45 protein-coding genes and 1 pseudogene are annotated in these 48,908 nt (G+C 68.6%); 35 read left to right on the plus strand and 11 right to left on the minus strand.

All coding sequences use genetic code 11. From position 1 onward, the window contains the following. The first annotated feature begins 230 nt into the window (after positions 1-230). The 20 genes from AB2385_RS10500 (at position 231) to AB2385_RS10595 (ending at position 21,515) form a co-directional block, all read left to right on the plus strand. Positions 231-1,463, plus strand: coding sequence for a D-alanyl-D-alanine carboxypeptidase family protein (locus AB2385_RS10500; protein WP_367654941.1), 1,233 nt, complete (start codon positions 231-233; stop codon positions 1,461-1,463). A 261-nt stretch (positions 1,464-1,724) separates the two neighbouring features. Next, a complete protein-coding gene (locus AB2385_RS10505; protein WP_367654942.1) occupies positions 1,725-2,075 on the plus strand; it encodes an NADH-quinone oxidoreductase subunit A in 351 nt (116 codons plus the stop codon). Next, positions 2,072-2,572 (plus strand): NADH-quinone oxidoreductase subunit B, encoded by a 501-nt coding sequence (locus tag AB2385_RS10510; RefSeq protein ID WP_367654943.1) that lies wholly within the window; start codon positions 2,072-2,074, stop codon positions 2,570-2,572. Before AB2385_RS10505 ends, AB2385_RS10510 begins: the two co-directional genes overlap by 4 nt. After that, positions 2,565-3,170: an NADH-quinone oxidoreductase subunit C gene (locus AB2385_RS10515; protein WP_367654944.1), complete on the plus strand. Its 606-nt coding sequence runs from the start codon at positions 2,565-2,567 to the stop codon at positions 3,168-3,170. The genes AB2385_RS10510 and AB2385_RS10515 overlap by 8 nt, the downstream gene beginning before the upstream one ends. Before the next feature lie 7 nt (positions 3,171-3,177). After that, positions 3,178-4,386 carry an NADH dehydrogenase (quinone) subunit D gene (nuoD, locus tag AB2385_RS10520; protein ID WP_367654945.1) on the plus strand — a complete coding sequence of 403 codons (1,209 nt, stop codon included), beginning with the start codon at positions 3,178-3,180 and terminating at the stop codon, positions 4,384-4,386. Then, the gene (nuoE, locus tag AB2385_RS10525; RefSeq protein WP_367654946.1) at positions 4,387-5,082 is read left to right on the plus strand and encodes an NADH-quinone oxidoreductase subunit NuoE; all 696 of its coding nucleotides are present in this window, start codon (positions 4,387-4,389) and stop codon (positions 5,080-5,082) included. It begins immediately after the preceding gene. 18 nt (positions 5,083-5,100) lie between these two features. Continuing rightward, positions 5,101-6,375, plus strand: coding sequence for an NADH-quinone oxidoreductase subunit NuoF (nuoF, locus tag AB2385_RS10530; RefSeq protein ID WP_367654947.1), 1,275 nt, complete (start codon positions 5,101-5,103; stop codon positions 6,373-6,375). Continuing rightward, positions 6,372-8,822, plus strand: coding sequence for an NADH-quinone oxidoreductase subunit NuoG (gene nuoG / locus AB2385_RS10535; protein ID WP_367654948.1), 2,451 nt, complete (start codon positions 6,372-6,374; stop codon positions 8,820-8,822). The genes nuoF and nuoG overlap by 4 nt, the downstream gene beginning before the upstream one ends. Position 8,823: 1 nt before the next feature. Next, a complete protein-coding gene (gene nuoH / locus AB2385_RS10540; RefSeq protein WP_367654949.1) occupies positions 8,824-9,807 on the plus strand; it encodes an NADH-quinone oxidoreductase subunit NuoH in 984 nt (327 codons plus the stop codon). 25 nt (positions 9,808-9,832) lie between these two features. After that, entirely contained in the window at positions 9,833-10,321 is a 489-nt protein-coding gene (gene nuoI / locus AB2385_RS10545) for an NADH-quinone oxidoreductase subunit NuoI (protein WP_367654950.1), read from the plus strand. After that, positions 10,318-10,824 carry an NADH-quinone oxidoreductase subunit J gene (locus AB2385_RS10550; RefSeq protein WP_367654951.1) on the plus strand — a complete coding sequence of 169 codons (507 nt, stop codon included), beginning with the start codon at positions 10,318-10,320 and terminating at the stop codon, positions 10,822-10,824. Before nuoI ends, AB2385_RS10550 begins: the two co-directional genes overlap by 4 nt. 17 nt (positions 10,825-10,841) lie before the next feature. Next, positions 10,842-11,150 (plus strand): NADH-quinone oxidoreductase subunit NuoK, encoded by a 309-nt coding sequence (gene nuoK, locus AB2385_RS10555; protein WP_367654952.1) that lies wholly within the window; start codon positions 10,842-10,844, stop codon positions 11,148-11,150. A gap of 24 nt (positions 11,151-11,174) precedes the next feature. Next, positions 11,175-13,094, plus strand: a complete 1,920-nt coding sequence (nuoL, locus tag AB2385_RS10560; protein ID WP_367654953.1) for an NADH-quinone oxidoreductase subunit L — start codon at positions 11,175-11,177, stop codon at positions 13,092-13,094. Between the two features lie 31 nt (positions 13,095-13,125). Continuing rightward, positions 13,126-14,601 (plus strand): NADH-quinone oxidoreductase subunit N, encoded by a 1,476-nt coding sequence (locus tag AB2385_RS10565; protein WP_367654954.1) that lies wholly within the window; start codon positions 13,126-13,128, stop codon positions 14,599-14,601. A 161-nt stretch (positions 14,602-14,762) separates the two neighbouring features. After that, on the plus strand, positions 14,763-16,217 hold the full coding sequence (locus tag AB2385_RS10570; protein ID WP_367654955.1) for a helix-turn-helix domain-containing protein: 1,455 nt from the start codon (positions 14,763-14,765) through the stop codon (positions 16,215-16,217). A 137-nt stretch (positions 16,218-16,354) separates the two neighbouring features. Further along, positions 16,355-17,323: an ABC transporter permease gene (locus tag AB2385_RS10575; protein ID WP_367654956.1), complete on the plus strand. Its 969-nt coding sequence runs from the start codon at positions 16,355-16,357 to the stop codon at positions 17,321-17,323. After that, positions 17,313-18,272 (plus strand): iron chelate uptake ABC transporter family permease subunit, encoded by a 960-nt coding sequence (locus tag AB2385_RS10580; protein WP_367654957.1) that lies wholly within the window; start codon positions 17,313-17,315, stop codon positions 18,270-18,272. The genes AB2385_RS10575 and AB2385_RS10580 overlap by 11 nt, the downstream gene beginning before the upstream one ends. After that, a complete protein-coding gene (locus AB2385_RS10585) occupies positions 18,266-19,045 on the plus strand; it encodes an ABC transporter ATP-binding protein (protein ID WP_367654958.1) in 780 nt (259 codons plus the stop codon). The genes AB2385_RS10580 and AB2385_RS10585 overlap by 7 nt, the downstream gene beginning before the upstream one ends. A gap of 41 nt (positions 19,046-19,086) precedes the next feature. Continuing rightward, entirely contained in the window at positions 19,087-20,115 is a 1,029-nt protein-coding gene (locus tag AB2385_RS10590; protein WP_367654959.1) for a siderophore ABC transporter substrate-binding protein, read from the plus strand. A gap of 245 nt (positions 20,116-20,360) precedes the next feature. After that, positions 20,361-21,515, plus strand: a complete 1,155-nt coding sequence (locus tag AB2385_RS10595; RefSeq protein ID WP_367654960.1) for a PRK06851 family protein — start codon at positions 20,361-20,363, stop codon at positions 21,513-21,515. Between the two features lie 12 nt (positions 21,516-21,527). Here AB2385_RS10595 and AB2385_RS10600 read toward each other — a convergent pair whose 3' ends face one another. Continuing rightward, positions 21,528-21,854, minus strand: a complete 327-nt coding sequence (locus AB2385_RS10600) for a hypothetical protein (RefSeq protein ID WP_367654961.1) — start codon at positions 21,852-21,854, stop codon at positions 21,528-21,530. A 103-nt stretch (positions 21,855-21,957) separates the two neighbouring features. Then, complete coding sequence (locus tag AB2385_RS10605; RefSeq protein ID WP_367654962.1) at positions 21,958-22,848, minus strand: RNA methyltransferase; 891 nt, start codon at positions 22,846-22,848, stop codon at positions 21,958-21,960. Positions 22,849-22,966: 118 nt separating this feature from the next. On the opposite strand from AB2385_RS10605, the gene AB2385_RS10610 reads away from it, so the two are divergent. Both AB2385_RS10610 and AB2385_RS10615 read left to right on the plus strand, forming a co-directional pair. Then, positions 22,967-23,275, plus strand: a complete 309-nt coding sequence (locus AB2385_RS10610; protein ID WP_367654963.1) for a hypothetical protein — start codon at positions 22,967-22,969, stop codon at positions 23,273-23,275. Beyond that, complete coding sequence (locus AB2385_RS10615) at positions 23,238-24,188, plus strand: YkvA family protein (protein WP_367654964.1); 951 nt, start codon at positions 23,238-23,240, stop codon at positions 24,186-24,188. Before AB2385_RS10610 ends, AB2385_RS10615 begins: the two co-directional genes overlap by 38 nt. Before the next feature lie 89 nt (positions 24,189-24,277). Here AB2385_RS10615 and AB2385_RS10620 read toward each other — a convergent pair whose 3' ends face one another. Further along, positions 24,278-24,883, minus strand: a complete 606-nt coding sequence (locus AB2385_RS10620) for a hypothetical protein (protein ID WP_367654965.1) — start codon at positions 24,881-24,883, stop codon at positions 24,278-24,280. A gap of 321 nt (positions 24,884-25,204) precedes the next feature. On the opposite strand from AB2385_RS10620, the gene pepT reads away from it, so the two are divergent. From pepT to AB2385_RS10655, 7 genes are all read left to right on the plus strand, one after another. After that, the gene (gene pepT / locus AB2385_RS10625; RefSeq protein ID WP_367654966.1) at positions 25,205-26,458 is read left to right on the plus strand and encodes a peptidase T; all 1,254 of its coding nucleotides are present in this window, start codon (positions 25,205-25,207) and stop codon (positions 26,456-26,458) included. 56 nt (positions 26,459-26,514) lie between these two features. Then, on the plus strand, positions 26,515-27,018 hold the full coding sequence (locus AB2385_RS10630) for a molybdenum cofactor biosynthesis protein B (RefSeq protein WP_367654984.1): 504 nt from the start codon (positions 26,515-26,517) through the stop codon (positions 27,016-27,018). 39 nt (positions 27,019-27,057) lie between these two features. Further along, positions 27,058-27,825, plus strand: a complete 768-nt coding sequence (gene hemQ, locus AB2385_RS10635; RefSeq protein WP_367654967.1) for a hydrogen peroxide-dependent heme synthase — start codon at positions 27,058-27,060, stop codon at positions 27,823-27,825. Positions 27,826-28,065: 240 nt separating this feature from the next. Beyond that, complete coding sequence (speE, locus tag AB2385_RS10640) at positions 28,066-28,950, plus strand: polyamine aminopropyltransferase (RefSeq protein ID WP_367654968.1); 885 nt, start codon at positions 28,066-28,068, stop codon at positions 28,948-28,950. A 307-nt stretch (positions 28,951-29,257) separates the two neighbouring features. Then, on the plus strand, positions 29,258-30,415 hold the full coding sequence (locus tag AB2385_RS10645; protein WP_367654969.1) for an ABC transporter substrate-binding protein: 1,158 nt from the start codon (positions 29,258-29,260) through the stop codon (positions 30,413-30,415). 303 nt (positions 30,416-30,718) lie between these two features. Continuing rightward, positions 30,719-31,897 (plus strand): radical SAM protein, encoded by a 1,179-nt coding sequence (locus tag AB2385_RS10650; protein WP_367654970.1) that lies wholly within the window; start codon positions 30,719-30,721, stop codon positions 31,895-31,897. 129 nt (positions 31,898-32,026) lie between these two features. Next, entirely contained in the window at positions 32,027-32,401 is a 375-nt protein-coding gene (locus AB2385_RS10655; protein WP_367654971.1) for a hypothetical protein, read from the plus strand. Between the two features lie 7 nt (positions 32,402-32,408). On the opposite strand, the gene AB2385_RS10660 is transcribed toward AB2385_RS10655, so the two are convergent. The 7 genes from AB2385_RS10660 to AB2385_RS10690 form a co-directional block, all read right to left on the minus strand. Continuing rightward, positions 32,409-33,152, minus strand: a complete 744-nt coding sequence (locus AB2385_RS10660; protein WP_367654972.1) for a polysaccharide deacetylase family protein — start codon at positions 33,150-33,152, stop codon at positions 32,409-32,411. A gap of 90 nt (positions 33,153-33,242) precedes the next feature. Continuing rightward, positions 33,243-34,544: a ribonuclease H-like domain-containing protein gene (locus AB2385_RS10665; RefSeq protein ID WP_367654973.1), complete on the minus strand. Its 1,302-nt coding sequence runs from the start codon at positions 34,542-34,544 to the stop codon at positions 33,243-33,245. A gap of 30 nt (positions 34,545-34,574) precedes the next feature. Next, positions 34,575-34,805 (minus strand): SelT/SelW/SelH family (seleno)protein, encoded by a 231-nt coding sequence (locus tag AB2385_RS10670; RefSeq protein ID WP_367654974.1) that lies wholly within the window; start codon positions 34,803-34,805, stop codon positions 34,575-34,577. 88 nt (positions 34,806-34,893) lie between these two features. Continuing rightward, positions 34,894-37,170, minus strand: a complete 2,277-nt coding sequence (locus AB2385_RS10675; RefSeq protein ID WP_367654975.1) for a DEAD/DEAH box helicase — start codon at positions 37,168-37,170, stop codon at positions 34,894-34,896. A 197-nt stretch (positions 37,171-37,367) separates the two neighbouring features. Then, entirely contained in the window at positions 37,368-38,309 is a 942-nt protein-coding gene (locus AB2385_RS10680) for a TIGR01777 family oxidoreductase (protein ID WP_367654976.1), read from the minus strand. A gap of 189 nt (positions 38,310-38,498) precedes the next feature. Continuing rightward, positions 38,499-40,640: a heavy metal translocating P-type ATPase gene (locus tag AB2385_RS10685; RefSeq protein WP_367654977.1), complete on the minus strand. Its 2,142-nt coding sequence runs from the start codon at positions 40,638-40,640 to the stop codon at positions 38,499-38,501. A gap of 4 nt (positions 40,641-40,644) precedes the next feature. Continuing rightward, positions 40,645-41,010, minus strand: a complete 366-nt coding sequence (locus AB2385_RS10690) for an ArsR/SmtB family transcription factor (RefSeq protein ID WP_367654978.1) — start codon at positions 41,008-41,010, stop codon at positions 40,645-40,647. Positions 41,011-41,242: 232 nt separating this feature from the next. On the opposite strand from AB2385_RS10690, the gene AB2385_RS10695 reads away from it, so the two are divergent. The 5 genes from AB2385_RS10695 to AB2385_RS10715 all read left to right on the plus strand — a co-directional run bounded on the left by AB2385_RS10695 (position 41,243) and on the right by AB2385_RS10715 (position 47,422). Then, positions 41,243-41,635, plus strand: a complete 393-nt coding sequence (locus tag AB2385_RS10695) for a BlaI/MecI/CopY family transcriptional regulator (RefSeq protein WP_367654979.1) — start codon at positions 41,243-41,245, stop codon at positions 41,633-41,635. Beyond that, positions 41,635-42,549: a M56 family metallopeptidase gene (locus tag AB2385_RS10700; protein WP_367654985.1), complete on the plus strand. Its 915-nt coding sequence runs from the start codon at positions 41,635-41,637 to the stop codon at positions 42,547-42,549. Before AB2385_RS10695 ends, AB2385_RS10700 begins: the two co-directional genes overlap by 1 nt. 55 nt (positions 42,550-42,604) lie before the next feature. Continuing rightward, positions 42,605-44,089 (plus strand): ABC transporter ATP-binding protein, encoded by a 1,485-nt coding sequence (locus tag AB2385_RS10705; protein ID WP_367654980.1) that lies wholly within the window; start codon positions 42,605-42,607, stop codon positions 44,087-44,089. Continuing rightward, complete coding sequence (locus AB2385_RS10710; protein WP_367654981.1) at positions 44,086-45,630, plus strand: hypothetical protein; 1,545 nt, start codon at positions 44,086-44,088, stop codon at positions 45,628-45,630. Before AB2385_RS10705 ends, AB2385_RS10710 begins: the two co-directional genes overlap by 4 nt. Before the next feature lie 169 nt (positions 45,631-45,799). Then, positions 45,800-47,422, plus strand: coding sequence for a stalk domain-containing protein (locus AB2385_RS10715; RefSeq protein ID WP_367654982.1), 1,623 nt, complete (start codon positions 45,800-45,802; stop codon positions 47,420-47,422). A gap of 114 nt (positions 47,423-47,536) precedes the next feature. On the opposite strand, the gene AB2385_RS10720 is transcribed toward AB2385_RS10715, so the two are convergent. Next, a complete protein-coding gene (locus AB2385_RS10720; protein ID WP_367654983.1) occupies positions 47,537-48,220 on the minus strand; it encodes a hypothetical protein in 684 nt (227 codons plus the stop codon). Positions 48,221-48,431: 211 nt separating this feature from the next. On the opposite strand from AB2385_RS10720, the pseudogene AB2385_RS10725 reads away from it, so the two are divergent. After that, positions 48,432-48,908: pseudogene (locus AB2385_RS10725) on the plus strand (hypothetical protein); the annotation flags it as partial.

Here is a 48,908-nt window from a genome sequence, read left to right on the forward strand (position 1 = left end):
CGTGAACAGCTTCTCGCTCACCATCAACGGCGAGCCCGTGGATTACGGACTCGAGGGCGGCCCGTATACCCTGCATATCAAGAAGAGCGGGTAGACTGGTCCGGCCGTACACGGCCGGACCAACACGCGCCGCCCGGCGCAGGCAGCGTTTGGAACGTTTCATGCGGCCGCCGGTCGGGGGATAGCGCGCACACGCGCCGCTCCATACTACCCGATGGAGGTGGCGCGCTGTGCGTCGGATTGTTCGCTTGCTCACAGCCTTGCTCGCGCTGGCCGCCACAGGCTGGCCGGCCGCCGGCGCGGCGGCTGCACCGGTTCCCCTCATCGAACACTTCCGCCAGCAGGTGGAACCCCCGCCCCGGCTCTGGGCCAACGGGGCGATTTTGCTGGACGCCGCCACGGGGGACGTGCTCTGGGCGCACAACGCCCACGCGCGGCTCCACCCGGCCAGCACCACCAAGGTCCTCACGGGCCTGATCGCCCTGGAGCGGGGCGACCTGAATGCCAAGGTGAGGATCTCCCGCCGCGCGGCCACCACGCCGGGCAGCTCGATGTACCTGCGGGAGGGGGAGGTCCACACCCTCCACGACCTGGTGTACGGGCTGCTCCTGCGCTCGGGGAACGACGCGGCCGTGGCCATCGCCGAGGCCATCGCCGGATCGGTGGAGGACTTCGCCGAGTTGATGAACGAGCGCGCCCGGCGGCTCGGGGCCAGGAACTCCCACTTCGTGAACCCCCATGGGCTCACGCACCCGGAGCACCTCAGCACCGCCTACGACCTGGCGGTCATCACCCGGGCGGCGCTGCAGAACCCCCTCTTTGCGGAGATCGTGGCCACCCCGGTGAAGGAGCTCACCTACGAGGAACTGGGGCGCAAGGTGGTGCTCTACAACACCAACCGGCTGCTCACGTGGCTGGAAGGCGCCGACGGCGTGAAGACGGGCACCACCGATGCGGCAGGGGCCTGCCTGATCTCCAGCGCCACCCGCGGCGAGCAGAAACTGATCGCCGTGGTGCTGGGCGCCTCCAACCGGTGGCGGGAGTCGGCTGCCCTCCTGGAATGGGGGTTCCGGAACTTCCAGGTGGCCCGGCTGGGGCGGGCCGGGGAGGTGCTGGTCCACCTGCCGGTGAAGGGCGGAAAGCGCCGCAGCGTGCCCGTCAGCTTCGGACGGGAGCTGGCGGTGGTGCTGCCGCAGCCCGCTGAGCCGCCGCGGATGGAGGTCGACCTGGCGGCCTCCGTGCCGGCCCCTGTGCGGGCCGGGCAGGTGGTGGGCCGGGCCCGGGTGGCAACGCCGGGAGAGAGCGGCGGCGAGCGCTGGGTGGAGCTGGTGGCGGCGCAGTCGGTTCCGGCGGCTTCGTGGCTTGACCGTGTCCTGCAGGTTCTACTATCATTGGTCGAGGCCGAAGATATTTTAGAATTACACCTAGTGCCTGGATATAATGGGCAAGGATACCGCCGTTAGCCCCTTCAGGAACGGTCACCAAGGGCCGGAAACCAAGCGGAAGAGGCATCAACTGGCTCTATGCCCGTTTTTTGCTTGAGCACACATTCACAAACGGGATGACATTTGCTGTGGCACCTTGGTATACTGTCTAGGTAGAGTCGGCTGTACTTTAGACCAGGTACGCAAGACCAAGGTCTGGTTGGGTAGGCCGGATTTGTTCAGTCATTCACAATCCTGCGCGTCCGTTACAGTCTATTGTAACCAGAAGGAGGCTGGCGAATGCACCCGTACCTGCCCCTGCTCATCTATTTGCTCGTGGCGCTGGTCTTTGCGGCGGCCATGAGCATTCTGGGCACCAGCTTCGGGCGGAAGAGGCCCGAGCCGTACAAGTTGCAGCCTTATGAGTCCGGTCATCCCACAGCCCCGTTCACCGGGCGGTTCCCGGTGAAGTTCTACCTGGTGGCCATGCTCTTCGTCGTGTTCGACGTCGAGACGGCGTCGTTCTACCCGTGGGCCGTCAACCTGCGCAGCCTGGGCGCCTTCGGCCTCGTCGAGATGGTCACCTTCATGGCGGTGCTGGCCATCGGCTACGCCTATGTCTGGAAGAAGGGAGGCTTCAACTGGCGATGAGCGCTGACGGCGTCTTCACAGACCAGGGTGGCTTCCTCACCACCACTGTGGATGGATTCCTGCGGTGGGCGCAGGCCAACTCGATCTGGCCGCTGACCTTCGGCCTGGCCTGCTGCGCCATCGAGATGATGAACCTGGCTTCCGGACCCCGCTACGACATCGCCCGGTTCGGCTCCGAGGCGTTCCGCGCCTCGCCCCGTCAGGCCGACCTGATCTTCATCTCCGGCCGCGTCTCCAACAAGATGGCGCCGGTGATCAAGCAGGTCTACAGCCAGATGCTGGAGCCCAAGTGGGTCGTGGCCTTCGGTGCCTGCGCCTGCTCCGGTGGCATCTTCGACAACTACGCCGTCATGCAGGGTGTGGACAACCTGCTGCCGGTGGACATCTACGTTCCCGGCTGCCCGCCGACCCCCGAGGCGGTCATCTACGCCGTGCAGAAGCTGCGTGACCGCATCCGGAAGGATGACCCGAGGGGAGGCGTGATCGTCCGTGGCTAACAACGCGATGCAGGACCGGGTGAACGCCGCCCGGGAGCGCGTGAATCACGAGGTCATCCCTGCCCTGCTCGAGGCCTTCCCCGGCCAGGTAGAGGTCATCCCGCCGACCAACGATCAGATCCCGCAGGTCTACGTCGCCAGCGCGGTGCACGAGTCGGTGGCCCGGTGGCTGAAGGAGCGGGGCTTCCACATGCTGGTCGACATCACCGCGGCCGACTACTGGCCGAAGCGGGAGCCGCGGTTCGAACTGGTCTACCACCTCAGGGAGATGCCGGAGAAAGACCCGAAGGGCGAGAAGGGCCTCGGGATGATCCGGATTCGGGTGAAGCTCACCGAGAAGGAGCCTGTGCACACCCTGAGCCACATCTGGCCCATGGCGATTGCCGCCGAACGGGAGATCTGGGATCAGTTCGGCCTCAACATCGTGGGCCATCCGAACCTGACCCGCATCCTGAATCCCGACGACTGGGAAGGGCACCCGCTGCGGAAGGACTACCCGCTGCGCGGCCCGCGCGCCCTCATCAAGCCGGAGATGCCCGCCGACGAGAACCGGTACCACCCGTTCGTCGACGCAGAGCCGGCCAAGGAAGGAGAGTAGGGTGAACATGGCGGAAGAGCTGGAGAAGGAGGAGCAGCGCCCCGAGCGGATGACGCTCTCCATCGGCCCGCACCACCCTGCCACGCACGGCGTCCTGCGGGTGAAGCTGACGCTGGAGGGCGAGACCGTCGTCGACGCCGAGCCCGAGACCGGCTTCCTGCACACGGGCATCGAGAAGACCGCGGAGAACCTCACCTGGAACCAGGCCACCACGGTGATGGACCGCATGGACTACCTCGCGCCCATCTCCAACAACACGGGCTACATCCTGGCGGTGGAGAAGCTGCTGGGCATCGAGGACCGCATCCCCGAGAAGGCCCGGGTGGCCCGGGTGATCCTGCTGGAGCTGAACCGGATCGCCTCCCACCTGGTCGCACTGGGCACCGGCGGCCTGGACTACGGCAACATCGGCACGCCCATCTTCTGGGCGTTCGAGCTGCGCGACCGCATCCTCGACATCTTCGAGCACACCACCGGCCAGCGCATGAACCCCTCGTACATGCGGGTGGGCGGCCTGGCCTACGACCTGCCCCACAACTTCAAGGAGATGGTGGAGGACTTCCTGAAGCTGGCCCCGAGCCGGATTCAGGAGCTGCGTGACGTGATGCTCTACAACCCGATCTTCATGGACCGGTCCAAGGGCGTGAGCGTCATCACCTACGAGGACGCCCTCAAGTGGGGCCTCACCGGCCGGAACCTGCGGGTGACCGGCTCGGACTACGACGTGCGCAAGTACTACCCGTACCTGGGTTACGAAAACTACGACTTCAAGGTGCCGGTCTACACCGACGGCGACTCGTGGTCCCGCGTGGCGATCACCTTCGACGAGATGTTCGAGTCGCTGAAGATCATCCGCCAGGCGCTGGACAACCTGCCCTGGGATGACCGGTACATCATTGACGACCGCAAGCTGGTGCTGCCGCCCAAGCAGGAGCTGAAGCACTCCATGGAGGCGCTGATCCACCACTTCAAGCTGGTGCAGCACGGCTTCGACGTTCCGGCGGGCGAGGTCTACCAGGCCATCGAGTCGCCCCGGGGCGAGATCGGCTTCTACGTGATCTCCGACGGCGGCAACAAGCCCCTCCGGGTGCGGGTCCGTCCGCCCTCGTTCTACGCCGTCTACTCGCTGCCGCTGCTCCTGCGCGGCCAGCTGCTCGCTGACGTGGTGGGCGCCATCGCCACCATCGATCCCATCTTCGGGGAGGTGGACCGCTAAATGGCTGAGCACCAGAAGAAGGCCACGATTCAGGAGGTCCACCCGCCCCGGTGGCCGGAGACCTGCAAGGAGGAGGTGGCGGAGATCCTCCGCCGCTATCCCGAGGGCCGCGAGCAGTCGGCCATCCTGCCGCTGCTCCACCTGGCCATGCGGGAGCGGGAGGGGCGCTACGTCGCCCTCTCCGACATCGAGGCCATCGCCGAGATCTGCGGCGTTACCCCTGCCTACGTCGAGTCGGTCTGCTCCTTCTACTCGATGTACAAGCGCAGGCCGATCGGAAAGTACCTGATCACCGTCTGCGGCAACATGGCCTGCCACCTGCTGGCGGGCGGCGACAAGCTCGTGCAGCACATGGAGCAGACCCTGGGCATCAAGGCGGGCGAGACCACGCCCGACGGCCTGATCACCCTCGAGGTGACGGGGGAGTGCCTGGCCGCGTGCGACCTGGCTCCGGTGATCCAGGTGGACGGCGAGTACGTCGTGAAGCTGACCCCCGCAAAGTTCGACGCCCTGGTGGCTGCCCTGCGCTCCGGCGAGGGCCCCGACCGCTTCCTGGAGAAGCTGCCGCTCATGAACGGCGAGAACCAGGACGAGTGGCCGGGCTTCGGTCCTGCCCCCGACGCGGCGGCTGAGGCCGCTGCGGCCGCGCCGGCCGAGTCCTCCAGCGAGGCTCCGGCGCCGGCGAAGGGCGAGTAACGAGGAGGCAGAGAAGCGATGCAGTTTGAACCTGTGCTCACAAAGGGCATCGGGAAGGTCGACCTGACCAACATCGATGTGTACGAGGCGCAGGGCGGGTATCAGGCACTTCGCAAGGCGCTCACCATGGAGCCCCAGGCGATCGTGGAGGAGGTCAAGAAGGCGAACCTCCGCGGCCGCGGCGGCGCCGGCTTCCCGGCGGGTGTGAAGTGGAGCTTCCTGCCCAACGACGGGCGGCCCCGCTACCTCTGCGTCAACGCCGACGAGTCTGAGCCCGGCACCTGCAACAACCGCACCCTCATCTACGCCAATCCGCACCAGCTGATCGAGGGCATCCTCATCACCGCCTACGCCAACCGCATCAGCCAGTCGTTCATCTACATCCGCGGCGAGTTCAAGCGCGGCGCGGAGATTCTCATGAAGGCCATTGAGGACGCCCGCAAGAAGGGCTACGTGGGCAAGAACATCCTGGGCACCGATTTCAGCCAGGAGATCACCGTCCACCGCGGCGCCAGCGCCTACATCTGCGGCGAGGAGTCGGCCCTGCTGAACTCGCTGGAGGGGCGCCGCGGCGAGCCGCGTGTGAAGCCCCCGTTCCCGGCGGTGGTGGGCCTCTATGGCTGCCCCACCATCATCAACAACGTGGAGACCATCTCCAACGTGCCGCACATCGTGAAGAACGGCTGGGAGTGGTACACCAAGATCACGGCCAACCCGTCCAACCCGAAGTCGTGCGGCCCGAAGCTCTTCACCGTCTCCGGCTGCGTGCAGCGGCCCGGCAACTACGAGCTGCCCATGGGCGTGAAGCTGCGGGACGTGATCGAAATCGCCGGCGGCCTCCGGCCCGGCCGGAAGCTGAAGGCGGTGCAGCCCGGCGGCTCCTCGACCCCGATGCTGACCCCGGAGCACCTGGACGTGCCCATGGACTTCGAGTCCGTGGCGGCGGCGGGGTCGCTTCTGGGCACCGCGGCGGTGATCGTCTACGACGACACCGTGGACCTGGTGGATGTGGCGCTCTACTGGACGCGCTTCTACGCCCACGAGTCCTGCGGCCAGTGCACGCCGTGCCGGGAAGGCACCCACTGGCTCCAGCGGATCTTCGAACGCATCAAGGCCGGCGGCGGCACCGAGGCCGACCTGAAGGTCATTGCCGACATGCAGACCCAGATGGCCGGCACCACGATCTGCGTGCTCTCGGACGCCGCAGCCACGTTCCCCGTTTCGCTGCTGAAGCTCTTCCCCGAAGAACTTGACCGCTACATCAAGCGCGCAAAGGAGGTGCGGCCGGCGTGAGCGAGCAGCAGCTGGTCACCGTCACCATCGACGGTCGCACCGCGCGGGTGCCCAAGGGCACGCTCCTGGTGGAGGCGGCGAGGTCGGTGGGCATTGACATCCCCGTCTTCTGCTACCACCCGAAGCTGGACCCCGTGGGCGTCTGCCGTATGTGCCTGGTCCAGATCGAGAAGATTCCCAAGCCCCAGCCCGCCTGCACCACGCAGGTCACCGACGGCATGGTGGTGCACACCCAGACCGACCGTGTCGCCGACCTGCGCCGGGGCGTGCTGGAGTTCCTCCTGCTCAACCACCCGCTGGACTGCCCGGTCTGCGACAAGGGCGGCGAGTGCGACCTGCAGGATCTGACCTTCGCGTACGGGCAGACCACCAGCCGGCTCGTGGACGGCAAGGTCCGCAAGGACAAGGCCGTCGAGCTCGGCAACTTCATCGTCCTCGACAACGAGCGCTGCATCCTCTGCCGGCGCTGCGTCCGCTTCGACAACGAGGTCGCCACCGAAGGCAACCTCATCATCGAAGAGCGCGGCCACCTGAACAAGATCACCACGATGGACGGCCAGGAGTACAACTCGTACTTCAGCGGCAACACCATCGAGCTCTGCCCGGTGGGCGCCCTCACCTCTGAGCTCTATCGGTTCCAGGCCCGGCCGTGGGACCTCTCCAAGGTGCCGTCGGTCTGCACCGGCTGCTCGGTGGGCTGCAACGTGAACCTGGAGTTCCGGCACGGCCAGCTGCTCCGGCTCACCAACCGGGAGAACCCGGCCATCGACAACGGCTGGCTCTGCGACCGGGGCCGGTTCAACTACAAGTATGTGCAGGCCGGCGAGCGGCTTACACAGCCCTTGGTGAAGCGCGACGGCCAGTTCGTGCCCGTCACCTGGGCCGAGGCCTTCCGCGTGATCACCGAGCGCTTCCAGGCCGTTGCGGCCCAGAAGGGCGGCCGGGGCTTCGGCGTGATCGGCGGCGGGAAGCTCACCAACGAGGAGGCGTACCTGCTCGGCAAGTTCGCCCGCCTCGCCCTCAAGACCAACAACGTCGACCACCGGGTGGACGGCCAGGTCGTCGCCTCCGTCGGCGCCTACCCGGGCCGGCAGGCCGACCTCTCCAGCGCCGAGGCCATTCTCGTCGTGGACGTGGACCCGGCCGAGACCGCCCCGGTGATGGACCTGCGCATCCGGCGCATGGCCGACCGCAAGCTGGCGAAGATCGCCGTCATCGGCTCGGTGCTGCCCCGGTACCGGGGCCGCCACGCCCGGATGCAGCTCAGGCCCGGCCAGACCGCCGCGGCGCTGAGAAGCCTGGCCGCCGTCGTGGCCGGCGGGAAGGCGCCGAAGTCCGAGTTCGACCCCGAAGCGCTTACGCAGATGGCCGCCCTGTTCACCGGCGGCAAGCGGGTCGCCATCGTCTGGGGCGGCGAGAACGCCGAGACCGGCCGGGCGCTGCTGGAGCTGGCGGCGGCCCTCAAGACCGCCGGCAATCCCGTCTCGATCCTGGTGCCCGGCGCCCAGAACAACAGCCGCGGCGCCGAGGCGATGGGCGTCCTGCCCGGCTACCTGCCCGGCTTCTACAACGTGGCCGACAGCAAGAGCCGCGAGGCGGTGGCGAACGTGTGGCTTAACCGGAACCTGCCCACCGAGCCCGGCCTCGACACCGGCGCCATGCTGAAGGCCGCGGCCGAGGGCGAGATCGAGGCTCTGTACCTGGCCGGCGCCAACCTGATGAACACCTACCCCGACCGCACCCTGGTCCAGGCTGCGCTGGAGAAGGCGTTCGTGGTGGCGGTGGACCTGTTCCTGAACGAGACCGCCCAGCTGGCGGACGTGGTGCTGCCCGCCGCGGCGCTGGGCGAGAAGACCGGCTCGTACACGGCCCTCGACGGCGCCGTGCAGACCGTGAAGGCCGCCAAGCGGCCGGAGGGCCAGGCTCAGGCGGACGGCGACATCCTCGTGGCCCTGGCGGCCGCCCTTGGGGTGAAGATCGCCTCCTCTCCGGCCGCCACCGCCGCCGAGATGGCCCGGCTGGTCGGCAAGCTGGAGGAAGGTGCCGTTCTCAAGGGGGCGCCCACCACGCTGCTGCAGGGGCCGGCGGCGGAGGCGACGGCCGCAGCCCTCGGCGAGGGTCAGCTCTGGCTGGTGCCGGTGCACCGGCTCTATGCCGGCGGCTCCACGGCGCAGTTCGACAGTGCGTTCAACCACGTGCTGCCCGAGCCGGCGGCCCTGTTCAACCCCGACGACGCCGCCCGCCTCGGAATCGCCAGGGGCGACCGGGTGGAGCTGGCGGCGGGCGAGGCGAAGCTGAGCCTCACCGCGGCCATCGACCGGCGGGTCGTCCCGGGCACCGTGCAGGCGATCCGGCGCCTGAGCGCCGCGCCCGTAAATGCCCTGACCAGAGGCGCCGCCCCGGTGGCCGTCACCGTGGCGAAGCTGGCCGTGGAGGTGGCGGACTGACATGAACATGTGGATGACGGTGCTGCTCCTGGTCGTGAAGGCGCTGGTCCTTGCCGTGACCGTGACCCTGGTCGTGGCCATCTTCCTGCTCTTCATGCGGAAGTTCCTGGGCTACTTCTCGTACCGGGTCGGTCCGACCAAGGTGGGCCCCTGGGGCGTGCTGCAGCCGATTGCCGACGTGGTGAAGATGCTCTTCAAGGAGGACATCATCCCCGAGAAGGCTGACCCGATCATCTATCGGCTGGCGCCCATCATCGCCTTCTTCTGCGCCCTGGGCGTCTGGGTGGTCATTCCCTGGGCCCCGCGGGGCGAGTGGTCGGCGATGGCCGACCCCAACGCCGGCGTACTGGTGATGCTGGCCATCACGTCGATGAGCGTCTACGGCGTGGCCCTGGGCGGCTGGGCCTCGCAGAACAAGTATGGTCTGCTGGGCTCCATGCGTTCCACCGCCCAGATGATCTCCTACGAGCTGGCCATGGCCATGGCGCTGCTGGGCGTGATCCTGATGACCGGCTCGGTGAGCATGTTCGACATCGTGGACGCCCAGCGCAACGTGATCAACCTTTTCCCGCAGTTCCTGGGCTTCCTGGTCTACTTCACCGCCGCCCTGGCGGAGGCCGGCTGGACCCCCTTCGACCTGCCGGAGAGCGACGCCGAGTTGGTGGGCGGTTACCACACCGACTACGGCGGCATGCGGTTCGGCCTCTTCTTCCTGAGCGAGCTGACGCATGCGGTCAACGCCGCGGTGCTGACCACCACCTTCTTCCTCGGCGGCTACAACCCGTGGTTCGGCCTCGCCATGATCCCCGGGTTCGTCTGGTTCCTGATCAAGGTCTGCTTCCTGCTGTTTGTGCTCTACTGGATCAAGTGCACCTTCCCCCGCTTCCGCTACGACCGGCTGATGGTCTTCGGCTGGAAGGTGCTTCTCCCGGTGGCGGCCCTGAACCTGGTGGGCACGGCCATCTACGTGGCCCTCTGGGGCTAGCCGGCGGGCAGGGAGGTGTTGATTCGTGAATGCAGTCACGGCAATCGCCAAGGGCATGGCGACGACCCTGAAGGTTCTGTTCCGCAAGAAGAGTACTATTGACTATCCCTACGTAAAGCGCACCCGGGCCCCGCGCTTCCGGGGGCGGCACGAGCTGCGCACCTACGAGAACGGCCTGGAGATGTGCGTCGGCTGCGAGCTCTGCCAGGTGGCCTGCCCGGCGGCGGCCATCACGGTGCAGGCGGCGGAGAACGACCCGGACCATCCGCACAGCCCCGGCGAGCGTTATGGGTACCGGTATCAGGTGGACCTGCTGCGCTGCATCTTCTGCGGCATGTGCGAGGAGGCCTGCCCCACGGAGTGCCTGCACCTCACGCAGGAGTTCGAACTGGCCAACTTCACCCGCGAGTCGTTGGTGCTGCAGAAGGATCAGCTGCTCAACCGGAATCCCTCGGGCTTCAAGGTGCCCCTCAACGTCTACCCCCCGTTCCGGCGTAAGGCGGTGAACTCATGAACCTGGTCTTTATCCTTGCGGGTTTGATGGCCATCGCCGGCGTCGTCGGGGTGATCCTGGCCCGGCAGCCGGTGCACCAGGTCATCGCCACGGTGTTCAGCTTCATCGGGCTGGCGGCGCTCTACCTCAGCCTGCAGAACGAGTTCCTGGCTGTGATCCAGCTGATCGTCTACGGCGGCGCCGTCATGATCCTGTTCCTGTTCGTCATCGCACTGCTCTCCGCCCGGAAGGATCCGGTGGAGAAAGACGTGGGGAAGCTCACTCCGCCCACCATCGCCGGCTTCGCGGTGGGCGGCGCCCTCCTGGTCATGCTCGGCATCGTGGGCCTTTTCGGCGCCGAGGGCAACCGGGGCTGGACCGCGGTGCCCGAGCAGTTCGGCCAGGTGGGCGAGTTCGGCCACGAGCTGCTCACCACGTACGTGTTCCCGTTTGAAGTGATTGCATTCGTCCTGATGGTGGCCGTGATCGGGGTCATGATCCTGGTCGGCCGGCACAGGGCGTAGGGAGGAGGAGAGAGCCCATGCCTGCATTCTCGCTGAATGCCTACGTTGCCCTCTCCGCCGTCCTGTTCGCCCTCGGCGGCATCGGCGTGCTGGTCCGGCGCAGCCCGCTGGCCATGCTCATGTCCATCGAGCTGATGCTCAACTCGGCCAACCTGCTGTTTGTCGCCTTCGGACGGGCGCACGGCGGCTACGAGGGCCAGATCATGGCCTTCCTGGTGATCACCGTCGCCGCGGCCGAGGTGGCCATCGGCCTGGCGCTCACGGTGCTGTTGTTCAGGCGCCGCGAGCACGCAGACGTGGACGAGGTTACCGACCTGAAGCTCTAAACCACCCGGGAAGGAAGTGTGACCATGAACCTCGCCTGGATGCTGCCGGCCATCGTCGTCGTTCCGCTCCTGAGCGCGGCGGTCGTGGGCTACTTCCGGAACACCTGGTCCAAGACCACGGTGTCCTGGGTGGCCTGCGGCTCTGTCGCCGCCTCGTTCGCAATGACGGTGGCCCTGGCGGTGCAGTACTGGGGCGCCGCCGAACCCGAACCGATCCGCTCCGCCCTCACCTCGTGGGGGAGCCTCCTGGACCTCGGCCTGGTGGCGGATGGGCTCTCCCTCTGGTGGGCCCTGGTGGTCACCGGCGCCGGCCTCCTGATCCACATCTACTCGACGGCTTACATGCGGGAGGACGAGTCCTACGGCCGCTTCATGGCCAAGATGAACTTCTTCATCTTCGCCATGTCCATGCTGGTGCTCTCGGACAACTTCGCCGGCATGGCCATCGGCTGGGGTTGCGTGGGCCTCGCCTCCTACATGCTGATCGGCTTCTACTTCACGAAGCCCTCGGCGCAGAACGCCGCCATCAAGGCGTTCGTCATGAACGTCATCGGCGAGGCGGGGCTGTTTGCCGGCATCGCCTTCATCTACGCCAACTTCGGCTCCTTCAAGTTCGATGACGTCTTCGGCGCCATCGCCCAGGGGCAGGTCAGCGTCGCGACGCTGAACCTGATCGGCATCCTGCTGCTCACCGGCGCCGTGGCCAAGTCGGCCCAGCTGCCGCTGCACACCTGGCTTCCCTACGCCATGGAAGGCCCGACCCCGGTCTCCGCCCTGATCCACGCTGCCACCATGGTGACGGCCGGCGTCTACCTGGTCTCCCGGGCCCACCCGCTCTACGAGGTGGCCACGGGCGCAGCGCTGACCGTCGCGTGGATCGGCGGCCTCGGCGCCCTCTTCGGCGCCCTGGTGGCCGCGGGCCAGTTCGACATCAAGCGGGTGCTGGCGTTCTCGACCCTCTCGCAGATCGGCTACATGTTCCTGGGCAACGGCCTGGGAGCTTACGTAGCCGCCGACTTCCACTTCTTCACCCACGCCTTCTTCAAGGCCGGGCTGTTCCTCACCGCCGGCATCGTGGTGCACCACTACCACGGCGACCAGGACATCCGGCACATGGGCGGCCTCTGGTACCGCGACCGGTTCGCCGCCATCTGCTTCGGCCTCGCGGCGCTGGCCCTGATCGGCCTGCCGCCGTTCTCGGGCTTCTTCTCCAAGGACGAGATCCTGCTGGCTGCGTTCCAGCACGGGCAGTGGGCCCTGTTCGCCATCGCCGTGCTGGCCGCCGGCATGACCGCCTTCTACAACGTGCGCCTCTACAGCCTGGTCTTCCTGGGCGATGCCTATGTGCCCCAGGTGAAGGCGGTCGGTAAGAAGAAGGCCCGGGCTGCGCAGCTGGAGCCGCAGGCGCACGCCGAGCACGAGCACGCCACGCCTGCGGCCATGAAGTGGCCGGTGGCCATCCTGGCCGTGCTGTCGGTGGTCTCGGGCTGGCTCTTCTTCGGCCACTACCAGCTCTCGGCCCTCGAGCCGGCCTTCCCGACGCTGGAGCTGCACCACGAGCCCATCAACTGGGTGGTGGCCGGGCTTTCGGTGGCGGTGGCCCTGGTGGGCGGCCTGATCTCCTGGTACCTGTACCGGCCCGACGGTGTGCGGCGGGCGCTGGAGCTCGACCCGCAGTACAAGCCGGGCATCCTGTACAACATGTTCTACGTTGACACGCTGTACGATTACGCCTTCGTGCGTCCGGCCAGGGCAGTGGCCGAGTTCGTGGGCGACCTGTTCGACCCGAAGGCCGTCGACGGCATCGTGAACGGCCTGGGCGTCCTCGCCCGGGAGCTGGGCGGCCGGCTCCGCCGCTGGCAGAACGGCCTGGTCCGCTCCTACGCGCTTACCGTCTTCTGCGGCGTGGTGCTGGTGGTCGCGTACTACGTGTTCTACGTGTAAGCACCCGGTGGTCATGTAAGGAGGGGCTCGCGTGCCAGTCGATCTCAACTTCACGATAGCGGCGCCGCTCCTGGCGCTGGCCGCCGGGGCGCTGCTGATCCTACTGTTGGACCTGCTGTTCAAGTATGAGAAGATCCAGGGGCTCATGTACGCAGCGGCGGCCGGCGCTGTGCTCGTGGCGGGCTACTACCTGCTGCCGCTCTGGCAGGGGGTCTCGGAGCCCACCGGCTTTGCCGGCATGCTGGTGATGGACCGCTTCGCCGCGGTCTACGGCGGGGTGCTGCTCGTCGCGGCCCTGCTGGCCACCCTGCTCTCCATCGGGCGGGTACACGAGGACAACTCCGGGTACCTGGCCCTGCTGCTCTGGGGCGCCATGGGCATGGTGCTCCTGGGCGGCGCCGGCAACCTGATGATCATCTTCCTGGGCATCGAGCTGCTGAGCCTGGCGCTCTACGTGATGATCGCCTTCGCACCGGAGCGCATGCAGGCCCGGGAGGCGGCCTTCAAGTACTTCGTGCTTGGCTCGGTGGCCGCCGCGTTCCTGCTCTTCGGCTTCGCCCTGATCTACGGCGCCACCGGTACCATGTCGCTTGCCGGCATCGCCGAGGCCGCCCGGGCGTACAGCAGCGAGGGCGCCTGGACCGTCGGCCTGTACTACAAGGTGGGCGTGGGCCTCGCCATCGTGGGCCTGGGCTTCAAGATGGCCCTGGTGCCCTTCCACATCTGGGCGCCCGACGTCTACCAGGGCGCGCCGACGCCGGTGACCGCCTTCATGGCCATCGGCACCAAGGCGGCGGCCTTTGCCGCCATGGCCCGGCTGCTGGTGGCGGCGGTTCCGGTTCAGTACCAGCCGTCGTTCCTGCTGCCGCTTTCGATTCTGGCCTTCGCCTCGATGATGCTGGGCTCCACGGTGGGCATCTGGCAGAGCGACCTGAAGCGCCTCATGGCCTATTCGGGCATTGCCAACGCCGGCTACCTGATCATGGCCATTCCCGGCCTCGGGCTGGACGGGCTCTCGGCGGCTGCCTACTACCTGGCCGCCTACGGCTTCGCCGTCATGGGCATCTTCGCCGTGGTGCGCCTCCTGGAGGCGCAGGGGGTGGACGGCTCCCAGCTCGCCAACCTGAAGGGGCTCTTCTACCGCGAGCCCTGGGTGGGCGTCTGCCTGGCCGTGCTCTTCTTCGGCCTCGCCGGCGTCCCGCCCACGGGCGGCTTCGTGGGCAAGGTGCTGCTGGCCATCGCCGCCGTCCGGGGCGACGCCTGGATCGTGCTTACGGGTCTCATCCTCTCCACCGGCATTTCCGCCTACGTCTACCTGAAGGTGATCGGAACCGCCTTCACCCGTGCGCAGGAGGCGCCGGCGGCAGAGGAGGGAGCGGTAGCCCAGGCGAACACGCGCACCGCCGCCCAGGTGGTCTTGGCCATCGCCACGGTCGGCACGCTGGTCCTGGGCGTGTTGCCCGGGCCGGTGGCCGCGCTGCTCCGTGTCGCACTGGCCGGTATGTAGCTACACGTGCAGAGGTGTTCCGCAGACAGGGAGACCCGGGTGAGCATCTGCTCGTCCGGGTTTTTCTTGTGCCCAAAACCTGCAGGGACCCCATTCCTTGATACTGATAACCGTTATCAGTTATACTCATTGGAGCGTGATGCAGCGGGGGGAAGTGAAGGATGGGCGATCTCGGCGGCCTACCCGTGCTCCGGTGCCTCGGCGGGCGGCAGTTGGTGGTCGGCGCCCGGCGGGTGCTCGACGTCCCGGCGGCCCGCCATGGCCGGTTCATCTGGCTGAGCGGCGGGTGCGCGAGCGTCGTGGGGGATGGGCCCCGGAGCCGCTGGGCCTGCCGGCTGGAGCCGGGCGAGGTGCTGCTGCTCTGCCCGGGCGAACAGGCGCGCATTCGGAGCGCCTGCGACCAGTCGGCCGAACTGCACCTGCTGGAGTTCGAGGCCGAGGGCGACGGGCTGGAGCGGTACGCCTCGCGGATGGGTCCTCCCGTGCCCGTGCGGCTGCCGGGCGCCGCGCACGTGCTGGAGGGGGCGGGTGCAGGCCTGAGCGGTGCGGCGGCCGACTGGGGTGAAGCCGGGCCGGCTGACGTGATCGCCTTCCTGCGCGCCCAGGCGCACCTCCACGAGTTGATGGCGGCGTACCTCAGCGGGGTGCGGACGCGTGCAGCCTCAGGCCCGCTGCTGGCCTATGCGGACCAGGTACGCCGGCAGATGGCCGCGCACTGCGACCAGGAGTACGACATCGAGACGATCGCCCGCGCATCGGGGGTGAGCCCGCACCGCTTCTACCAGGCCTTTCGGGAGCTCACCGGGCTCACCCCGCACAAGTACCTCTCTGCGGTGCGGCTTCGGCGCTCCCTGCGCCTGTTGGCCGGGGAGTTCCGCTCGGTGGCGGAGGTGGCCCACGCCGTGGGCTACGCCGACGAGCTTTACTTCAGCCGGGTGTTCAAGCGGGAGATGGGGCTCTCGCCCAGCGCGTTTGCACAGCTGGCGCGTTCGGGTCCGCCCGTGCCGGCGCCTGCAGGCGACCTGGCCATCTTCGGCCTCAGCGCCGCTTCCGGGGGCGCGGCCCCGGAGCACGCAGAGTCCGGTGCACCCGGGGAGCCGCGGTTCCAGGGTTGGCGTGAGCGGGTACAGCGGCTGGGGGAACGGCTGGGCCTGGAGGGTGTGGCCGGCCACTGGCTGGCGCTGATGGACCAGCGGCTCTGCCATCTGCGGGCGCTGGTGCGCAGGCGGTTCCGGGAGGCGCCTTGCCTGGTGGTGGGGGTGGGCGAGGACGGATACCGCGTCTTCGGCGCACGCCACCCCGGGCTGGGCGAGCTGCTCTACGTAGCGGCCGGATTCATGCCGTGGGACGGCGTCGCCGATCTGAGCGAGACACGGCTGGGCACGCTGGACGAGGTGGCGGGCCTGGGCTGCCCGGCGGCGCTCTTCCTGCAGGGCCGGGAGGGGCCGGAGGGCGGCATCGAGGCGGCCTGGCTGGAGCGGGTAGGCGAACGGCCGGGGGCCGGGTGCGTCGTGGTGCGCTGGGAGGGCGGCGACGACGCGGCCACCTACGAGCACCTGGTAGAGCAGCTTATCCTGCACCTGTTGGAGATAAACATTCTATACAACACAGTTTAGCAAGGATGTTCCATGTAGGTTTCAGGAATGTCCATTCGGTGGTAGCCGTAGATACGGTATGATCAGGGCGACGGCACTGAGAATGATTATCACTCGCATTACAAGGGGAGGAGCGCTGCGATGGGTGTGCGGTCTGCGTGAAACGTTCGCTGCTGATTCCTGTACTTAGCGCGGCACTGGTGTTGCTCACGGCGGCCTCGCTCTTCGTCGGCGTCACAGACGTGCGCCTGAGCGGCCTTTTCCGCCTGGACGACGACCAGGTGATGGTACTCCTGACCAGCCGTGTTCCCCGCACCGCCGCCATTATCCTGGCCGGCGTGGGCATGGGGGTGGCCGGTCTCATCATGCAGCAGCTCTCCCGCAACAAGTTCGTGTCGCCCACCACCTCCGGTACCGACGACTCGGCCCGCCTCGGGATCCTCGTGGCGATGATCCTCTTCGGCTCGGCCTCCACGATGCAGAAGATGATCCTGGCCCTGCTCTTCGCCCTGGCGGGCACGTACCTGTTCATGCTCATCCTCGACCGAATCAAGTTCAAAGACGCCGTCTTCATCCCGCTGGTGGGACTGATGTTCGGCAATATTGTGAGCTCAATCACGACATTCTTCGCCTACCGGTACGACCTGCTCCAGGCGGTCACCACGTGGCTCCAGGGCAACTTCGCCCTGGTGATCAAGGGCCGCTACGAACTTCTCTATCTGGCCGTGCCGGCCGTTCTCGCCGCCTACGTCTACGCCAACAAGTTCACCATCGCCGGCATGGGCGAGGATTTCGCCATCAACCTCGGGGTGAACTACAAGCGGGTCGTCAATATCGGGCTCGCCCTGGTGTCACTGGTCTCCGCGGTGGTCATCCTCACGGTGGGCATGCTGCCCTTCTTGGGTCTCATCATCCCTAATCTGGTCTCGATGTTTCAGGGTGACCATCTCAGGCGCAACCTGCCGCTCACTGCCCTGGTGGGGGCGGTCTTCCTGCTGGCCTGTGACATCGTGGGCAGGCTGATCATCTTCCCCTACGAGGTGCCCATCGGGCTCACGGTCGGGGTCATCGGCAGCGCCATGTTCCTGTACTTGCTATGGAAAGGACAGCGGACCAGTGAAGCATAGGCGCAACCTCGTCATCCTCGGCATTCTCCTTGGTCTGGCGCTGGCCGTCGTCTGCCTCTACCTGTTCGTCCCGCTGAAGGGCAACATCCAGTACATTCTGCGGCTTCGCACCCTCAAGGTGCTGGCGATCACCCTCACCGGGGCAGCCATCGCCTACGCCACGATCGTCTTCCAGACCATCACCAACAACCGCATTCTCACGCCATCCATCATCGGCATGGACGCGGTCTACCAGCTCTTCCAGACGGCGCTGGTTTTCCTCTGGGGCTCCACGACCCTGCAGTTTGTCGACAAGCAGATCAACTTCGCCCTCACGGTGGCGTTGATGATCGGGTTCGCCCTGGTGCTCTACCGGGTGCTGTTCCGCAAAGACGGCACGAACCTGCACTTCTTGCTGCTGGTGGGCATCGTGATGGGCACGCTGTTCGGGAGCCTCACCACCTTCCTGCAGGTGCTGATCGACCCCAACGAGTACAGCGGCCTGCAGACGCGGCTCTTTGCCAGCGTCAGCCGGGTGAACAGCGACCTCCTGCTCTTCGGCGGAGGGATCACGATCCCCGTGATGCTGTACGGCCTCCGCCACGTGCGGGCCCTGGATGCCGTCGCCCTGGGGCGGGACCATGCCATCAACCTGGGTGTTGACTACGGGCCGGTTGTGCGGCGGATGCTCATCATCGTGGCCGTCCTGATGGCCGCCTCCACGGCGCTGGTGGGGCCGATCACCTTCCTGGGTCTTCTGGTGGCCAACGCCAGCTACCACATGCTCGACACGTACCGGCGCGGGCCCCTGATCGCAGCGGCCATCGCCCTGAGCACGATTCTCCTGGTGGGTGCACAGCTGGTCATGGAGCGGGTGTTCGCCTACTCCACCCCGATCAGCGTAATCGTGAACTTCGTCGGCGGCATCTACTTCCTGTACTTGGTGTTGAAGGAGAGAGCGGCATGGTAAGGGTGAAGGGCGTGTGTAAGTCCTTCGGGCCGAAGCGGGTTCTCCACGACGTCTCGCTGGACATCCCCAGGGGCCGGGTGACCACGTTCATCGGGCCCAACGGGGCGGGCAAGAGCACCCTGCTTTCGCTCATGAGCCGGCTGCTTCCGAAGGACGCGGGGCAGATCCTCATCGACGGCCGGGAAATCGGCCAGTACCGCTCCGAGGAACTGGCCCGCCGGCTGGCGATCCTGAAGCAAACGCACCACCTGAACGTCCGGCTCACGGTGCGGGAGCTGGTGGAGTTCGGCCGCTTCCCCCACAGCCAGGGGCGGCTCACGCCCGAGGACCGGGAGCGGGTCGAAGAGGCCATCGCCTGGATGGACCTGGGCGACATCCAGCACAAGTACATGGACCAGCTCAGCGGCGGGCAGCGGCAGCGGGCCTTTATCGCCATGGTGCTGGCGCAGGACACCAAGTACGTGCTCCTGGACGAGCCGCTGAACAACCTGGACATGAAGCATGCGGTGCAGATCATGCGCATCATGCGCCGGATGGCCGATGAGCTGGGGAAGACCGTCGTGCTGGTGCTGCACGACGTCAACTTCGCCTCGGCCTACTCCGACAAGATCGTCGCCCTCAAGAACGGCCGGGTGGCGGCCATGGGTACCCCCGACGACCTGATCCGCTCCGACGTGTTGGGCGAAATCTACGAAATGGAGATTCCGATCGAGACGGTAGGCGGCTGCCGGGTGTGCATCTACTTCACCGGCCAGCAGGTTGCCGCTCTGTGAGACGCCCCTGCCCTCCAATCCCAGTCATGAGGTGGTATCGGATGAAGCGCAAGGTTTCCCTGGTCGGCATGCTGCTCCTCCTGGTCTTCTTCGTCGTAGCTTGTGGCGGTAACGCGTCCACTTCGCGGCCGTCCGCCAATGGCAGCGCCAGCGGGCAGCAGGCGGGCTCGTCCGGCGAGCCGGCTGCGACGGAGAACCTGCCGTCCGCGGCCGAGAAGTCCCAGCAGCCGACCGAGGTCCTGGTTCCCCATCAGCTCGGCGAGACGTCCGTCCCCGTGAACCCCGGGAAGGTGGTCGTCTTCGACTTCGGCATCCTGGACACCCTGGATCTGCTCGGGGTGGAGGTCGCGGCCCTGCCCAAGGAGAACGTGCCGCCCTACCTCGCCCAGTACCGTGACGACAAGTACGTGAACGCCGGCACCCTGCAGGAGCCCGACTTCGAGGCCCTGAGCGCCCTCGACCCGGACCTGATCATCATCTCCGGCCGCACGGCCACCCACTACGAGGCGCTGAGCGAGCTCGCCCCCACCATCTACATGGCGCTGGACTTCCAGGACTACATGGGCTCGTTCAAGCGGAACATGGAGTACATCGGCAAGATCTTCCAGAAGGAGGAGCAGGTGGCGGCCGAGCTGAGGAAGATCGACGATCTGGTGGCCGAGGTGCGGAGCAAGGTGGAGGCCACGGACAAGAAGGCTCTGATCCTGCTCTCCAACGACAAGGCGATCAGCGCCTACGGCCCCGGCTCCCGCTTCGCCCTCATCCACGACGTGCTGGGCTTCCCGGCGGCCGACGAGACCATCGAGGTCTCCACGCACGGCCAGCAGGTCTCGTTTGAGTACGTGAAGGAGAAGAACCCCGACTACATCTTCGTCATCGACCGGGCGGCGGTGGTTTCCGGCGGCGGCCAGCCGGCCAGGGACACCTTCAACAACGACCTGGTGAAGGCCACCAACGCTTACAAGAACGGCAAGATCATCTACCTCGACCCCAACTACTGGTATCTCTCCGGCGGCGGCCTGGTCTCGGTCTCCGAGATGATCCGGGAGGTCGCGGCAGCCGTGGAGTAGCGGGAACAGCACAGGAAGCACGTCACTCCGGGCGGAACCCGTCGCCCGGGGTGCCCCGTGTCCGGCGATGGACCACAAGGCGCAACGGACCGCCCCGGGGCTGTCATGCACAGCCACGAGCGGTTCGTATGTGTACAGGCGCACAGGTGACGCCCGGGCCCGGAGCGGCGCGGGGGCACGCTGCGCCGTTCGCCTGCATAGGCTGGGCAGTCGTGGCCCAGCCTGAAGGCGAGAGGAGTGTCTGCATGACGAAGCGTGGTTCTGTAAGCCACTACTTCGCGGGGGCCAACACCCCGCAGGGCTTCTACTCCCGGTACGACCAGATTGCAACGTCCGACGCCAACCGGGTCTTCATCCTGAAGGGTGGCCCCGGCACCGGCAAGTCCACCTTCATGAAGCGCATTGCGGAGGAGCTGCTGGCCCGGGGTTACGATGTGGAGTACTTCCACTGCTCCGCAGACAACGACGCCATCGACGCGGTCTACATCCCTGCGGCGGATGCCGCGGTGATGGATGGCACCGCCCCACACGTGGTGGACCCGAACTTCCCGGCGGCGGTGGACGAGATCATCAACCTGGGGCAGTGCTGGGACGAGGCGGCGCTGCGGCATCCGGAAGTGAAGCGGGAGATCGTGCGGCTCACCCGCGGCTACAAGTTCTGGTTCCAACGGGCCCGGGACGCCCGCCGGGCGGCGTTGGCGTGGCTGGAGGAGTGGGCGGCCTACCACCGGGAGTGCCTCGACATGGGCCGGGTGTACGAGACCAGTGAGGATCTGATCGCGGCGGTGGCGCCCGCCCGGGACAGGGCAGGCGCGCGTGCCGGCGCCGCCGAGTCACCCACCGGGCGACCTTCCGCAGGGCGCCCCCGCCGACTCTTCGCCTCGGCCATCACCTACGACGGGGCGCGGCACTGGCTGGGCCCGCTCTTCGACCACCTGGACCGGCGCATCGTGCTCACCGGGCCGCCCGGCACGGGCCAGAAGACGATCCTGGACCGGGTGGCCGATGCCGCCCTCGCCCGGGGATACCGGGTGGACCTGTTCCACTGCACCATGTACCCGGAGCGGCTGGACCACCTGCGGGTGCACGAGACGTCCGCCGGGGTGATCACCTCGACCTGGCCGCACGAGTACACCCCCCGGCCCGGCGACGAGGTGATCGATACGTCTGCCTTCCTCGACCGGGAGAAGCTGAGGGGCTTCGCAGCCGACATCGCCGCCGCGGAGGCGGCCTACCGGGCCGCCATCGAACGGGAGATGCACCACCTCGGCCGGGCGAAAGCTCTCCACGACGAGTTGGAGCGGTGCTACATCCCGCACATGGACTTCGCAGCCATCGAGAGGATGCGGCAGGAGACGCTGGAGCGCATCCTGGCGCTGATTGCGGAACGGGAGGCCTAGCCCCGCCGCCCGCTACTCCTGGTCATCGCTCTCCGCGGCCTCCCGCAGGGGGCGCAGCAGGGCGCACTCCAGATCACGCAGCGCGGCCACCATCTCCTCCCGCAGCCAGTAGCGGGTGCGGGAATGGGCGAAGTAGCGGATGGCGAGCAGCACCGCCCTGGCCTCGTGGGCGGCGATGGAGAGGTCGGCCGGGCGCACCGAATGGGGCAGGGTGGTGAGGAAGCCGCGCACGGCCTCGACCTCGGCGATCGCCAGGTCCATGCGGGCGACCTCCAGCGCCACCTCGAGAGAGCCCCGGAGCAGGAACGGGTTCGCGACCCTCACGGTCATGGTCGACATAATGGCAATACCCTCCTCTGATAGGAGGGTATGTCCGCGTCAGGCCCGGTCATGCTACCCGGCTGGAAGCAGGGGAACGCCGGCGGGAGCGGGAAAATTCAAGTCATGGTTGGGAGCGGTTGCCTCCGCGCCCGCCGCTGCACGCCCGGGCGGCGTGGCGCAGCAGGTTGGTGAGTGCCGCAGCCTCGGCCCGGGTGGGCTGCGCCCGCATCAGCAGGGCCCGCAGGCGGGCAAGCGCCTGGGCGCGGCGCGCCGGACTGCCGCCCGGGTAGAGGGCGACGAGCAGCCCCTCCAGGCTGGCGAAGAGGGCCTCCCGCTCGGCCCCGCTGGCCAGCGGTTCCGCCGTTTCGCCGGCGCCGGGAACGGAGGGGCCTTTCGCCGGCAGGGTGCCGGCCAGGGCAGGATCGGCTGCGGCACCCGCGTGGGCGACCCGGTCAGGGGTGGCTCCGGAAGCGCCGCCCTCACCTTGCGCCCTGGGGTGGCTGGCGGCCCCGCTGGCGGCGACCCAGAGTTCGTATGCGATCACCACCGCCGCCTGGGCCAGGTTGAGGGAGTGGTTGAAGGGGTGCGTGGGGATCGTGATCACCCCGTGGCAGCGGCCCAGCGCCTCGTTGGGGAGACCGTCCTGCTCCGGTCCGAACAGGATGGCCACGCGCTGCTGCCGGGCCCGGGTCAGCACCTCCCGGGCGGCCTCCCGCGGGGTGTAGACCGGGTACTCCTGCACCCGGGGCCGGCCGGTGGTGCCCAGCACCAGGCCGCAGTCCGCCAGGGCGGCGTCCAGCGTGGGAAAGCGCCGGGTGCGCTCGATGAGCGGCTCGGTGTGGTGGGCGATGCCGGCGATGCGGTATGGGTCGAAGGCGGCCGGCTCCACCAGGCGCAGGTCGGCGAGGCCGAAGTTGGACATCGCCCGGATGATGGCGGCCACGTTTACCACGTCCTGCGGCTGATAGAGCACCAGCGCCATCGAGTTCAGCGGTTCTGCAAGCCGTTCCATGGTCAGGCTTCCTTTCCTGTGGAGACTCCTATTCTTCCCCTTTTCGCTGGGTTGACCTTCCCGGCCTGCCGAACCTTTCTGGGGGCAGGCGAATCTAGTTGGTGTGGAGTGAAGCATAATGAACTACCTGGTCGTCATTCTGATTGCTGTGACGGCGATCGTCGCCGTGACCGTTATCCGCACCCGCCACGACCGGCAGCTGCTCACCGAGGAGGTGCAGCGCCGGGGCGGGGAGGTGCTCCGCCTGCAGCGGGTGCGGCGGGGCAGCCCCTTCCCGGACACGGGGCGGGGGTGGTGGGCCTGGAAGGTGGAGTGGCGGGACGCTTCGGGGGAGCGCACCTCGTGGGCGCTGACCACCCGGGACGGCCTGGGGGAGTGGAGGGATACGATTGCTGCGGGCAACGGCGGTAACGCTGACCCTGAGTGAGACCGATCTGGAGGAGGCGCTCGCCGGCTTCGCCACCGGGTCCGTGCAGGACCTGCGGGTGGAGTTGGCCGAGGGGGCGCTGCTCCTGCGCCTGCGCGTGCCGGTGGAGGCCGTGCGCATGGCGGTGCCCGTGGAGCTGCGCTTCACCGTGATCGCGGCGGCCGGAAACCTCGTCAAGCTGGGCGTGAGCTGGACCAACATGGGCCTGGTGCCCGGGTTTCTGAAGGAGATGGCCCTGCAGAAGGCGTTCGAGGCCCTGCCCGGCGAGTACCAGGACGGCGTCTACCGGCTCGACCTCAGCGAGGTGCTCGAACACGTGCCGGTGAGCTTCCGGCTGAAGGGCGTGCGGATCGATCCGCTGGCCGTCACCGTGGAGCTGTCCGACGTGATGGCCTTTCCCATTGACACATCCGGCCTGGCGCTTGAGACGCCAGGGGCCCTGGTCCCCGTCCCCAGCCGGGAGGAGCAGCCGATTCCCGAGCACCAGGGCTTCTACCAGAGCCTGCGCGAGCAGGTGCGGCGCTACGCCAGCAGCAAGGCGCCGCAGTGGGCTCAGCCCCTGATTCCCTGGCTCCTGGCGGTGCCGGACTTCTTCGTGATGCTGGTGCGGCTGGCGCGGGACGAGCGGGTCCCGCCCGGTGCCAAGGTGATCGCCGGGGCCACCGTGGCCTACTTCCTCTCGCCCATCGACCTGATCCCGGACCCGATCCCGCTGATCGGCGAGATCGACGACCTGGGCCTGGCGCTGCTGGCGGTGGAACAGATGGCCAAGCTGGTGCCGCGTGAGGTGCTGCAGGAGGCCTGGCCGGGCGAGGGCGACGTGCTGGAACTGGTGCAGGCGGGCCTAGGGCTCATCTCCCGGGTGATTCCGAACCGGGTGCTCACGTCGCTACAGAAGGTGTTGAAGCGGTAAGCCCGGTGGGAAAGGTTCGCGGTGAGCATGTGGCCCATCGTGCCGTGGCGATGTAACAGCGAGAGCCGAGGTGCGCCCTCGGCTCTCGCTCATGACAGGGTGGCTGCGACCGCGAGCAACTCCTCCCTGGTCAGCCCCACGGCGCTGATGACGGTCACGCCGAACTCCTCAGGGATCACGAGTTGCCAGTCGTCGTGCTCCGTGGCCGCACCGTCGGGCCGGGGTCGGACCCGCTGGATCAGAACGGCCGGCTTGCCGCTCACGGAGACGGTGCTGAAGGCCTCCTCCGGATCCTCCGTGTTGACCACCGCTTTTCCAGCCAGCCGCTGGATGCGCAGCCGCCTGCCCTCGCCCACCGCCTCCAGAGCCAACGCGATCGGTCGGTCCTGGCACACGGCCACGAGGTCTCCGCCGCTCAGCGTGTACTCCGGTTCCAGGAAGTCGGCGCTGAAGAGCAGCGGCGACATCACCGTTTCAGCGGGAACCTCCTCTACCGCTGCGCCCGGCTCGCACCCGAAGTCGGCCGCCTCCACGCTCGGCTTGAACGTCACGCCGCCGTATTCGCCGGCAAAGGGCTGCCGGCCGGTCTCCCCCTGCGGCTGGTCGGCGGCGCTGCCGGGCTGGGCCGCGGGAGCGGCGGGCGGTTGGCTGCAGCCGCACAGGCCCAGGGCGATCAGGAGCATCCATGCGGCCATGGACCGGGTCATCCTCACTTCTGCGACACCTCCTCCGCGGACTATAATGAATTGAGCCACTCTCCGTTACGGTTGCGGTTGCGGTTCGGACTGGGTTTCCACTCCTGACGCCAGGGGCAGCTCCGGCAGGAGACCGGTGGAAAGGCGCGGTCGCCGGAGAAGCGGCGAGACTCGGAAACGAATACGTGAAGGTGGGAGCCGGAGGAGATGCCTTCCTGTGCCGCCGCCCTCCGCTTGTCGCCTTGCCGATGGAGGGAATCATTGGGTGTGAAGTCGAAGTAGTGTCCCTGTACTCGGACCTCGAAGGAGGGTACCCCCCTGATGAACGTTCCCACCAAAGAGCAACTGCTTTCCGAAGGCGTTGTGGCCAAGTTCCTGCGCTACGTCCAGGTCGATTCCCCGTCCGCCGAGGGGGCGGAGGGCGTGCCCAGCACCCCGGACCAGTGGGAGATGGCCCGGCTCCTGGAGGCCGAACTCAGGACGATGGGCCTCGTCGACGTGAAGGTGGACGAGCACGCCATCGTCACCGCCACGCTGCCCGGGAACCGGGACGGTGCGCCGACCATCGGACTGCTGGCGCACTTCGATACCTACCCCGGAACGCCGGGGCGGGGCGTGAAGCCCCTGGTACACAGAGGCTACGACGGCGGCGAGATCCGCCTCCCCGCCGGCCCCGTGCTGCGGCCCGAGGAGCACCCGGCGCTCAGGCGCTGCATCGGTCACGACATCATCACCTCGGACGGCTCCACCCTGCTGGGCGCCGACGACAAGGCCGGCGTGGCCGAGATCATGGAGGTTCTCTGCCGGCTGATCCGCCAGCCCGAGTTGCCGCGCCCCACCATCCGGGTCGGGTTCACCCCCGACGAGGAGACCGGCAGGGGCATCCGCCAGTTCGACGTGGCCGGCTTCGGCGCGGCGGCCGCCTACACCTTTGACGGCAGCGGCCCCGGCGAGGTGGAGAGCGAGAACTTCAACGCCCGCAACCTAAAGGTCACCATCACCGGCCGGAGCGCCCACACCGGCACGGCGCGGGGCGTGATGATCAACGCCGTCCAGCAGGCGGCGGAGTTCGTGCGGGCCATTCCCGCCGCGATGCGGCCCGAGACCACCGACGGGTACGAGGGGTTCATCCATGCCGACGCGATTTCGGGCAACGTCGAGAAGGTCACCGTGAAGCTGCTCCTGCGCGACTTCACCGAGGAAGGCCTGGCGCACAAGCAGGCGATCGTAGAGAGCCTGCTGGCGGGGCTGGAACTGCGCTATCCGGGGGTCCAGACGAGCGTGGAGCAGACCGGCGGCTACAAGAACATGAAGGCGGGCATCGCCCGGGATCCCCGGGTGGTGGAGCTGGCCCTGCAGGCCGTGCGCGAGGCCGGGCTGGAGCCGGTGCAGAAGCCGATTCGCGGCGGCACCGACGGCTCGGTGCTTACCGAGATGGGCCTGCCCTGCCCCAACCTCTTCACCGGCGGCATGAACTACCACAGCCGCACCGAGTGGGCCTCGGCCCAGTGGATGGAGAAGGCGGTGGAGGTGGGGCTGAACCTGGTGCGCCTCTGGGCGGAGCAGCGCGCCTGAGCCCCCTCACCCCACGGCCGCTCCCGGCCGAAACGAAGGAGATGAACGCGTTGGGCGTGCAAGACCACAAGCACGAGGCGGAAAGCCATGTCCAACAGCTCGCAGCCGCCGTCATAACAGTGAGCGACACCCGCACCGAGGCCACCGACGAGTCCGGCCGGCTCCTGCGGGAGCTGATCGAAGGAGCGGGTCACCGGGTCGCAGGCTACCGCATCGTTCCGGATGAGATCGGGGCCATCCGGCACGCGGTGGTGGACATGGCCCAGGCGGCCGACTTCGTGGTGCTCACCGGGGGCACGGGCATGACGCCGCGCGACGTGACCATCGAGGCCTGCCGGCCGCTTTTCACGAAGGAGCTGGAGGGCTTCGGGGAGCTCTTCCGGATGCTCTCCTTCCAGGAGGTCGGCTCGGCGGCCGTGATGTCGCGGGCGGCGGCCGGGGCGATGGACCGGGTGATGGTCTTCTGCCTGCCGGGCGCAAAGGGCGCGGTGCGCCTGGCGACGGAGCGGCTGATCCTGCCGGAGATCAAACACCTGATCAGCCTCATTCGCAAGGCCTGAGACGGGACAGGGGTGTGCGGAGCGGAGGAGGATGAGCACATGGCTGAGGTTCCCGGTACCATTGAGGGCTGGTATGCCCTGCACGACTTCCGGCGCATCGACTGGGCCGCGTGGAACCGGCTCTCGCCCGGCCAGCGGGAGGAGGTCATCGCCGAGGCGCAGGCCTTCTTTACCGCCGCGGAGCAGGTGAGCGACGCACCGGAGGGGAGCAGCGCGACCTACGCCATCATCGGCCACAAGGCAGACCTGCTCTTCCTGCACCTGCGTCCGTCGTTGGAAGAGCTGCAGGCGCTGGAGCGGCGGTTCAACCGCACCCAGCTGGGCGGCCTCACCACGCAGCCGTACTCGTACTTCTCGGTGACGGAACTCTCCCTCTACGAGGCCGGCGCCAGGGCCGGCACCACCGATCCGGCGGCGCTCATGGAGAGCCCGGCGATCGTGGCCCGGCTGAAGCCGAAGATCCCCTCGCACCCTTACGTCTGCTTCTATCCGATGAGCAAGCGGCGGGGAGAGTCGGTGAACTGGTACACCGCCCCCTTTGAGGAGCGGCGTGTGATGATGCGGCAGCACGGCGAGACCGGACGCCGTTACGCCGAGCAGGTCACCCAGATGGTGACGGGCTCCACCGGGCTCGACGACTGGGAGTGGGGCGTGACGCTCTTCGCCCGGGACGTGCTGCCCATCAAGAAGCTGGTCTACGAGATGCGGTTCGACGAGGTCTCGGCCAAGTACGGCGAGTTCGGGCCGTTCTACGTGGGGCGGCGCTTCGCTCCCGCTGACCTGCCGGCCGTGCTGCTGGGACGGTAGAAGCAGGGGGAGAAACCGCGTGCGCGTGCGGCGCACCGGGGCACATGGGTGCCACCGGTGCGCCGCATCGTCTTCGGCGGGGAGCGGAGGGGGCTCCAGCCAACAACCCCGCGTGCAAGTCAGGGTTGTGGGCACGTGACAGAATGAACGGGATCCGGTAGACTGTAAGTGTATCGTATTCCCCGGAAGCGAAAATCGGGGACCGGCCAATTGGGTTGGTTGTGCAAGAGGAGGATGGGAATGAGCCGGGATGAGTGGCTGATCGAGGAACAGACCCCGGGTTATCGCACCCAGTGGCGGGTGAGGCGGGTGCTGCACGAAGAGCAGACGCCGTTTCAGCACCTGCAGTTGGTGGAGATGGAGGACTTCGGCCGCGCCCTGGTGCTGGACAGTGCCGTACAGACCACCGTGGGCGATGAGTATATTTATCACGAGATGATCGCACACGTGCCGCTGTTCACCCACCCCAACCCGGAGCGGGTCCTGATCATCGGGGGCGGCGACGGCGGCACCGCGCGCGAGGTGTGCCGTCACTCTTCCGTGCAGAAGGTCGACATGGTGGAGATCGACCGGGCCGTCGTGGAGGCGTGCCGGCGCTACCTGCCCGAGACGGCGTGCGGGCTGGACCACCCGAAGGTGAACCTGGTGATCGGCGACGGGCTGGCCTGGGTGGCCGAGCGGCGCGGGGAGTACGACGTGATCCTGGTCGACTCGTCCGACCCCGTGGGCCCGGCCGTGGGCCTGTTCAACCGCGCGTTCTACGAGAACGTCTACCGGGCCCTGAAGCCCGACGGTCTCTTTGTGGCCCAGGTGCTCTCGCCGTTCTTCCACAAGAAGCTGATTCACGACGTCTACCAGGTGGTGGCGTCGATCTTCCCGATCACCATGCCCTATCTGACCGTGGTGCCCACCTATCCCAGCGGACTGCACTGCTTCATGCTCGGCTCGAAGCGGCACAGCCCCCTGCGGCAGGGGGTGCGGGTGCCCTCGTGGCCCACCCGCTGGTACACGCCGGCGGTACACCGGGCCGCCTTCCAGCTTCCGCCCGTGGTCGCAGAGCTGCTGCAGCCGACGGCTGCCCCGGAGCATGCAGAGGGCCCTTGCCACGCGGCGCCGACCGTCTGATCGTCAGCGAACACGAACGCCCCCGCACCGGCGGGGGCTTTCCTTGTTCTGCCCCATGAGCGGGCCGTGCCCCCGGGTCGGGCAGCAGCCCAGCGGCCCGGATGCGGTGCCGGTGGATGCAGGCCGCCAGTCAGACTGGTGTGGCAATTAAGGAAAAGTGCGGATATGGGCTTTCTTTCCGTGTAGCGAAAGGAATTGTCGCTCCCTTACCGAATATCGGTTCTTCAATACCAACCGCTGCAAAGCTCAGACAGAGAAGGAGTGCGACGCTTGGCAGCGGATAAGGCGTAAAGAGGGGGCAGCACACATGAAGCGTTGGTTGGCAGGTTTCCTGGCGGTATCGGTGGTTGCGCTCACGGCATGCGGTGGTGCGGCCCCAACTGGCGCCTCCGGCTCCGGTTCCGGCTCCGACACCATCAAGATCGGCTGGATCGGCCCGCTCTCCGGCGAGGCCAAGACCTACGGCGTCTCCGCCAAGATGGGTGTGGACCTGGCCCTGGAGGAGGCCGACTTCATGGCGGGCGGAAAGCGCGTCGAACTGGTGGTGGGCGATGACCGCGGGGACTCCACCGAGGCGGTCAACATCGCCACCCGGATGCTCACGCAGGACGGTGTGTCCGCAATCGTGGGCTCCGTGACGTCGGACCCGACCATCGCCATCAGCGCGCTGGCCGAGTCGTACAAAGTGCCCATGATCACCGGCACGGCCACGGCCATGGGGGTGACGATGAACGACGACGGCACGCGGAAGCCCTTCGTCTTCCGTGCGTGCTTCATCAACCCCTTCCAGGGCACCGCGGCGGCCCGCTTCGCCGTGAGCGAACTGGGCGTCAAGCGGGCGGCCGTTCTGTACGACAGGGGCAGCGCCTATTCCATCGGCCTCGCCGAGTCCTTCCGCACAACCTTCGAGTCCGGGGGCGGCACGGTGGTGGCCTGGCAGTCCTATTCCGGCGACGACACCGACTTTTCCGCCATCATGACCAACGTGGTGGCCCAGCAGCCTGACGTGCTCTATCTGCCGGACTACTACGCCCGCGTCTCCCTCATCGCCAAGGCGGCGAAAGACAAGGGGCTGGACGTGCCGATGATCGGCGGCGACGGCTGGGACTCGCCTGACCTGGACTTTGCCACCCTTGCGGGCGGCTACTTTACCGCCCACTACTCGGATCAGGACACCCGCGAGGCCGTGCAGAACTTCGCCCAGAAGTTCCAGGCCAAGTACGGGGAGAAGCCCGACTCCTTCGCGGCGCTGGGATACGATGCGATGAGCCTGCTGCTGGATGCCCTGGGCCGGGCGGGCAGCACGGATGGTGAGGCCATCCGCGCCGCCCTGCAATCCACCAAGGACTTCCCCGCCGTGGGCGGATCCCTCTCCTTCGACGAGTTCGGGAACCCCATCAAGTCCGCCGTGCTGCTGCAGGTCCAGGCGGACGGCACCTACAAGTACATCACGAACGTGGACTGAGTTTCGGGCGAACCGAAGAGGAACACCCCCGCGGCGGCGGGGGTGTTCAGGTTCTGCAGCAGTCTGTACGCGGCGCAGGCGTCGGCGGGCGGCGCCGAGTGGCCGGAGGAGCAGGCCGCCTCGGGCCGAATACTGACCGGGCCGCCGGCTCCCGGCGATGTGCCGGATGGGGGCTTCATCCGGGCGCGCGTGGCGCCCGGGGTAGTCCATTATCCCTACCGAAAATCCGTACGGTTGGCGGGTTCGACTCCCTCCATTCAGCCTTTATCATAAACGTAACGGCCGAAAATGGAGGGGTGCGACATGCCAGGACATCGGGGAGGCGAAGTGTGCACGGTGCCGGCGCGCGAGGAACTCCGTCCCCGCGCACACGGCGGCGGGGCGCCGCGGCTGATCTTCTGGGAGCTGACTCAGGCTTGCAACCTCGCCTGCCAGCACTGCCGGGCCGAGGCCCAGGCCGTGCGGGCGGAGGATGAGCTCTCGACGGCGCAAGTTTTCCAGGTGATCGACGACATCACCCGAGCGTACCGCCCGGCGATCGTCCTGACCGGCGGCGAGCCGCTGTACCGACCCGACCTGTTCGAGATCGCGGAATACGCATCTCGAAAGGGAGCCCGGATCTCCCTGGCCACCAACGCGACGATGATCACGCCGGAGAGCGCACGGCGCATCAAGGACGTGGGGATTCAGCGGGTGGCCGTTTCCATCGACGGCGCGACCCCGGAGGTCCACGACCGCTTCCGCGGCATCCCGGGGGCGTGGGACCTGGCCTGGCAGGGGATCGAGAACCTGAAGGCGGAGGGCATTCCGTTCCAGCTCAACATCACCGTCGCGCAGCACAACAAGGCCCAGGTACCGTCCATCGTCCGGCTGGCGGAAGACTGCGGTGCGGCGGCGGCGCACCTGTTCGTCCTGGTGCCCGTGGGCTGCGGCGTGCAGATCGCCGACCGGGAGATGCTGGCGGCGGAGGAGGTCGAGTCGCTGCTGGAGTGGCTCTATGAGACCTCCGAGCGCACGACCATCGAGGTGCGGGCAACCTGCGCGCCCCAGTACCACCGCATCCTCCGGCAGCAGGGCGGCGCCGGGGCCGTGGCCCGGGCCCGGGCGGCGGCGCTGGCCGCCCTGGGAGGGGAGCCGGGGGACGGCCACGGGCCCGGACCGGGTAACCGGGCGGCGGGGTCCCGGGGGTGCCTGGCCGGCAGCGGTGTCTGCTTCATCTCCCACGCCGGCGTGGTGCAGCCCTGCGGCTACCTGCCCGTGGCTGCCGGCAACGTGCTGCAGACCCCATTTCCCGAGATCTGGGAGAACTCCCCACTTTTCAGGGAGCTGCGGGACCCCGACCTGCTGGGCGGCAAGTGCGGCGAGTGCGAGTTCCGGGTGGCCTGTGGCGGTTGCCGTGCCCGGGCATACTATGCCTACGGCCACGTGCTGGCCGAGGAACCCTACTGCGCCCACCGGCCCGGCACCGCCGGCGGGCGCTGAGCGGCAGCGCATGAGACCGCACCGGGTCCGGTGCGGTCTTTTGGCTGTCGATGTCCGTTTCGCGGCAAACACACCGGCGCAGTTGTGCGTCTACTTAAAAGGGTAGATGCTGCCCAAAGGAGGATCGGCATGCGCAATCTGACGGGGATTCTGATCGCCGCGGCGGTGCTCTTCCTGCTGGTGACCGTCGTGCTGCCGGTGCTGGGCTTCCTGCTGGCGGTGGTGGCCGCCGTGACCGCCATTGCGGCCGGAGCTTACCTGGCCGCACCGCTGCTCGCCAAACTGCCCTGGTTCCGTGACCGCATCGCGGTGGAGGAGCACGGCGGGGTGCGGACCATCCGCTTCGGCCGGACCCAGTTCACCTCGTTCCGGCACCGGGAGGCCCCGGTTCGGGACCGGTACCAGGCGGGCGACGTGATCGACGTGGAAGGCCGCACGGTGGCGGAAGAGGAGGAGTCCTCGTCCGAGCCGGACCTGCTGGCGCCACCCGAGTGGCGGTCGTGAAGCGGCGCTACCCCGCATCGGCCGGCACCAGGTCAGACAGGCGCACCGCCCTGAATCCGCGCCGCTCCAGCCCCTCCAGGATGCGGGGCAGGGCCTTGGCGGTCTCGGGTGCGAAATCGGAAGCCGTGAGCCGGATGATGTCGCCCCGGCGGGCCTCTCGCACCACGCGCCGCACGATCTGGTCGGCGGTGAGGCCCATGTGGTCGTGGCTGTCCAGGGCGTAGGTCACCGTCACCAGCCGGGCCTGGCGGGCCGCGGTCAGCACCTCGGGCGTCGCCTGGCCGGTGGGCGGGCGGAAGTAGCGCACGGGGCCGCCCAGCGTCTTGGCCAGGGCCGACTGGCTGCCCAGCAGGTTGGCGACGATCTCATGCTCGGGTAGGCCGGAGAGGTCGCGGATCTGCTGGCCGAGCGTGCCTACCTCGTGCCCCCGGCGGGCGATCTCCTTCACCATGTCGGGGTAGAGCTGCAGGAACGTGCCCCCCACGAAGAAGGTGGCCTTCACGCCGGCCTCGTCCAGGATGTTCAGGATCTTGGTCAGCTCCTCCTTCTGCCACGTCACGTCGAACGTGAGCGCCACGCGGTCGTCGGGCGAGTCGGCCCGGGTGAGCGGGCCCTCGATCTGGCCCCCCGCGCCGGCGGTGGTCGGCTGGAAGGCGGAGCTCCGCAGGAGCGAAACGGTGAACAGCGCGAGGCAGAGCGAGGCGACCACCACGCCCCTGCGCACGAGCCACGCCCGGTCGATGAACAGCATGGTACAACCCCCCGGACAAGACTATGTCCGGGGGGTGCCTGTCTATGTACAGGGGCGCATACGAAGCGTCTGACGATGTACGGGTGACGTTTACGAGCGCGGGCGGCCCTGCTTTCGGCGCAGCCGCTCGAGCCGGTGGAGCACCTCCCGGTACTCCGCCGCCGCGCCCGGGCCGGCCAGGGCCCGCCGGCGCTCCACCACGGCCAGCGCTCGCACCGTCAGCTCCTCGGCCACGTCGTAGCGCCGGGTGACGTGCTCGTGGTACTTGGCCAGCTCGATAAAAGGAAAGAGCGAGAGGCCGCCGTCTTCGACCATCTGCTCCCAGATCGCCACGGCCTGCTGCCGCTCCTGGGCGCGCTTGTACGCAAAAGAGAGGCGTCGGAGCAGCGCCGTCTCCGTCACGCCCTCGACTCCCCGCTGGCGGGCGCCCTCGTAGCAGGCGACGGCCTCCCTGAGCAGCCCCCGGTCCTCGAACAGCCTTCCCAGCTGGTAGAGGTCGTCGCCGCAGAGCAGCTCGCCGTCGGGCGTCGCCCCCAGCGGGTCGGCCACCATGTGCCCCAGCCAGCCGGCCAGCGAGACCAGGGAGAGGATGTCGAGGCGGTTGTGCAGGAGCACAGGCGCCAGAGGCGCCGCGTCGCCGGAGCGAAGGTAGTCGAAGTAGAGGGCGGGGATCTGCGAGCCCGCTACGTCGCCCACGCGGGTCTCGCCCAGAATCTGCCGCTCCAGGTCCTGCAGGCTGCAGCTTGCCAGCCGTTGTCGCCAGATGCGTCGGGCCGGGTGGAGCAGGTCCAGGTGCGGCGCCCCGCCGAGGGGCGGGCGGAGCCGGTTCATGCGGTAGCGGGTCTCCAGCAGCGGCCAGTCGTAGGTCTTGCCGTTGAAGGTCACCAGGCAGGCGACCGGCGCCAGGTCGGCGGCGACGGCGGTCAGCATGGCCTCCTCTTCCGGGTAGTCGCGGAGGAAGTACTGCCGAATGACCAGCTCGTCGCCCCGGAAGAAGCCGATGCCCACCAGGAAGGCGTAGGTGCCGGTCCCCCCGGCGAGGCCGGTGGTCTCGGTGTCGAGGAAGGCGGCTCGGCGGAGGTCGAAGTCCGGCGCGACCCGGCCGAGCAGCGGCCAGACCGTGGGCGGCAGATCCAGCGGCCACGCCAGAGGCAGGGGCCCGTGCCGGTAGGTGAGCGGGTAGCGGTGCTCCACCACGAAGGCCTCGCCGGCAACGGTGGTCACCAGGTGGCCTTCCAGGCCGTCGGCCAGACGGAAGGGGCGGGGGGCCGTGTCCGTGGTGTCCCGGGGGGCGGTTTCCTCCGCCGGTGCAGGCGAAGGGAGGGACCCGGCCGCGCGGGGGCGGGCGGCTCCCGCCGCCTTGAGCAGCCGCAGGCGTTCCCGCAGGTCCACGTTCCATCCCCCCGCCGTGATCCTACTTGATCAGCCCTTGATTCGCCGCACGACCTCCCCCGGCTCCGGGAAGCGCCCCAGCGCCTTCTTGGAGAAGACCAGCCGGCCATCCACGGTGACCTCGAACACGCCGCCCGACGAGCGCACCAGTTCCACGCTTACGCCCGGGAAGGCGGCCTCCAGCTCCGCCGCCACACTGGCGGCCTGATTGTCGTAGCCTCAGAGGGTGCAGTACTCGATCGTGACCCGTTCAACCTTCATGGTCCATCCTCCTCAATTTGGATGATCAACCCTGCCGCTGCCCGCAAAGCTGCGGCAGGGTACCGACCGTCAGTCCGGCAGGAGGGCATTACTGCAGGTTCCGGTGGGCCAGCGCCCGCTCCAGGATGCGGATGACCCCGGCCTTCGCCCCGGTGAGGTTTCCGGTTTCGGCCGCCGGTCCCACGCAGGCGGGACAGCCCTGCTCGCAGCCGCAGGAGCGCACCCGCTGGTAGGCGGTGGCCAGCAGGTCGGTGTGCAGGTCGTAGCACTTCTCGCCCAGGCCGATGCCGGCCGGGTAGGCGTCGTACAGGTAGATGGTGGGGGCCTCCTCGAAGGGCGAGCGCACCTGGACCACGGACCGCAGGTCGGCGGGGTCGCACATGAGGAAGAGGGGCGCCAGCCCCCGGAGGAGGTGGCCCAGGCCGGCCAGGGCCGACTGCAGCTCGTCCTGCGTGAAGCCCTCGCACATGCTCTCGGGCAGGGAGATCCAGTACGCGGCCGTGTGCATCTGGTACTCAGGCAGGTGGATCTTACCCCAGCCCATGTTCTCGTGGGTGTGCAGGCGGATCTTCTTGAAGATGGTGGCCTTGGCGGCGGTCATCACCTCGCCGAAGCGGACCCGGAGGCCCAGTTCCTCCTTCTCCTTGAGCACGTCCAGCGGCTTGATGGTGACCGCCAGGTGGGCGTCGGTGTAGTACTCCACGTTGACCTTGTGCACGTAGGCCTTCTTCTCGTCCCAGTCCAGCTTGTCCACGTGGTACTGCTCCGCCTGGTGGAGGTAGATGGCGTTGGTGTGGACCATCGTCATGGCCCCCAGCTGGTCGATCTCGCCCAGCACCTGGGGACGGGCCGGGTCAGTCTGGTCGATGATCACCACGTTCTCGGCGTCCACGCTGCGCAGGCTGATGCTCTCGGCCGGGAAGTTCTCGGCCGACCAGTGATATTTGCCCCCGACCTTGCGCAGGATGCGCTCCTCCTCCAGGTAGTCCAGGATCTCGCCGGTGGTCTCCACGCCGAAGCGCTCGCCCTCCACGAACGGCAGTTCGAAGGCGGCGCACTTCAGGTGGCTCACGAGGATCAGCAGGTTGTCGGGGTTGATCAGGGCCTGCTCGGGGGCGCGCTGGAAGAAGAACTCCGGGTGCTCCATCACGTACTGGTCCAGCGGGGAGGAGGATCCCACCAGCACCGTGAGCGAGGTGGTGGAGCGGCGCCCCGCCCGGCCCGCCTGCTGCCAGGCCGAGGCGATGGTGCCGGGGTAGCCGGCCATCACACAGGCCTCCAGCTGGCCGATGTCGATGCCAAGCTCCAGGGCGTTGGTGGAGACCACGCCGAGGATCTTCCCCTGCCGGAGGCCGGCCTCGATCTGCCGCCGCTCCAGGGGCCGGTAGCCGCCGCGGTAGCCCATCACCCGGCCCGCCCGTTCTCCGCCCACCCGCTCCTTCAGGTACGCGGTGAGCACCTCCACGCTGTTCCGGCTCCGGGCGAAGACGATGGTCTGGATGTCGTTGCGGAGCAGTTCGCCGGCCACCCGGGCCGCGGTCTTCACCACCGGCTCCCGCAGGCCGTCGCGAGTGACCACCGGCGGGTTGACGAAGAGGAAGTGCTTCTCGCCCCGGGGGGCGCCGTTCTGGTCGATGAGCCGCACCGGCTGGCCGATCAGCCGTTCCGCCAGCTCCTTCGGGTTGGCGATGGTGGCGGAGGAACAGAGGAAGACGGGGCTGCTGCCGTAGAAGTCGCAGATGCGGCGCAGCCGCCGGAGCAGGTTGGCCAGGTGGGAGCCGAAGACGCCGCGGTACTGGTGCAGCTCGTCGATGACCACGTACCGGAGGTTCTCGAACAGCTTCACCCACTTGGTGTGGTGGGGCAGCACGCCGGTGTGGAGCATGTCGGGGTTGGTGATCACGATATGGCCCGCCTGCCGGCAGACCTGGCGCACCTGCGGCGGCGTGTCGCCGTCGTACACATACGATTTGATCTCGGCGCCGAGCCGGTCGGCCAGCGACTTCACCTCGGCCACCTGGTCCTGTGCCAGGGCCTTGGTGGGGAAGAGGTAGAGGGCCCGGCTGGCCGGCTCGTGCAGGATGGTGTTCAGCACCGGCAGGTTGTAGCACATCGACTTGCCGGAGGCGGTGGGCGTGACCACCACGGTGTTCTCGCCGGCCAGGGCGGCGGCAATGGCTTCTGACTGGTGACAGTACAGCTGCTGGATGCCTCGCTCCTTCAGCACCGCCACCAGCCGTTCGTCCAGCGCGTCCGGCCACTCCCCGTAGCGGGCGGCCACGGACGGCAGGGTCTCCCAGTGGGCGATGTTCGGCCCGATGGCCGGGTCGCTGCGCAGGCGATCGAGAAACTGTTCCAGGTTCATGGCCGCAACCTCCTGAACTGGGCCTGGCGAACGCACTACTATTTCCGCACCGAGGGGGCGGAACCCTCCTGCCGGGCCTCGACGGAAGCGAAAACCCGTTCGGATGTGCGCCTTCCACGCCGGAACGGAGACCAGAGTCCTGCAGCGGCGGATGAGCCAGGCCAGAGCGAGAGCCTTCACGCTGGCTGCCGCCCGGCTCAACGAGCGCGGGCCGCACCGTACAGGTTCATGAGTGCCGACTCGATGTCGGGGAAGAGAAACGCAAACCCCTCGTTCTGAAGCCGGCGTGAGACGCAGTACCGCCCGTAAAGGGCGAGTTCCGGGTCCGTGCGCATCAGCGGCGCCCCGAACCGGATCAGCCAGCCGGGCGACGGCAGGCCGATGGGGACGCGCAGTGCCCGGCGCAAGGCCCCCATGAACTCCGCGTTGGACACGGGGTTGGGCGCCGTGGCGAGGTAGGCCCCGGTCATGCGCTCATCCGCGATGGCCCGGGCGAAGAGCCGGTTCATGTCCTGTTCGTGAATCCAGCTGATCCCCTGCCGCCCGTGTCCGACCTTCCCGCCGAGGCCGCACCGGGCCAGAAAGGCCAGCCGCGGCAGGGCACCGCCCGTCACCCCGAGGACGAAGCTGGTGCGCAGGACGACGCACCGCATCTGCGGCAGAACCGCCTGCTCGCATGCTTCCTCCCAGGCTCGCCCCACATAGGGGGCCAGACCGTACCCGAACGGGGACGACTCGTCGCACACCGCCTCGGGCGGGTCACCGTAAATGTGGGCGGTGGACATCTGGACCCAGACCGGCGGCGGGTGGCTCACCTTTCGCACCGCCTGGCCGAGAACCAGGGTGGACTCCACCCGTGAACGCAGGATCTCGTCGCAGTGATCGGGGGTCTTGACGCAGTCGACGGAGCGCCCGGCGAGGTTCACCAGTGCGGCTGCACCGTCCAGTTCCGTCACCCAGTCGCCCAAGGTGCGGGCGTCCCAGAAGACGAAGCGTCCGGCCACCGCGCGGCGGGGCCGGTGGCGGCCCAGCACCACCACATCGCATCCCAGGTCAGAGAGGTGTCGGGCCAGATTGGTTCCCAGGAAGCCCGTGCCACCGGCGATGACGATCCGTCCTCCAGGCCTCGCATCCCGCATGTCGTCGCCCCTCCCGTTACCCAGTCCGTCACCGGGACAAGCCCGGCCGTCTAATGGTTACCGGCCTCATCACGGTTAGACCGCGCCGGGTGGGCGCAGGAGATGGCCCGACCGCGCGCAGACGAGATGAACAAGGAGCCTGCCTCCCGCTCGTCGAGGAGGAGGCAGGCTCTCGGGCTCTTCGACGGGTCATGCCACCTTCAGGTCCCGCGAGCGGGGCGCCCGCATCACCCGAGTGGCGTTGAGGATGGCGAGCAGCGCCACGCCCACGTCGGCGAAGACGGCTTCCCACATGCCGGCCAGGCCCAGTGCGCCAAGCAGCAGCATCAGGAACTTCACGGCGAGGGCGAAGGCGATGTTCTCGGCCACGATGCGGCGGGTGCGCCGGGCGATGGAGACGCCCAGGGCCAGCTTGGCAGGGTCGTCGTCCATGATCACCACGTCGGCGGCCTCGATGGCCGCATCGGAGCCCAGCGCGCCCATGGCCACGCCCACGTCCGCCCGGGTGAGCACGGGCGCGTCGTTGATGCCGTCGCCCACGTAGGCCAGGGTGCCCTGTCGGCGGCCTTCCGGCCGCGCCGCGGCAATCGCCTCCACGGCGGCGACCTTCTCTTCGGGCAGCAGGTTGGCCCGCACCTCGTCGAGGCCGAGCTGCCGGCCGATGGACTCGGCCACGTGCTGCACGTCGCCGGTGAGCATCACCTGGCGACGCACGCCCATGGCCCGCAGCCGGCCCACCGCGTCGGCGGACGCGGGCTTGGGCTGGTCGGCGATGAGGACGCGGCCCGCCCACGTGCCGTCCACCGCCACGTGCACCTCGGTGCCGGCGCTGTCGGGGCCGGCGGAGCGCCCGACGGGCACCCCCTCACGGGTCAGGAGCCGCTCGTGGCCCGCCAGCACCAGCCGGCCGTCCACCCTGGCCCGCACGCCGTGCCCGGCTACCTCCTCGTAGTCGGTGACGGCGCCCGGGTCGAGGGGACGCCCGTACGCCTCGCGCACGGAGGCGGCAATGGGGTGGGCGGAGTGCGCCTCGGCGTGGGCGGCCAGGTGCAGGAGGTCGTTCGCGGCGATTTCGCCGGCTGTGTCGACCGCCACCACCTGGAACGTGCCCTGCGTGAGCGTGCCGGTCTTGTCCCAGACCACGGTGTCCACCTTCGCCAGGGCGTCGAGGTAGTTGCCGCCCTTGACGAGGATGCCGGCGCGGGAGGCGGCGCCGATGCCGCCGAAGTAGCTGAGGGGCACCGAGACCACCAGGGCGCACGGGCAGGAGATGACCAGCAACACCAGGGCCCGGTGGAGCCATTCGGCAAAGGTGGCGCCGGGCAGCACCAGCGGCGGGACCAGGGCCACGAGGGCGGCCAGGCCGACCACCGCGGGGGTGTACCAGCGGGCGAAGGCGGTGATGGCCCGCTCGGTCGGGGCCTTGCGGGCGGCCGCCTGCTGCACCAGCTGCAGCACCCGGGCGATGGAGGACTCGCCGAAGGGCCGGGTCACCCGCACCACAATCAGCCCGCGGGTGTTCACCGTGCCGGCCAGTACCGTGTCGCCCACGGTTGCAGCCCGAGGCACCGATTCGCCGGTGAGGGCCGAGGTGTCCACGTAGGTGGATCCTTCGATCACCTCGCCGTCCAGGGGGATGCGCTCGCCGGGGCGGACGATGATCTCGTCCCCCACGGCCACCGCCTCCGGCGGCACCGCCACCACCTCGCCGCCCCGGCGCAGGTTGGCGCGGTCGGGGCGCACGGCCAGCAGGGCCTTGATGGACCGGCGGGAGCCGGCCACGGCCCGGTCCTGGAAGTACTCGCCGACGGCGTAAAAGAGCATGACCGCCACTGCCTCGGGCAGCTCGTGAATGGCGAACGCGCCCAGCGTCGCGAGGGTCATGAGGAAGTTCTCGTCGAACACCTGCCCGCGGCCGATGTTGCGGACGGCGGCCAGCAGCACGTCCCGTCCCACCAGCAGGTAGGCCGGCACGAAAACGGCGTATTCGGCCCAGGGACGCGTGTGGAGCGTGCCGTGGTAGACAGCCCCGATTACCAGCAGGGTGGCCGCAACAGCCATCTCGGCGATGCGGCGCCAGCTCGGGGCGTCGTCCTCTTCCTCACCGCCCGCCTGCGGGGCCGGTTCCGGCCGTACGAGGGTGACCTTCGGATCCACCTGGCGGATGACCGCCTCGGCCTGCGCAACCTCATCCTCGTCCAGGACCAGTTGGCTGGTGGCGAAGCTGACGATCGCATCGGCCATGCCGTGCCGGTGAAGGGCCTCTTCGATTCGGGCGGCGCAGTTTGCACAATCCAGCCCCTGCAGGGTGCAGCTCAACTTTCTGGCCATGGGGTTACTCCTCCTGATAGTGTTCCTGCGCCGTCTGGATCAGCTGCAGCACATGGTCGTCGGCGAGGGAGTAGTAGACGTGCTTGCCCTCGCGCCGGGTCTTCACCAGGCGCATCAGCTTCATCAGGCGCAGGTGATGGGAGATTGTGGGCAGGGTGAGGTCGAGGATCTGCGCCAGGTGGTGCACGCAGAGCTCCTCGGCCGCCAGTAGGTAGAGGATCTTGGTGCGGGTCTCGTCGGCCAGAACCCGGAAGAGTTCCGAGAGGCCCGCGACCTCGACCAGACGCTCCCGGTGCGCGGCCAGGCGTACATCGTCCGACTCCGAGGTGGTGCACACGTCGCGCACCCTGTCGTTCGGCTGGTGGTCCATCCTATGCCCGCCTCCAACGGTGAGACAATTAGATAACCGTCTAATCGAAGCATACCCCCGGGGGGTTGGGTTGTCAATAGGGAACTGTGGCGTTTTCTTCCGTCACCTGTGCATGCGGCCTTCCATGGGCCACGGCTTGGCGGCGGCCCGACGCCGGGAATGGTCGGCATTCCATACGATCATCTTGTTCCCTACGACCGTCGTATATACTGGAAACAGAGAGGTGACGAACATGACCGACGCCACCGGGTTCGACCTGGGGCCGCTGGAGGCCGACGTGATGCGGGTGGTCTGGGAGAAGGGCGAGGTGCAGGTGGAGGACGTGCACCGGGCCCTGCTCGCCGACCGGCAGATCGCCTACACCACGGTGATGACGGTGATGACCCGCCTGGTGCGGAAGGGGCTGCTCACCCGCCAGCGGTGCGGCCGGGCCTACCTCTATCGGGCGGCCCGAGGCCGGGAGGAGATGGCGGCCTCCACGCTGCAGGAGTGGTCACAGCGCTTCTTCGGGGGGCGGGTGCTGCCGGCGGTGAGCTTCCTGCTGGGCACCGAGAAGCTCTCCCCCGACGAGATCGCGGCGGTGCGCCGGCTGCTGGAGCGGCTGGAGGAGGGGGACGAGCGGTGATGGGAACTCTGGGGCTCATGGCGGCCTGGCTGTTCATCGTCAGCCTCTTCCTGGTGGATACGCTGACCACGCTGGCGATCGTCGGCCCGCACGTCAGCCCGGCCAGAAGGCAGGCCTGGGCGTCGGTGCTGCTCGTCGTGCCGCTCGTGATGCTCTTGCTGTCGCCTGCCGGTGCCTGGGCGGCCCTGGCCGCCGGCGGCATCGCCCTGTGGCGTCTGGGACTGCACCTGGCCGCCAGCAGACTTCTCCTGCGCGGCCTGGTTCCGGCCCCCGGGGAGGCGGCGGCCCGCATCCAGGCGCTGGCCACCGATTTCGGGCTGAAGCACCCGGTTGCGGTGCTGCTCGACCCCGCCGACCGGATGGAACCCGCGACGCTGGGGCTCCTCAGGCCCGTCCTGATCGTCACGCCTTCGGTTCTGGCGCTGCCCGAGCCCGAGTTCCGGGCCGTCATCGCCCACGAACTGGCCCACGCAATGCGGCGCGATCCCCTGCGAATCTGGGCCTGCGGCATCGCCCGCACGCTGCTGGGCTGGCACCCTCTGGTCCGCCGCGCCGCCGACCTGTTCCTCCTGGAGGTGGAGATGGCGGCCGATCAGCAGGCCGTGCGCTGGACGGGCGACCGGCGCGGCTACGCCCTGGCCCTCGCCCGCTGGGGGCTCCGGCAGACCGGCCGCACGGCAGCCGCGTGCGGTCCGGGCCACGCGCAGGCGGTGTGGACCGGTGCGTCGTCCCGCCTGGTGCACCGCCTCACCAGCCTGACTGACGCGGACATGCCGGCTCCGCATCTGAGCCTGCCCGCGTGGTTGGGCGGCGGCCGCTTGCAGCGGCGCTGGTGGGGCCGGATGGGCTGGTTTCACCTGCCGCTGGGCGTTGCGTATACCGTGCTGTACCTGGTGGTCACCCGCCTTGCCTGAGGCGGGCACCTTGATCGGCAAACTACTACAGCTGTAGTATCAAGGAGGGACGAGCATGGAGCGGTTCACGTACACCCGAACCGGCCAGGCCCTGAAGAACCGGCTGCTCACTCTCGGCGTGCTCGCAGGGGCCGATCTCGCAGGGTGGGTGATCGCCATCTTCCTGCTTCCGCCGCCATGGGGCCTCGGGGTGGGGCTGGGCGGCCTGGCCATCACCGCCGTGGTCTACTGGTTCGTCATGGCGCCGCTGCGCACCGCCCACGTGCTGGACGGGGAGCGGCTGCTGCTGCAGATGGGTCGCCAGCGCGTGGCGGTCCGGCGGCAGGACATCCGCACGGTGGCGCCCCTGAAGACGCCGTTGTCCCGGCGCCTCGATGTGGGCATCAGCTACCGCAGCCAGACCGACACGCTCTACGTCCTGGCCGACCACCGCCGGCTGGTGGCGCTCACCCTCGCCCGGCCCTACGAGTTGAAGGTGCCCGGACAGGGGCTCTGCCAGTTCACCCGCGTGGTGCTGAGCCTCGACGAGCCGGATCGTTTCTGCGCGGTGCTGGCCGGTCCGGGGTCGGCCGCTGAGCCTGTGGTTGTTCCGCCGCCGGCCGAGGCGCAGCCAGCCGCACCGGCGACCCGGACGCTTCCGCCCGCTGCCCCCGCGTCGACGACGACGCCAGCCGGTGCACGGGTGCCGCCGGCGATCCCGTCCGGTCCGCCGGCGCCTCCGGCGTATCCGGCTGCTCCAGCGGCGGACGGTGCAACGCCTGTTCCTTCTGCGCAGCGGGAGGCGTGCGGCGGCGCAGCCCTGCGGCTTGTCGGGCTCGTGAAGCGTTACGGCGACTTCACCGCCGTGAGGGGCATCAACCTGGAGGTGCGCTACGGCGAGGTACTCGCTTTCCTCGGCACCAACGGGGCCGGCAAGTCCACCACCATCCGGATGGCCACCGGCCTTCTGCGGCCCACGGCCGGCCGGGTGCTGGTGGAGGGGCGGGACCTCTGGGGCGAGGGAGGCCCGGTCCGCCGCCTGCTCGGGTATGTGCCCGATGTGCCGCTCCTGCACGAGTCGCTCACCGCCCGGGAGTTCCTCTGGCTGGTGGCCGGGCTGTACGACCTGCCGGAAGCGGAGGGGCGGCGGCGGGCCGAGCAACTGCTGGCCCAGGTGGGGCTGGAGCGGTGGGGCGACTACCAGATCCGCTCCTTCTCCCTGGGCATGAAGCGGAAGCTGGCCCTGGCGGCGGCCCTGGTGCACCGGCCCCGCGTGCTGCTGCTGGACGAGGTCACCAATGGCCTCGACCCTCGGGCGAGCCGCGCGGTGAAGGACTTCATCAGGGCGGCCGCCCGGGAAGGCGCGGCCGTGCTCCTCACCACGCACATCCTCGCGGTGGCCGAGGAACTGGCGGACCGCATTGCCATCATCCATGCCGGCGCGATTCGGGCCGTGGGCGACCTGGCCGTGCTCCGGGCCGCGGCGGGGCGGCCCGGCGCAGGGCTGGAGGAGTTGTTCCTGGCGCTTACCGACGACCCGCCCATGGGGGTGACGGCATGAGTGCGCGGCGTGGAACCCCAGCGGCCGGGGCCGCGATCGGGCTGCCCGTACGGGCCTTGCTCGTGGCGGCCTGGCGGGGCGCCTACAACGACGGCTGGCGCTTCAGCCGAGTGCGGACGGGCCTCTGGAGGGCGCTGCTACAGGTGGTGCCGGCCGGACTCTTCTTCTGGCGCCTGAGCAGCGTGCCCCCGGTGCTGCCCGCAGGTACGTTGGCGCTGCTCGCCTTTGCCGAGGCCTGGCTGCTTGCCCTGCTCGGGCTGCTGCTCAGGGGCCGCAGGCGGCTCTACACCGGTCCCCTCGTGCGCCTCGTCCACCTCTCGCCGACGCCGGCGGAGGCGGTGGTGATCGCCGATGTGATCGCGGCCACGCCCGGTCACGCGTGGACGGCACTGCTCCTTGCCGTTGCGCTCTCCCCCGCCGCCCGGGGCGCAGAACTGTGGGCAGGCGCGGCGATGCTGCTGGCAGCCCTGGCCGGCGGATGCCTCGGACACCTGACGGGGCTGGCGGTCCTGCTGAGCCTGGTCCGGCGCTGGCCCGGAGCGCTGGTGGCCATACCGGCCGTGGGCATGCTCCTGGCGCTCACCATGGCCGGCTGGCTCACCTACCTGTTCACCGTGGGGCTCTGGCGACCCGCACTTTCCGGGCTCGGGGCGCCGGCGCCCGGTGCCGGCGGGGTCGCGGCGGGGGAGCTGGCCCTGGTGCTGCTGCTCTCCCTGCCGGGCCTGCTCTGCTTCACCAGACTCCTGAAAAGGCGGGACGGGGAAGCGCATCGCGAGGGGTGGCTTGCCGTGTGCGAGATGGCGGATCGGCAGAGCCGCCCCCTGCGTTCTCGCTGGCCCGCCCTGGTGCGGGGACCGGCCGGCGCCCTCCAGGCCGGGGCCTGGCTGGCGGCCCGGCGCAACTGGTTCAGCCTCATCCGTCTGGGCTACGTCCTCTCGGGCCTCGCCTTGCCGCTCTGGTTGGGGCGGTTCGTGGCGGAATCCCGGGCCGACACCCTCTGCCTCGCCGCCGGCCTGCTGTTTGCGGTGTTCAACTACGGCGAGCAGGCGGCGGCGCTCTTCGCGGCGGACGGGGAGCGCGCGGCGCTGGCCCTGCTGGCTGGGGCGAAGCCGCACCAACTGCTGCTGGGCAAGTGGCTGGCCGGGCTGCCCCTGCCGCTGGTGGCAGGGCTCACAACGCTGACGTGGGCCTTGTCGGTGGGACTTTCACCGGCGCAGGTCGTCGTTCTCGCCGCCGTCTCCCTGGCGGTCGCGCTCGGCTGCCTCACCTGGATCGTCGGCGCAGCGGCGTTCGATGCGGCCCCGGGCCGATCTGCGCCGCAGCCGGAGTCGGGGACGCTGGCCCTGGCCTTCGAACAGGTGCCCACGCGGCCGGGGGGCGTTGTGGGGCTGGCAGGGGGTGCCGTGCTGGCAGGGACGGCCGTCTGGCTGCACGCCGGTGCACCGGCCTGGCTGCCAGTGCTGGCGGTTCCGCCGGTCCTGGCCGCGGCCGCTGGGCTGGGACGGTTGGCTCGGCTGGTGCACAGGGGCGTGGGGGAGTAGGGGACGGCTCGACACGTTGACTCGTCTTCTGTGATCGTGGGGGACTGATGTGCGGGGGGTGTGGCGGGGGAGCGCGGAAGGGTTCGGGTCGGGCGGCCTCGAAGGGAGAGACCGGAGGCCCGGGAGGGGGTATCCCCACAGAGCCGGGCCGGAGAAGGAGGGCTTACCCGTGAGACGGTTCGCCCGCGCCGGGGCGGCGCTGGCCGGGCTGCTGCTCCTGGGCGGCACGGCTGCGGCGGCCTTCGGTCAGTTCGAGACCATTCAGGTGCTTCGCAACGGCTTCACGCTCAGAGTCAACGGCCAGGCGGTGCAGGCCGACAACTTCCTGCTGAACGACCGGGCGTACGTGCGGCTTGCCGATGTGGCGGCGGCGCTGGGCATGACGGCGAGCTGGGACGGGGCCACCCGCACGGTGGACGTGGTGCCCCGCAGGGCGGGCATCCGCCTTACCGTGCCCGTCGACCCCTGGAACCCCGTCGTCGACCTGACGAGCCTCGGCGTGCGGGCCGCGGACGTGGAGGCGGTGGGGCTGGAGACGGCCGGGGAGCCCTACGTCTCCCGGCGGTTCTCCTTCGTCTGGGACGACCTCGTCATCGCCGACGAGGCTTCGGTGGCGAGCGGCCGCCCCGTGCTGGACCTGAACACCGAGTATACCCTGAAGCTCTTCACCCGGGGCGGCGGCGTGGTCCGGGCCCGCTTCACCACCGCGGGTCTGCCGGACCTCACCAGCACGGGTGAGCGCCGCATCATCCTGGTGCCGGCCATGCCCGAGCGGGGCTTCCACTGGCCCTACTTCCTGGTGCTGCCCGGCGACGCCCACCGGCAGGAGAACGCCGGCCACCGGCGGTACCTGGTGGTGGACATCAACAACACCGGCCCGGACAGCAGCATTACCGAGACCATCACCCGCACCCGCGCCCAGGTGGAGCAGAGGGAGCTGGTCTCCCTGAAGCTGGCGGAGGAGCTCTGGTCGCCGCTCCTGATGCCCGTGATCCCCCGGCCGGTGATCACCTACCGGTCCGGCGGCGAGGAGAACACTTTCTTGACGCACGCCCTGGACCGCGACGTCGCCACGCTGCACCTGAAGATGCAGGACCCGGAGCTGGCCCGGCTGCTCGAGCGCCAGTTCAGCCAGGCGGGCTACGCCGTGGAGAGCTTCACCCACCTGGATCAGCAGGTGGTGGCGATGATCGAGCACGCCGTGGGGTACCTCAACCAGTACGGCCACGACGTGGAGGAGCAGGTCTTCCTGGTGGGGTTCTCCGCTTCGGGCACCTTCCTCGACCGGCTGGCGGCGCTGCACCCGGAGAAGGTGAAGGCCCTGGTCTCGGGGGCCACGCTGGACAACATGCTGCTGCCCCTGGCCGAGTACGGCGGGGAGAAGCTGATCTACCCCATCGGTGTCGCCGACTACGAAGCCGTCGCCGGCCACCCCTTCGACCTTGCGGCCCACAACCGGGTGGCCCGGCTGATTTACATGGGCGAGGACGACCAGAACAACACGGTGCTCTACCGTGACTCATACGGCGACGAGGAGCGGCGGATCATCACGAAGCTGTGGGGCCAGGCGGTCCTGCCCCGGGCCCGGGCGCTGACGACGCTCTACGGTGAGGCGGGCGGACAGGGCATCTTCATCCTTGACCGCGGCGTGGGGCACGACTACTCCGAGGCGATGTACGCGTACATGAAGGCGTTCCTGGAGGCGAACAGGGACTCCGACGCGCCGGTGTACCCGCTGCCGGCCGACTGGGAGCAGCTGCGGTTTACGGTCTTCGCAGGCTCGCAGCGATGACACGACGGGTTCTGCCGTGCGGCAACGCCGGTTCGTCAGGCTTGGCAGCATTCAAGCCCGGCACCCGCCAGTGGAGGGGGTGCCGGGCTCCGGTTCGATCTGTTGGGAGGGCTTTCACGATTCCCTCTCCGGCGGCAGGCTGTAGACGACTGCGCCATGCTCATCGAGGAACTCCAGACGCGGGATGTCGTCCTTGTCCACCCGCATGCGGATGCGCGGGCGGCCCTTGCTGTCGTTGATCTGTACGACCGCATCCCCGTCTTCGGTGCGGCCCATGAACAGGCGCTCCGTTCCGGACTCACGGGCCAGGGCGTTCAGCACCTGCTGCTTCTCCGGCCCGTCCGGCATCTGCAGGGCCGCATCCACCCTGGCTGCGAAGTCGGAAAGGGGATACTCCGGCCGGTCAAACACCGTCACGCCGTAACCACGGCGGCCGTTGACCTCGTAATACCCGATGCTGACAATGTCCTGCTGGTTGTAGCGGTCCCACGTCAGGCCACTTCCGGCCACAGGCTGGCCGTTTTCCGTCCTGCCTCCGTACCAGAGACCGCCGCATTCGAATCCCTCGTTGTTGAAGAAGAGGAGGCCGGCCATGGGAAGGGAGTGAGACCGCTTGTAGGTCTTGCCGTTGACCACGGCGTCGGGAAGCTGGTGGGAGATGATCATCCGCACCGTGCCGTCGGGATCCCGTACGTTGATCCGCTCGACGTCAATCTCGGTGAACCTGGCTTTCTCGGTTTCGGACGCGGGTGGCACCTCCGATGATGTGGTAGGAGTGAATACTGCAGGAAATCGCATATTTCCTTCTCCACCACGAACCGTGGGTACTCCCGTGCCCGACTCTGTTCGTGTCCCACGCCGGAACGCCCATGCCGCCTGAGGCCGGGGTTGGGCCCGGTGAGGTAGACAACCCCGCCCCATGTCTGTAAAATAAGTACGCCAGACGGACCATTCAGCGAGGCCACCGCGGCTTCTCCGGCGGCCTCTTTCTCATAGGAGGCGACGTGCGTTGACCGACCGCCCCACGAAGGCCCTTCCCGGAGCCCAGGTGGCCGGCCGCCCGGTGAAAGTGGGCTTCATCTCCCTGGGCTGTGCCAAGAACCTGGTGGATACCGAGGCGATGATCGGCCTGCTCCAGAACACCGGCTATCAGATCACCAACCGGGAGGAGGAGGCCGACGTCCTCGTGGTGAACACCTGCGGCTTCATCGAGGACGCCAAGCGGGAGTCCATCGAGGCCATCCTCGAGGCCGCCCAGCAGAAGACGACGGGCCGGTGCCAGGCGCTGGTGGTGGCGGGGTGCATGGTGCCCCGCTACGGCGAGGAGCTGGCAAAGGAAATCCCCGAGATCGACGCCCTCGTGGGGACCGCCGACTACCCCCGCATCGGCGAGGTGGTGGCGGGCGTGCAGGCCGAAGATGCCCACCACCCAGCGCGCCCCCCGGCCGCCGCGCCCCCCCCCCGGGCCGTCCGCGCACACGGCCCC

It is taken from the genome of Symbiobacterium sp. (assembly GCF_040797425.1).
Lineage (GTDB): Bacteria > Bacillota > Sulfobacillia > Symbiobacteriales > Symbiobacteriaceae > Symbiobacterium.

Coding starts and splice junctions, on each gene's coding strand:
- AB2385_RS10650 (WP_367654970.1), top strand. CDS start 30,719: ATGCCAGGACATCGGGGAGGCGAAGTGTGCACGGTGCCGGCGCGCGAG.
- AB2385_RS10685 (WP_367654977.1), bottom strand. CDS start 40,640: ATGGCCAGAAAGTTGAGCTGCACCCTGCAGGGGCTGGATTGTGCAAAC.
- AB2385_RS10695 (WP_367654979.1), top strand. CDS start 41,243: ATGACCGACGCCACCGGGTTCGACCTGGGGCCGCTGGAGGCCGACGTG.
- AB2385_RS10605 (WP_367654962.1), bottom strand. CDS start 22,848: ATGGAACGGCTTGCAGAACCGCTGAACTCGATGGCGCTGGTGCTCTAT.
- pepT (WP_367654966.1), top strand. CDS start 25,205: ATGAACGTTCCCACCAAAGAGCAACTGCTTTCCGAAGGCGTTGTGGCC.
- AB2385_RS10680 (WP_367654976.1), bottom strand. CDS start 38,309: ATGCGGGATGCGAGGCCTGGAGGACGGATCGTCATCGCCGGTGGCACG.
- AB2385_RS10505 (WP_367654942.1), top strand. CDS start 1,725: ATGCACCCGTACCTGCCCCTGCTCATCTATTTGCTCGTGGCGCTGGTC.
- AB2385_RS10700 (WP_367654985.1), top strand. CDS start 41,635: ATGGGAACTCTGGGGCTCATGGCGGCCTGGCTGTTCATCGTCAGCCTC.
- nuoF (WP_367654947.1), top strand. CDS start 5,101: ATGCAGTTTGAACCTGTGCTCACAAAGGGCATCGGGAAGGTCGACCTG.
- nuoH (WP_367654949.1), top strand. CDS start 8,824: ATGAACATGTGGATGACGGTGCTGCTCCTGGTCGTGAAGGCGCTGGTC.
- nuoL (WP_367654953.1), top strand. CDS start 11,175: ATGAACCTCGCCTGGATGCTGCCGGCCATCGTCGTCGTTCCGCTCCTG.
- AB2385_RS10690 (WP_367654978.1), bottom strand. CDS start 41,010: ATGGACCACCAGCCGAACGACAGGGTGCGCGACGTGTGCACCACCTCG.
- AB2385_RS10645 (WP_367654969.1), top strand. CDS start 29,258: ATGAAGCGTTGGTTGGCAGGTTTCCTGGCGGTATCGGTGGTTGCGCTC.
- AB2385_RS10600 (WP_367654961.1), bottom strand. CDS start 21,854: ATGTCGACCATGACCGTGAGGGTCGCGAACCCGTTCCTGCTCCGGGGC.
- AB2385_RS10655 (WP_367654971.1), top strand. CDS start 32,027: ATGCGCAATCTGACGGGGATTCTGATCGCCGCGGCGGTGCTCTTCCTG.
- AB2385_RS10595 (WP_367654960.1), top strand. CDS start 20,361: ATGACGAAGCGTGGTTCTGTAAGCCACTACTTCGCGGGGGCCAACACC.
- AB2385_RS10675 (WP_367654975.1), bottom strand. CDS start 37,170: ATGAACCTGGAACAGTTTCTCGATCGCCTGCGCAGCGACCCGGCCATC.
- AB2385_RS10705 (WP_367654980.1), top strand. CDS start 42,605: ATGGAGCGGTTCACGTACACCCGAACCGGCCAGGCCCTGAAGAACCGG.
- nuoD (WP_367654945.1), top strand. CDS start 3,178: ATGGCGGAAGAGCTGGAGAAGGAGGAGCAGCGCCCCGAGCGGATGACG.
- AB2385_RS10570 (WP_367654955.1), top strand. CDS start 14,763: ATGGGCGATCTCGGCGGCCTACCCGTGCTCCGGTGCCTCGGCGGGCGG.
- AB2385_RS10660 (WP_367654972.1), bottom strand. CDS start 33,152: ATGCTGTTCATCGACCGGGCGTGGCTCGTGCGCAGGGGCGTGGTGGTC.
- AB2385_RS10720 (WP_367654983.1), bottom strand. CDS start 48,220: ATGCGATTTCCTGCAGTATTCACTCCTACCACATCATCGGAGGTGCCA.
- nuoK (WP_367654952.1), top strand. CDS start 10,842: ATGCCTGCATTCTCGCTGAATGCCTACGTTGCCCTCTCCGCCGTCCTG.
- AB2385_RS10510 (WP_367654943.1), top strand. CDS start 2,072: ATGAGCGCTGACGGCGTCTTCACAGACCAGGGTGGCTTCCTCACCACC.
- AB2385_RS10550 (WP_367654951.1), top strand. CDS start 10,318: ATGAACCTGGTCTTTATCCTTGCGGGTTTGATGGCCATCGCCGGCGTC.
- nuoE (WP_367654946.1), top strand. CDS start 4,387: ATGGCTGAGCACCAGAAGAAGGCCACGATTCAGGAGGTCCACCCGCCC.
- AB2385_RS10620 (WP_367654965.1), bottom strand. CDS start 24,883: ATGGCCGCATGGATGCTCCTGATCGCCCTGGGCCTGTGCGGCTGCAGC.
- AB2385_RS10590 (WP_367654959.1), top strand. CDS start 19,087: ATGAAGCGCAAGGTTTCCCTGGTCGGCATGCTGCTCCTCCTGGTCTTC.
- AB2385_RS10585 (WP_367654958.1), top strand. CDS start 18,266: ATGGTAAGGGTGAAGGGCGTGTGTAAGTCCTTCGGGCCGAAGCGGGTT.
- AB2385_RS10610 (WP_367654963.1), top strand. CDS start 22,967: ATGAACTACCTGGTCGTCATTCTGATTGCTGTGACGGCGATCGTCGCC.
- speE (WP_367654968.1), top strand. CDS start 28,066: ATGAGCCGGGATGAGTGGCTGATCGAGGAACAGACCCCGGGTTATCGC.
- hemQ (WP_367654967.1), top strand. CDS start 27,058: ATGGCTGAGGTTCCCGGTACCATTGAGGGCTGGTATGCCCTGCACGAC.
- AB2385_RS10710 (WP_367654981.1), top strand. CDS start 44,086: ATGAGTGCGCGGCGTGGAACCCCAGCGGCCGGGGCCGCGATCGGGCTG.